We start from the raw sequence: 55,491 nt of genomic DNA on the forward strand, positions 1-55,491 counted from the left end.
CCGCGTCCAGCAGGGCCGCGGCGGCGGGCTCGGCGCGCAGCAGGACGGCGGGGGCGGAGGCCGTCAGGGGCACGCCGCGCCGCGCGAGCTCGCGGGAGACGGCCCGGGCGCGCCCGGCGGAGCGCACGATGACGGCCATCTCCCGCCAGGGCGTGGCGTGATGGATGTGCTCGGCGCGCAGGACGCGGGCCACATGCGCGGCCTCCTGCGCGGCGGAGGAGGCGACGATCGGCTCGATCCCCGAGGGGGCGCCGGCGCCCCCCGGCCCGCCCGGAGGCGCCTCGCCCGGCGCCGGCTCATCCGTGGCAGAGCTGCCATCGCCCCGCTCCGGGCCGAGCACCGGGCGCCGGTGGGCGGCCGATCCCGTGACGGGCAGCCGCTCGGCCTGGTCCGCCCACAGGGCCGCGAGCGCGGGCGTGCCGCGGTGCAGGGCTTCCAGGCGCAGGCGGCGCGCGGCTAGCCCGGAGCGGTCCTCGGCGGCCGAAAGAAGACTGGGAGAGCCGCCGCGGAAGGTCTCGACGGCGACGTCCGGATCCCCCAGGACCACCACCTGGGCGCGGCTCCCGCGCTCATCGGGGCGGGCGAGCGCGGCCAGGAGCCGGGCGGTGGCCGCGGTGCAGTCCTGGTAGTCGTCCACGACGACCAGTCCGGGCACGGGCGGTGGCACGGCGACGGCGTCGGTATTCCAGGTGGCCAGCGCCTCGGCGGCGCGGTCCTGGAGGCGGGCGGTGTCCATGCGGCGGGTGTCCGCGCGGCGCTCGGCGGAGGGGCGGCCCTGGGCGTCCCAGGTGCGCAGGAGCGCGGAGGCCGGCCCCCATAGGGGGACGTCGAGGGCGCGGCCGAGGGCGGCGAGGTCGTCAGCGGTGACGCCGAGCTCCCCGGCACGGGCGAGCAGGTTGCGCAGCTCGGTGCGGAATGCGTGCGAGGAGACGGCCTCGGGGGGCAGGCCGGGCCACTGGTCGGGGCGGATGAGGGAGGCCAGCGCGGCGTCCTCCTCCGCGCCGGCCAGCAGGACCGGGGCGGGCAGCGGGTCCGGGCGCTGGGTGAGGGAGGCTGTGAGGATGGTCAGGGCCAGGGAGGCGGGCGTGCGGACGCGGACCACTCCCCCGCCGTGAGCGCCGAGGAGGGCCCCGGCGCGCTGGCGCAGGCGGTCCGCGCGGATGCGGGTGGGGGCCAGCAGCACGGCATCGGTCCCCCGCCCGACGGCGCCGACGAGCATCCGCAGGGCGAGGCTCGTCTTGCCGGTGCCGGGAGCGCCGAGAACGACGAGGTTGTCCCCGCCGGCGGCCGCCTCGAGGACGGCGCGCGCCGAATCGTCCGGTTCGGGCAGGGGCTCGGGCGCGGGGGCGGCCAGGAGGCGCAGCGGTGGGCTACTCGCGGCGCCGGCACTGCCGGCGCTCGGGGGGGCCTCCTGGATCCGCATGGGCCTATCTCACCACGCCCCTCTGACACGAATGGGCGCGCGCGGGCTCCGGCCCGGCGCCCGTCCCCGGCCCGGACCGCTTGCCCGTCCGCGCGGCGCGAAAACCGGTGGGAGCGGGCCCGCGGCGCCACCGCCATGCGCCATCGGCGCCCTACGATCGGGGCAGCGCCGCGGGGCCCGCACTGGGGCCGCCTGCGCGACCACGCCCCCCAACCCGCTCTTCAAGGAGTTGCCATGCAGGTCAGACTCGGTTTCAAGCACGCCGCCCGTCAGATCGAGATCGAGACCTCCGCCTCCCACGACGAGATCCTGGGCGCACTGGCCGACTCGGCGACGAAGGACGTCGTCCTCACGGACGACAAGGGCCGCAAGGTGCTCGTGCCCGCGGGTTCCCTGGCCTACGCCGAGCTCGGGGCGGCTGAGCAGCGCCGCGTCGGCTTCGGCATCTGAGCCCGGGCCGCCCGCGCGACGGGCCCCGGGGGCGGCCCGCCCGTGATCCGGCCGGTCTCAGACGCGCAGCCCGAGGCCCTTCATGCGGCTCGTCGTTCCGGAGGACAGGACGGCGCTCAGGCGCGCCGCGCCCTGCTCCCCGCCGGCGAGCTCGGGGAAGCGGGCGAGCATGAGCTGGATCGCGCCGATCTCCTCACCCGCCACCCGGCGGCCCCACAGGCCCAGGCGGGCGACGAGCTGGGGGTCGCCGCCGAGATCGGCCATGAGCTCGGCGGCGGCGAAGGAGCCGAAGCGGTCCTCGGACAGGGCCTCCAGGACGGCGTTGCGCACGCGCGGGGGCAGGGAATCGGTCAGGGCCATGCCGAAGTCGACGAGCAGCCCGAAGGACAGATAGGTCTTGACCAGCCGCTCGGCCCAGTCGTGGGGCCGCAGGCGATCGTCGACGTCGCCCAGGGAGCCGAGGAAGCGCTCGGCGGCCGCCGGCACGTCCACGCCCTCGTCGGCGCCGATGCGGATGATCGCGTCGAAGGCGCTGACCTTGGCCGCGCTCATGCGCAGCAGCTCGATGCGAGCGGGCATCGCCGGGGCCTTGTCCGCGTCCTTGGCGTAACGCGTGCAGGCCACGGAGCAGCTGTAGCCGACGACGCCGAGCACGGCGGACATGAATCCGTCGGGCGCGCTGGGAGCGGTGCGCAGGGGCGTTGAGGCGGGGACCGGGTCAGGAACGGAAGCGCTCATGGGCAAAGAGTAGAGCGCTGGCCCTGCCCCCGTGGCCGCCTTGAGCAAGGCGCGTGATGTGCCCCACCTCGGGGGGCCAATCGCCCTCGCAACGCCGCTGCGGGAGGAGAGGACCGGTAGTCTGCGGGGGTCCACGGTTGCCCGGTCGTCCAGCAGCCTGGTCCCGCCGGTTCGCGAGCCGCGCCCCGAGCGCGGCGGCGCCCCTGAGCCCGGAGCGGGACACGATTCACGATCGGCTGCCATATACACGACCGCGAGCGCGGCCCAGGGCCCCGTCGGCCCGGGGCCGCAGAGTCCTCCCGGCCCGCGCAGGCCCTCCTGCCGTACCGGGGCCCGAGGCCGCGGTCCCCATCCGAAGGAACGTCGTGACCGACGAGAACCCCGACATCACCAGTCCCGCCGAGGCCGGCTCCGCCGCCGGCGCGCCCGGCCCGGCCGGCCCCGCGAACGCGCCCAGCACCCCGGATGCCCCGGTCTCGGGCCTCATCGAGACCGCAGGCGCCCACGCCCCCGTCCTGGACGAGGCCACCCCCGACATCACCGATGAGGGCGCTCAGGCGGACCTGGGCATCAAGTCCTTCGCGGACTTCGGCGTCGAGCCGGAGATCTGCGAGGCCCTGGCCGCCAAGGGCATCATCCATCCCTTCCCCATCCAGGCCCTCACCCTGCCAGTGGCGCTGGAGGGCAACGACATCATCGGCCAGGCCAAGACCGGCACCGGTAAGACCCTGGGCTTCGGCATCCCGCTGCTCATGGACACCCTGGGCCCGGGCGAGGAGGGCTGGGACTCCGACCCCGCCTCCGGCAGCCCGCAGGCCCTCATCGTCCTGCCCACGCGCGAGCTGGCCAAGCAGGTCGCCGTCGAGCTGGAGCAGGCTGCGGCCAAGCGCACCGTGCGGATCGTGCAGGTCTACGGCGGGCGCGCCTACGAGCCGCAGATCGAGGCCCTGGAGAAGGGCGCCGAGATCGTTGTGGGCACCCCGGGCCGCCTCATCGATCTCATGGACCGCGCCGTCCTGGATCTCACCCACGTGACCACCGTGGTGCTCGACGAGGCGGATGAGATGCTGGACCTGGGCTTCCTGCCCGATGTGGAGAAGATCCTGGCCCGCACCCGCCCGGATCGCCAGACCATGCTGTTCAGCGCCACGATGCCGGGCGCCGTCGTCGCCCTGGCCCGCCGTTACATGACCCAGCCGACTCATATCCGCGCCCAGGACCCCGGCGATGAGTCGATGACGGTCAAATCGGTGGCGCAGGTCGTCTACCGCACGCACGCACTGAACAAGGTGGAGGTGGTCGCCCGGATCCTCCAGGCCGAGGGCCGGGGCCGCACGATCATCTTCGCCCGCACGAAGCGCACGGCCGCCCGGGTGGCCGACGACCTGGCCTCGCGCGGCTTCGCTACCGGCGCGCTGCACGGCGACCTCGGTCAGGGGGCGCGCGAGCAGGCCCTGCGCGCCTTCCGCAACGGCAAGGTGGACGTGCTGGTGGCCACCGATGTGGCGGCCCGCGGCATCGACGTCGACGACGTCACCCATGTCATCAACTACCAGTGCCCCGAGGACGAGAAGATCTACGTCCACCGCATCGGGCGCACGGGCCGCGCCGGGAACGCGGGCACGGCCGTGACCTTCGTGGACTGGGATGACATCCCGCGCTGGCGGCTCATCGCCAAGGGCCTGGGCCTGCCAGTGACTGAGCCGGTCGAGACCTACCACACCAGCGAGCACCTCTACTCCGACCTGTCGATCCCCGAGGGCACCACGGGCACGCTGCCGCGCTCCAAGCGGACGCTGGCCGGGCTCGACGCCGAGGAGATCGAGGACCTGGGCGAGACCGGCAAGCACGGCGGGCGCGATGGGCGCGGGGCCCGGCGCGACGGCCGCAGCAGCCGTGAGAGGCGCGGCGGAGCCAGGGGCCGCGATGGGCGGGGCTCGCGCTCCCGCAGCGGCCGGGGCGGCAGCGCCTCGCGGGCCCCGGAGGACGGCGAGAGCCGGCAGTCCTCCAGGCGCGGGTCCGACTCCGAGGCCCCGCGGCGCGCGAGGAACCGCAAGCGGACGCGCGGCGGCAAGCCGATCGACTCCGCCGGCCAGGACTGAGCCGACTCGCCGCGGCGGCGGTCGGCGGGCCACTGCGTCGGCGCTGGGGCGCTCCGCGAGGGAGCGCCCCAGCGCCGGCTCAGAAGTGCTCGCCGATGTAGCTGGTGATGCCGTCCCCGATCATCTGCACGGCGATGGCGGCCAGCAGCAGGCCCATGACGCGGGTCAGGACGAGGATCATCGCCTCGCCCAGGACCCGGTGCAGTGTGAGCGAGAAGCGCAGCGCCAGCCAGGTGATGACGTGGACGACGACGATCGCCAGGGTCACGGACACCCATCCGGCCACGGGCACGGGCGCGGACTCGACGGCGACCATGGCCGCGACGATCGCGCCGGGGCCCGCGAGCAGGGGCGTGCCCAGCGGGACGAGGGCGACATTGGCGTCGGCGGGGTCGGGGTCATCGTCCGCGCGGGAGTTCTCGGTGAGCAGTTCCAGTGCGACCAGTAGCAGGAGGAGCCCGCCTGAGACCTGGAGGGCGGCCACGGATATCCCCAGGAGGCCCAGGATGTAGCGCCCGAAGATGGCGAAGGCGAGGATGACCGCGAGGCTGAGCAGGGTTGCCTGGCGGGCGGAGGCGCGGCGCCGCTCGGGGCTCTGGCGGCGGGTGAGGGACAGGAAGATGGGGATGGCGCCGAGCGGGTCCTGGATGACGAGGATCGTCGTGAAGGCGGTGAGGAACACGGCGGGGCTGAGGACGTCGTCGAGCACGGAGGGGCTTTCTGGGGTTCGGGGTCGAGGAGGGGCGGGCGCGGGCGCCGCCGGTGTCAGGGGGTGACGAGCGGGAGGGCCCCCTCGTCCACGATCCGCTCGAGGAGCTCGGGGGGCATGAGGTTCTCCCCCAGGCGATTGGGCTTGCCGGCGCCATGGTAGTCGGAGGATCCCGAGACGCCCAGGCCGAGGCGGTCGGCGAGGTCCTGCGCGGCGCGGTGGTCGGCGGGCCCGTGGTCGCGGTGGTCGACCTCCAGGGCGGCGAGCCCGGCCTCGGCCATGGCGGCGAAGGTCTCGTCGGGCACGAGTCGGCGCTGGCGGTTGGAGGCCCGGGGGTGGGCGGCGACGGGCACGCCCCCGGCGGCACGCACGAGGGCGCAGGCCTCGACGGGGTCGAGCGCCCAGTGGAGCGCGTAGTAGGGGCTGGAGACGGCCAGGGGGCCGGCGAAGGCGGCGTCCCGGTTCTCGAAGGAGCCCGCAGCGACGAGCGCGTCGGCGATATGGGGCCGGCCGATGGTGTGGCCGGCCGACTGGGCGAGCACGTCCTCCCACGTGATGGGGTAATCGACGGCGATGCGCTCGACCATGCGCCGGGCGCGGGTTCCCCGGGAGTCGCGGGCATGGGCGAGGGCCTCGGCGAGGGCCGTGCTCCCGGGGTCGAAGAGGTAGGCGAGCAGGTGAAGGGTGACGCCGCTCGCGGCGCAGGAGATCTCGGTGCCGCGCAGGAGGGTCACGCCCGTGGACGGCACGGCGGCCGCGGCCTCGTCCCAGCCGATCGTCGTGTCGTGGTCGGTCAGGCCGACGACGTCGAGGCCCGCCTGGACGGCCGCCCGCATGAGCTCCGCCGGGGTGTCCGTGCCGTCGGAGCACGAGGAGTGGGTGTGGGGGTCGATGCGCACCGGCCAAGTCTAGGCGGGCGCGCCGGGCCGCTCCTCCCGCGCCCCCGCGCCCTCACGGCCCCGCGCCCTCGCGCCCCGGAAACCGTCTCGGCCCGCTCCTGCGCCCTCATCCTCGCAGTTTGAGGGCGCAGGAGCGGGCCGAGACGGTACCTCGAGGATGAGGGCGCAACGGGGGACCGAGGGCGAGCAGTTCACACGGTCTCGTATTGGACGATCGACGGCTCGGCGTCGCACAGCTCGAGGAGGGCGGGGACGAGGGCGGTGAAGTGGGTCGAGGCGTTATGGGCCTCGATGGCGGCGTCATCGGCCCAGGCCTCGAGGAAAGTGAGAACGGTGCGGTTCTGGCGGGCTTGAAGGAGTTCATAGGAGATGTTGCCCTCCTCAGCGAGGGAGGCGGCGACGAGCTCTCCGGCCCTGGCGATGAACTGGTCGACGGCGTCGGCCCTGACGGAGAAGGTGGCGATGATGCGGAACATGGGGGCTCCTGTCTGGCATGCGCTGAGCCGCCGACGCTAGCACGTCGCGGACCGGGGCGCTCGTGCCTGGAAACCGCCTCGGCCCGCCCCACCGGTGACAGGGCGCTGGATCGGTGGGACAGTTGAGGGCATGAGCGCAGCGACTACCGGCCAGTCCTCCCCCGTCACATCTGGCGCGCCCATCCTCCATCCCCCCTCCCACCGCCCCGCAAGTGCTGGGCGCCCGGTGCGCTTCGGCGTCGTCGGCGCGGGTTTCATCGCCGCTTGGTTCGCGCGGGCCGTGGCCGCCGAGCCCGCCGCCGACATCGTCGCCGTCACCTCGGCCAGGCCCGAGAGCGCCGCCGCCTACGCCGCCGAGCACGGCATCCCCCATGTCCATCCCACCCTCGAGGCGATGCTCGCCGAGCACGGCCCGGACCGCGCCGCGCCCATCGACGTCATCTACATCGGCTCGCCCAACTCCCTGCACGCCTCCCAGGCGATCGCAGCCCTGGAGGCCGGATACGGGGTGCTCGTGGAGAAGCCCTTCGCCCTCACCCCCGCGCAGGCCCGGGCCATGGCCACCACTGCCGAGCGCACCGGCGGCTTCCTCATGGAGGCCTGGCAGACCGCCTTCGAGCCCGGCGCCGCCGCCATCCGCGCCGCTCTTGCCCGGCTCGGGATGCTGCGCCGCGCCACCCTCGTGCGCGAGCAGTTCTCCTCGCGTATGGTCGCCTACCGCGCCGGCGAGCTCCCCCCGGCGTTCAACCCGGCGCTAGGCGGCGGCTCGCTCATGGACCTCGGCATCTACCCCGTGAGCCTGGCCATCCACCTATTCGGACGCCCGGATCGCGTCACCGCCACCTCGCAACTCCTGGACTCCGGCGTCGACTCCCACGGCACGGTCGTCCTCTCCTACGACACCGGGGAGCACGCCAGCCTGGAGGTGACCTGCCTGCACTCCAAGACCTCCGCCAACGCCCTGGGCAGTCAGATCTCCGGCGAGTCCAGCGTGATCCTCCTCGACCACTGCCAGTGGCCCGAGCGCATCAGTCTCATCACCGCGCCGGACTCCCCTGAGGAGTCCCGCGAGGACCTGTCGGTGAGCCGCTCGGGCGAGGTCATGGGCCCCCTCCTGGCGGAGGTCTGCCGGCTCGTGAGCGCCGGCGCGCGCGGCTCCGAACTCCATCCCGTGGCCGCCTCGGTGGCCGCGATCGAGGTCCTGTCCGAGGCCCGCGCGCAGATCGGGGTCCGTTTCCCCGACGACGACGCTGTCGGCGCCGGCGTCTGAGCCCATCACGCGAGAGGGCGCGGGCGCGAGGCATCGGCTCATCGACCGGTGCCAGCCGCACTGAGCGGTGCCGTTCTTCCCGAGTGGTGCGTCCTGCCCGCACCGGTGGGAGCGAACCGCACCGCTGAGTGCGCACGGCACCGCTGAGTGCGAACGGCGCCGCTGAATGCGGCCCGGGCAGTCCGACCGCCCTCGGCTGGGCGGGCGCCCGGCCGCAGTGCGAGGATGCCCCCATGAGCCAGTCCCTCTCCGATAGCCGCCCCCAGGCGCCCTCCGCCCCCGAGACCTCCGAGAGCAACCCGTCCGCCGCCCCGCAGTCCCTCGCGCAGCGCGGCAACAACCGCTCCCGCCAGCCCACCAACCAGGCGTTCCGCGACTTCATCGGCTCGGGCTGGGGACCGCGCCCCGCCGAGCTCACGCCGCGCGCCGAGGCCGCCGACTGGGCCGCAGCCCGCCGGGCGGCATTGGGCGCCCAGTTCCCCGGCGAGCGCCTTGTCCTCCCCGCCGGCCCCCTCAAGGTCCGCAACAACGACTGCGACTACCGCTTCCGCCCGCACTCCGCCTTCTCGCACCTGGCGGGCACCGGCACCGATTTCGAGCCCGACGCCGTGCTCGTCCTGGAGCCCCTCACGCCCGCCGGCGCCCCCGCCCCCGAGGGCGGGGCCACGCATGAGGGCGTCCTGTACTTCCGGCCCCGCGCCTCGCGGACCTCCCAGGAGTTCTACGCCAATCCCCGCTATGGCGAGCTGTGGGTGGGGGCGCGTCCCTCCATCGAGGAGGTTGAGGCGGTCACCGGTATCCGCTGTGCCCATATCGATAGGCTCGGCGACGCCCTGGCCAAGGATGCCGGGCCCGACGGCGTGCGCCTGCGCGTCATCGCCCAGGCCGATGAGTCCGTCACCGCGCTCGTGGATCAGGTCCGGCAGGCCGCGGGGCTGGCCAGTGGGCAGGCCGCCGCTGAGGTGGACGACCTCCTCCTGGAGGCCGCCAGCGAGCTGCGCCTGCGCAAGGATGCCTGGGAGATCGCCCAGATGCAGGCCGCCGTCGACGCCACGAAGGCCGGGTTCGACGACCTCATCCGCTCCATCCCGCGCGCGGTGGGCCACTGGCGCGGCGAGCGCGTGCTGGAGGGGGCCTTCGCCGCCATCGCCCGTGAGGAGGGCAACGGCCTGGGCTACGACACGATCGCCGCGGCCGGGGACCACGCCAATACCCTGCACTGGATCAACAACGACGGACCCGTGCGCCCCGGCGAGCTCGTGCTCGTGGACGCCGGCGTGGAGATCGACTCCCTCTACACCGCGGACGTCACCCGCACGATCCCGGTCGACGGCGTCTTCACCGCCCCGCAGCGCCGCGTCTACCAGGCGGTGCTCGACGCCGCCGATGCCGCCTTCGCCCGCGCGAACGAGCCCGGCTGCCGCTTCAAGGACGTCCACACCGCGGCCATGGAAGTCATCGCCGCCCGCCTGGAGGAGTGGGGGCTGCTGCCCGAGGGCGTGACCGCTGCGGACTCCCTGAGCCCCGATGGTCAGTACCATCGTCGCTGGATGGTGCACGGCACGAGCCACCACCTGGGCCTCGACGTCCACGACTGCGCGCAGGCCCGCCGTGAGATGAGCATGGACGCGCTCCTGGAGCCGGGCATGGTCTTCACGATCGAGCCGGGCCTGTACTTCCGCGCCGATGACCTGCTCGCCCCCGAGGAGCTGCGCGGTATCGGGATCCGCATCGAGGACGACGTCGTCGTGCGCCCCGATGGGAGCGTCGAGCGGCTGACGGCGGGCATCCCCCGCACGGTCGAGGATGTCGAGGCCTGGGTGAGCGGCCTCATCGCCTGAGGCGACTGGGCCTCGCGCCCGGCCGGTCCCCGGATCCCGTGCCGGGCCCGGGGCTCAGTCGGCCCTACCGGGGCTCGATCGCCCTGATGAGTCCCGGGTGCGTTCAGGCGAGCTCGCTGTCGTCATCGAAGATGACCCGCATATCGCCCTGGGCGTGCTGGATGGCGAGGACATCGTCGTCGCACAGGCCGGCCATGCGCACGCGGGCGCCGTCGCCCAGGGGAAGCTCCACGCGGGCGATGGCGCGCACGCCATTGGGATGGGTGAAGTCCCGGGGGCGCGGGTCCTCGGAGAAATGGCTCATGAAGAACGGCATCTCGGGGTCCTCGGGGAAGAAGACGCGGTAGTGGAGGCGGCGCCCATGGGTGTCGACGCGCGTGGGGGCCACTCGCAGACCACGGAAGCCGAAGCGCTCGACGACCTCGTCGAACTCCGCGTCCCCGCCCTCCAGGCAGACGGTGCGCAGCCCCTCCGGCCCCTTCTCCCACGAGGTGAATCGGCGGGTCGCCCGCCCGCTGGCCGTGGGAAGGGCCGACATGAGGCGAAGGAGGGGCGCCGGGAGGGTTCGCGCGAGGAGCTCCAGGTAGGGGCCTTCGGAGAAGTAGACGAGGGCGTTGATCGGCCGCCTCGAGCTCCCGTACTCGACGGCGAAGCCCCGTTCCCGGAAGTCCCGGACCGCTGCGTCGAGATCCTGTGCCCAGTAGATGACGTGACCTGTGCGCATGCGGCCACAGTACCGGCATTCGCCTTAGGTCGCCCTAAGTTCTTGACTCATAAAATTATCTTGATACGATCGAAGAGTGAGTCCCACCCAGCGCCCCAGCACCCGCTTCGCCCCCGGCCCCCACGATCGAGGCCGTTCCCACGATCACTCCCACGGCGATTCCCACGACCACGGGGCGGATGCCTCGCGGCGCCGCCTGGCCATCGCACTCGCGCTGACCTCGTTCGTGCTCGTCGCCGAGGCGATCATCTCCGTGCTCACCGGCTCGCTCGCCCTTCTGGCGGACGCCGGCCACATGCTCACCGACTCCGCGGGACTCGTCATGGCGCTGACGGCGGCCCATCTGTCCGCCCGGCCGGCCACGGATCGCAGCACCTGGGGGCTGCGCCGCGCGGAGGCCCTCGGGGCGGCCCTTCAGGCGGGGATGCTCGGCGTCGTCGGCGCGGTGGTGGCCCTCCAGGCGGTGCGCCACCTCATCACCGCGCCGCCGGTTCAGGCCCACGGGATGGCGGCGATGGGCGTCATCGGCCTGATCGCCAACATCGTCGCGCTACTGGTCCTGGCGGGAGGGCGCGGGGAGAGCCTCAATACGCGCGCCGCGTTCCTCGAGGTCCTGGGCGACGCGCTGGGGTCGGTGGGCGTCATCGGCGCGGCCGTCGTGGTGGCACTCACGGGCTGGGATCGCGCCGATGCCGTCGCCTCCCTCGTGATCGTGGCGCTCATCGTGCCCAGGGCGGCGGTGCTCCTGCGCCAGGCGATGCGCCATCTCATGGACTTCACGCCCGAGGACCTCGACCTGGCCGAGGTGCGCGCGCACATGTCCTCCCTGGAGCACGTCGAGGCGGTCCACGACCTGCACGCCTGGACGGTGGCCTCGGGGCTGCCCGTGCTCACCGCGCATGTGGTGGTGCGCGACGAGTGCCTGCGGGACGGGCACTCGGCGACGATCCTCGACCGCCTCCAGGAGTGCGCCGCCGAGCACTTCCCCGTGCGGATCCAGCACTCGACCTTCCAGATCGAGCCCATCTCCCATCTCGAGCACGAGCCCGCCTACTGCTGAGGAGGAGCGGCCGACCCCCTGGGCGGCGCTCCTCGTCAGCGGCGCAGATAGGGGTCGTAGTCCTCGGGGACCGGGGGTTCGCCCTCGGCGGCACCGCCGGGCTCAGCCCCCTCGACAGGGCCGGGGGCGGCGGGGATGCCGGGAGCCGCGGGAGCGCCGAGGACTCCAGGGGCGGCGCCGGCCCCGCCGCCGCCCGAGGCCGCGCCGCCCGGCTGGATGCGCACGCCGAAGCGGGGCTGCTCGTCGGGGCGCGATCCGAATGCCGTGGGCCCGTCTTCGGACTCCGCACGGGCGCGACGGCGCTCCTCGGCACGGCGCGCGGCCTGGCCGCCCCGGCTCAGGTTGCCCGGCGCGTCGGCCAGCGCCCGGGCGGCCTCCTGGACCCGGTCCGAGGCGAGGATCGAGTAGCGCGAGGCCACCACCTGGCTAATGGAGGTGAAATCCCGACGGCCACGCGTGAGCGCATAGCCGACCGCCTGGAAGAGGATCCCCCACACAACGCCCAGCAGCACGGCGCCGAGGAGCATGGGGGGCGTCGAGGCGCTGCCAATGAAGTTCATCATGAGGGCGAAGAACACGCCGATCCACAGTCCGGACCCGGCGCCGCCGGCCACCGCCCGCCCCCAGCTCATGCGGCCGGTGATGCGCTCGACCTGCCGCAGATCCGTGCCGATGATCGACAGCAGCTGGACGGGGAAGCCCTCGTCCGACAGGGAGTCGACGGCGTGCTGCGCCTGCGCGTAGGTGGTGAAGGAGGCGATCTCCTCCCCCTGGGGCAGCGCGCCCCCGCGGCCGGCGGTCATGTCAGGACCCATCTGGATGCTCATGGCCCCATCGTCCCATGCCGACCGCCTCGGGACCGAGCCGGTCCGCCCTCCGCCGCCCCGATCCGCTCTCAGCGACCACGGGGCGGCGGGGGAATATCGGCCCGACGGCGCCCCTCAGGCATCAGCAGCGAGCGAGCGCCCGGCCGTTCGATTCCCATCAGGAGCATTCATCAGATCTCCGCCGCACCGACCGCGCCCTCGATTCAGAAGAGTCATGTACATAAGCGAAACGATGGAGTCGGCGGCAGAAAGAACAAGCCGATGCAATATATCACGAACTCACAACGAATGCACCGCGCCATGGATTCACTATTCACATGATTCCATGCCCACAGGTAATCCAGTGGTCGCGACCGTGAACGCAGGCTCGCATTATCGGCCCATCCACCACGAGGGATTTGGGCGGCCCTTGGGGCATCACGCTCCCGCCCGAGCGGGGAGCTTGCACACGCCGGGAACATCTGCGACCCGGAGGCCATCGTGACCACTCAGAAGAGCGCGCGAATGCGGAATGGAACGGCACTTCAGTTCCTCTGGGGACTCCTTGTGATGAAGATCATCACCTGCTGCATCCGGGGGTTGCCCCTCTCAGTACTCAGCACATGGACGGACTTCACAACCTGGATATACGCGCTCGTCCCGGCCATGATCTTCGCCGTCAGCCACTACCGCTTCTCGAGAAGCCATCACAATCCGTCTTAAGGCTCGGGAGAGCACAGGGCGGCGCCGAGGCGCCGAATGTCGGTGTCGGCGGGCGCGAGGATTCGCCGAGGGCTCTTCCGGCGGACCTTCCTCGCGCCCCCGGCTCACCGGCCCGCCCCCTCGGATACGACTAGGCTGTGCCCGTGGAGAACAGCAGGACGCGCAGCACAAGCAGGGTCTTCGTGGCCCGACTCGTCGGCACGACCGTCTTCGATCCCCTCGGGGATCCCGTCGGCCGTGTCCACGATGTCGTCGTCCTCATCCAGCTGCGCGGCGAGCCCCGCGCGGTGGGCTGCGTCATCGAGGTGCCCGGGCGGCGCCGCGTCTTCCTTCCGCTGTCGCGCATCACGGCGATCGAGCCGGGCGCGGTCATCACCACGGGCGTGGTCAACATGCGCCGCTTCGAGCAGCGCAAGGTCGAGACCCTCGTGGTCGGCGAGCTCCTCGACCGCGTCGTCACCCTCAAGGACGGCACGGGCACCGTGGAGATCCGCGATGTGGCCATCGAGCGCGACGCCGGCATGGACTGGAAGGTCACCCGCCTGTTCGTCCAGCGCGCCTCCTCGGGCCCTCTGGGGTTGCGGCGCGGGGAGACCGCCATGGTCCGCCCCGATGAGGTCACGGGCCTGGCCGGCGGCATGGAGCAGCAGGGAGTCACCGCCCTCCTGGCCACGCTGGAGGATCTCAAGCCCGCGGATCTGGCCGAGGCGCTGCGGGACCTCCCCCGCACTCGCCGCGTGGAGGTGGCGCGCGAGCTGCCCGATGACCGCCTCGCCGACGCCGTCGAGGAGCTGGGCGATGACGACGCCGTCGCCCTCCTGTCCGCCCTGGAGTCGGCCCGTGCCGCCGACGTCCTGGAGGCCATGCAGCCCGACGACGCAGCCGACCTCGTCGCCGAGCTCCCCCAGCTCAAGGCCAACGAGCTCCTCGAGCTCATGCAGCCCGATGAGGCCGCCGACGTGCGCCGCCTCATGCGCTACGACGAGTACACCGCCGGCGGCCTCATGACCACCGAGCCGATCATCCTGCCGCCCGAGGCGAGCGTGGCCACCCTGCTGGCCCAGGCCCGCAAGGCGGAGGTCCCCCCGGCCCTGGCGGCGGTGGCCTTCGTGTGCCGCCCACCGCTGGAGAGCCCGACGGGCATGTACCTGGGCATGGTCCACCTCCAGCGCGCCCTGCGCGAGCGCCCCCAGCAGATGGTGGGGCGCATCCTGGATAAGGACCTCGGCGCCGTCGGGCCCACCGATTCCATCGGCACGATCACGCGTCTCCTGGCCACGTACAATCTCACGGCCATGCCGGTGTGCGATGAGGCCGGTCGCCTCGTGGGCGCGGTGAGCGTCGACGACGTCCTCGACCACCTCATGCCCGACGACTGGCGCGAGGCCGATGACGCCGTCACCGACGAGATGATCGAGAGGAGCGCCAATGCCTGAGCAGCTCGACCAGCCGTTGGACCAGGGACGCGGTCGCCGACTGCGCGGGCTGCGCCCGCGCCGGTCCTCGCGCTCGGATGCCTTCGGACGCTTCGCCGAGGCCACCGCCCGCTTCATGGGCTCACCGAGGTTCGTCCTGTACATGACGGTCTTCGTCATCGCCTGGATCGTGGCGAACATCGCCCTGGCGAGCGCCTCCAAGGCCTGGGACCCCTACCCGTTCATCCTGCTCAACCTGGCCTTCTCCACCCAGGCCTCCTACTCCGCCCCCCTCATCCTGCTGGCGCAGAACCGCCAGGACGACCGCGACCGCGTCACCGCCGAGCAGGACCGCCAGCGCGCCGAGCGCAATCTGGAGGACACCGAGTACCTCACCCGGGAGATCGCCGCGCTGCGTCTGGCGATGAACGACGTCGCCACCCGCGACTTCGTGCGCGGCGAGCTGCGGGACATGCTCTCCGAGATCCTCGCCGAGGAGCGCGCCATCCGCGAGGAGATCTCCGAGCTCGGCGACGACGAGCACGCCGAGGGCGATGAGGCGCCCGTCCTGGCCGAGACGACCTCCCCCGGGCTCGCCCACGGGGCCTGACCCGGTCCGGCGCTCCCACTCGCCCACCCGGCCCCTCCACGATCTGACACAGTCGGCCCAGAGCTGGCGCACCCAGGGCGAGCCCGTAGGATGAGGGCATGTCGATGCCCACTGAAGAGGCCGTCCGCGATGCGCTCGCCCGCGTCAACGACCCTGAGATCCGTCGTCCCATCACCGAGCTCGGAATGGTGGACTCCCTCGAGATCTCACCCGACGGCGTCGTGAGCGTCCATGTGCTCCTGACCGTGGCGGGCTGCCCGCTCAAGGACACGATCACGGAGGACACCACGAGGGAGGTCGGCGCCGTCGAGGGCGTCACCGATGTGCGCGTGAGCCTGGGCGTCATGACCGATGAGCAGCGGGCGGCCCTTCGCTCCCAGCTGCGCGGAGGGGCGGCGGAGCCCGTCATCCCCTTCACCCAGCCCGGCTCGCTCACCCGCGTCTACGCGGTCACCTCCGGCAAGGGGGGCGTCGGCAAGTCCTCGGTGACGGCCAACCTCGCCGCCGCCATGGCCGCGCAGGGCCTGAGCGTGGGTGTCGTCGACGCGGATATCTACGGTTTCTCCATCCCCCGGATGCTGGGCTCGGAGCAGGTGCCCACCCAGCTCGATGGCATGATCGTCCCTCCCATCGCCCATGGCGTGAAGCTCATCTCGATCGGCATGTTCGTCGATGAGAAGCAGCCCGTCGTCTGGCGCGGCCCCATGCTGCACCGGGCGGTCCAGCAGTTCCTCTCCGATGTCTTCTGGGGGGACCTCGACGTCCTCCTCCTCGACCTGCCCCCGGGCACCGGGGATGTGACGATCTCCGTGGCCCAGCTGCTGCCCAACGCGGAGATCCTCGTGGTCACCACGCCCCAGCAGGCGGCGGCGGAGGTGGCCGAGCGCACGGGCCTCATCGCCGCCCAGACCAAGCAGCGGGTGGTGGGCGTCATTGAGAACATGTCCTACTTGACGCAGCCCGACGGCTCTCGCCTGGAGGTCTTCGGCTCCGGCGGCGGCCAGGCCGTGGCGGGCTCCCTGTCCGAGACTTTGGGCTACGACGTGCCGCTGCTCGCCCAACTGCCCCTGGACATCAAGCTGCGCGAGGGCTCCGACACCGGCGTGCCCGCGACCATCGGCGAGGGCGGGCATGCGCCCGCGGACGCCCCGGCCGCCCAGGAGCTGGCGGCGGTGGCGCAGAGGCTGTCCCACCGCTCCCGGGGCCTGTCCGGCCGTCCCCTCGGCGTCACCCCCGCCTGACCTTCCCATCCCCCTCCTCATCGAGACCGGTCGTTATTGTCATCGAGACCGGTTGATACGGACGCCGAGACCGGTCCGGGGCGGGCAGCGCGACGCGATCGGGGCGCGCCGGGGTCCCTCGCCGGGAACCATCGGTGGGGAGGATCGCCGTCGACGCACTGTTCCACGGGGTGAACCAGTCGAATGGCTGGCGGGGCTCAGTCGACGAGCGCTGACGCCGCAGCCTCGCGGGTCCGAGCGGCCTCCTTGGCGGCCCGCACGATGTCGCGCGGCGAGAGTGGGCACGGCGCGCTGGGCGCGGACGCCGACACGGCTGCGGGCTCCTCCACCAACGAGGTCGGCACGGTCACTGGCTCCGTCATCGCAGCGACGGGCTCGACGACGGCCGGCTCTGGTGCGGCGGGATCAGCAGTGGCAGGCCCGGCAGGCGCGGGCCCCGCCGCCGCAGCCGGCTCGCTGAGGCCGATTCCGACGCCTTCGGCATCGACCGACTCAGAGTCCGCAGGGGCATCAGCGGCCCTGGCCTCGCCGTCGGAGCCCTCCTCCGCGATCGCAGCCTCAGCATCCTCCTCAGCACCGGCCGCCGGACCGGCCTGGGACGCCTCCACCTGCGGGAGCTCGGCGGTGGCCGCCTCGCCCTCCTTCGCGGCCCGGGCGGCGGCGAGCGCCTCGGCCTTCTTCTCCTCGATCTTGGAGGCCAGGGAGCTCGCCCGGTCCTTGTCCCGAGCCTCCTTGACGGAGGCGTCAATGTCGTCGGTGGTCTCCTTGGCGGCGTCCTTGACCGCCTTGAATGGCGACTGGAGGTCCTTCTTGATGGCGTCGAGGTCCTCCCCCAGGGCGTCGCGCACGATCTTGCGCGGGTCGTACTGGCGCGGGTCGAGGCTGGACAGGTCGAGGTCGGCGAGCTCGGGACCGACCTCCTCGGCGATCTGCGTCTTGGTGCTCTCCAGGAAGACGCGCAGCCGGCGGACCATCTGAGTGAGCTTGCGGGTGTACTCGGGCAGCCTCTGGGGGCCGATGACCACGACGGCCACCAGCAGGAAGACCACGAACTCAGATGAGGAGAATCCCAGCACGAGGCGAGTATAGAGAGCGCGGGCCGCGATGCCCTCATGCGTCCGCTCCCGGCTCAGCGCGGAGCACCACAGTCGGGGCACGACGGCGGGTCGGGCGAGGATTTCCCCGGCCTCCTGGGACAATGCGGTTGCCGCGCGGATGGCGCGGTGAACTCGAGCGCACGCTTCACCGCCGTGGAAGGGACTCACTGTGAGCGCGGACAAGACTCTGACCTGGTCCTACACCGAGGAGTTCCCTTTTGAGGACGAGGTGACGGCCCAGGCCCGCCTGCGCGGCATCGAGCTCGGCACATCCCCCGTCTCCCCGGCCACCGGTGCCGCCCTGCGCGCTCTCGCCGCGGCGGCGGGAGCGAAGTCGGTGGCGGAGATCGGCACGGGCACGGGGGTCTCCGGGCTGTGGCTCATGGCCGGCATGGGCGCCGACGGCGTGCTGACGACCATCGACGTCGAGGCGGAGTTCCAGCGGGAGGCGCGACGGGCCTTCGACGCCGCCGGGTACTCCGGCCATCGCACGCGCATCATCCAGGGCAGGGCCTCCGATGTCATGCCCCGTATGGCGGCGGGCTCCTACGACATGGTGGTGCTCGACGTCGACCCGCAGGACGCCGCGGACCTCCTCCAGGACGCGCTGCGGATGCTGCGCGCCGGGGGATCGCTCGTCATCACCCACGCGCTGTGGCGCGACCACGTGGCCGACCCCGCCCGCCGCGACGCCGTGACGGTGGCCGCCCGAGAACTGGGCAAGACCCTGCGGGACGCCGACGGCCTCCTGACCTCGCTGCTCCCCGTCGGCGACGGACTGCTCGTGGCCGTGCGCCGGAGCTGAGAGGCCGCGCGTCCTTCCGCCCCGACCGTGCTGAGCGGCGCGTTCCGCCCCGAGAGGTGCCATCCGCTCCCACCGGTGCGTCCTGCCCGCACCTGTCGGTGCGAACGGCACCTGTCGGTGCGAGCGGCACCCCTCGGTGCGAACGGCACCCCTCGGTGCGAACGGCACCCCTCAGGGCGAGCGGCACCCCTCGGGGCCGAGGGCGATGGGAGAAGGACCGCCCCGATCCGGGAACGGTCCTTCTCCTGCATAACGCGACTGCCTGGCCCCTCCGACGGCGGATGGGCGGGCAACCGACGGGTTCCGGCGCTCAGCGCCGGGCAAATGGGTCAGATCTTGACAGTGGCCAGCGCCTCTTTGAGGGCCTTGATCTCATCAGGGGTGATCTCGACGACCAGGCGGCCGCCGCCCTCGAGGGGCATGCGCATGATGATGGCGCGTCCCTCCTTGACGACCTCCAGGGGGCCGTCCCCGGTACGGGGCTTCATGGCAGCCATATGCATCCCTTCCATCGTGCTCGCGCGGTTCCGCCCGCGGTGCTGCCTCTCATTCTAAGGCATGATTTTCAGCAGCACGATAAGTAGGACACAGGGGCATGGGTCGGATGCCCGGACCAGTCGTCCTCACCGGCCACCTGGGCCGGGACCTGGGCGCCTCCCCTTGAATATCATGCGAGGGCGCGGTTCCCGGCACGGGCGATCATGCCTCTCGGCACTGCGCGCCGGCCCTGCCGCGGCACCCCAGCACGGGCGGCGCCCCAACGCCATCGGTGCCCTTGCTCATTCCGGCGACGTGGGGCGGATCCTCTGGGCGCCCGCGACCACGTACTCGACCGCCTCGGCGGCGGTGTCGACGACGTGCAGCAGGTCGAGGTCCTGCGGCGCGATCATGCCCGATCCGAGGAGCGAGGAGCGGATCCAGTCGACGAGCCCTCCCCAGTAGTCGCGCCCGACGAGCACCACCGGGAAGGACTCGACCTTGCGGGTCTGGACCAGTGTGATGGACTCGAAGAGCTCGTCGAGGGTGCCGAAGCCACCGGGCATGACGATGAATCCGTCGGAGTACTTGACGAACATCGTCTTGCGGGCGAAGAAGTAGCGGAAGTTGATGCCCAGGTCCACGTACTCGTTCATGGATTGCTCCATGGGCAGTTCGATGCCGAGTCCCACGGACAGGCCCCCGGCCTCATGGGCGCCCTTGTTGGCGGCCTCCATCATGCCCGGGCCGCCGCCGGTGATGACGCCGTAGCCGGAGCGGACCAGTCCCGCGGCGATCTCCTCGGCGAGGAGGTAGGCGGGATCGTCCCGCTTGGTGCGAGCCGAGCCGAAGACGCTGATGGCGGGGCCGATCTCCGCCAGGGCGCCGAATCCCTCGACGAACTCGGACTGGATGCGCAGTACCCGCCAGGGGTCGGCGTGGAGCCAGTCGGCGCGCTCGGCTGCGGCCAGGAGGCTCGCGTCGGAGGTGAGCTGGGGGATCTGGGTGCCGCGCAGGAGAACGGGGCCCTTGCGGTAGGTCTGGCGATCGGTCATGCCCGCATTGTGTCATCGTGCGGGCGGCGAGCCCTATGTCACAGGTGCACCATAGCCTCTGACCAGCGACATCAGATGTTGTGGGAGGTGCCACGCATGAACGCCATCACCTTGTCCGCTAGAAGGAGGGGCCGACCGGTACGGTCAAGTCATGACCCACTCCCCCAAGGTTGCCCCGACCACCGGGGTTGTCCGTACTACCGTCGCGCAGTGGATCGCCGAGGACCCCGATGAGACCACTCGTGAGGAGCTGGCCGGGCTGCTGGCCCTCCACGAGGCCGGGGACCCTGCCGCCACAGCCGCCCTCACCGAGGCCTTCTCCGGTCCTCTGACCTTCGGGAGCGCGGGCATGCGCGGGAGGCTCGGCCCCGGTCTGGGCAGGATGAACCGGGCAGTGGTCATTCGCGCGACGGCCGGCCTGTGCGCCTACCTTCACCAGGAGGTCGGGGATGGATTCGTCGTCGTCATCGGTTACGACGCCCGGCACTGCTCCGACGTCTTCGCCCGCGACGCGGCCGCCGTCGTCACCGGCGCGGGGGGCCGGGCCCTCCTCATGGACTCCCACTGCCCCACCCCCCTGCTGACCTTCTCCCTGCGCGCGCTGGGAGCGGACGCGGGCATCATGGTCACCGCCTCGCACAATCCCGCCCAGGACTCCGGGTTCAAGGTCTACCTCGGCGGCCGCGCGGCGGGCGACTGGGACCGCGGCGCCCAGATCGCCCCCCCGCAGGACGCGGCGATCAGCGAGGCCATCACCGCCCTGGGAAGCCTGGAATCGATCCCCCGTGCGGAATCCGGCTGGGAGCTGATCGGGCCCGAGCTGCGCGAGGAGTACATCGAGCGCGTGGTCACCGCCGCCAGGACGAGCGCGGCCGCGGACCTGCGGATCGTCCTGAGCGCCATGCACGGGGTGGGCGGGCGGATCTGCCTCGAGGCGCTGCGCCGCGCGGGCTTCGACGACGTCGTCGTGGTCCCCGAGCAGTTCGAGCCGGATCCGGGATTTCCCACCGTGGACATCCCCAACCCCGAGGAGGCCGGCACCATGGACCTCCTGCTGGGCCTGGCCCGCCAGGAGCGCGCGGACCTGGCCATCGCCCTCGACCCCGACGCGGACCGCTGCTCCGTGGCCGTCCCCGATGAGACCGTGCCCGGCGGCTGGCGCCAGCTCACGGGCGACGCCGTCGGGATCCTCCTGGGCGAGCAGGCCGCCGAGCTGGCCGCCTTCACGGGCGCGGGCGTGCTCGCCTCCTCCATCGCCTCGGGCCGGATGCTGCGCAAGATCGCCCAGGATCATGGGTTGGCGCACCGCATCACCCCCACGGGCTTCACCTGGATCAGCCGCGTGCCCGGGCTCGTCTTCGGCTACGAGGAGGCGATGGGCTACTGCGTGGACCCCGCCTCCGTGCGGGACAAGGACGGCATCGCCGCCGCGGTGCGCATGGCCCTGCTCTCCTCGGTCCTCAAGGCGCAGGGCCGCTCCCTGGTCTCGCTCCTGGATCGCCTCGCCCAGCGGCACGGCCTGCACCTGACCTGCCAGATGAGCGCGCGCGCCGACGACGCGGAGATCATCGACGGCATCATGCGGCGCCTGCGCGAGGGAGGGGCCCCCGCGAAACTGGCGGGCTCGCCCGTGGTGGATGTCTTCGATCTCATGGACGGGGCCAGTGACGGCAATGGCGCGCAACTGCCGCCCGCGGATGGGATCATCATCAAGACGGCCGCCGACGACCGCGTTGTCCTTCGGCCCTCGAGCACCGAGCGCAAGCTCAAGTGCTACTGCGAGGTCGTCATGGATATCCCCGACGGCGAGCCGATCTCGGCGATCCGCGCCGCGGCCGCCGAGCGCCTGGAGGTCATCAAGGACGATCTGCGCGGCGCGCTGGGGATCCCCGCCTGATCCCCCGCCAGCAGGCCGCCGCCAGGTAGACCGAGGCGGCGACGGCGGCGATCATGCCTCCCACGGAGAGCCGAAGCGCCACGCCCAGCACGAGGCCGGCCAGTGCGCTCGCCGCGCCGAGCAGGGGAGCCCCGATGAGGAGCCCGCGCGCGGTTCGCGCCGAGGGCGCCAGCGCGGCCGCGGGGGCGGCGATGAGGGCGATGGGCAGGATGGTGCCGACGGCGGGCACGAGCACCACGATGGTGGCGGTGATGAGGATGAGCACCGCGCCCTCGGCCCAGCCCGCCCGCAGGCCCGCGGCGCGGTGGCCCACCGGGTCGAAGGCGTGGAAGACGAGGGACCGCCCCGTCAGGGCGACCACCAACACGGCCACCGCCAGGACCGCGCCCACTGCGGCCACGTCCACGCGCCCGACGTTGAGCACGGAGCCGGTGAGGAAGGAGTCGATCTTCAACGGCAGGGGCCTGAACCAGCCGGCCAGGAAGTAACCCAGCGCGAAGCCGATGGTGAGCACGATGCCGGCGGCGGACTGGGGCCCCAGGCCCTCGACGCGGGCCAGCGCGCGCATGAGCGCGGCCATGGGCAGGCACATGAGGGCCGCGCCCGCGAGCAGCATGGTGCTCAGCAGTTCGAACCCGGGGCGCCCGTGCCCCAGGGCGGCCGCGATCCAGGTGGCGACGACGACGCCGATGATCGCCCCGGGGAAGGTCGCGTGAGTGAGGGACTCGGTGAAGAAGACGCGGCGGGACAGCAGGGCGAGGGCGCCGACGAGGCCGGCGAGAAGCCCCATGAGGACCACTTCGACGACCGGCAGGACCAGCAGGCCCGGTGAGACCTCGCCGATGCCGCTCATGACCGCCCCGCTCCGCGCGCCCGGCGCCGCGCCGAGGTGACGATGATCGCGCACAGGAGCAGCGCCGTCGTCGCGAGACTGACGGCTGCCTGCGGGGAGACGGGCCGGGGAAGGGGCATGACGGCGGCGAGCATGCCCAGGTAGCCGCCGAGCACTCCGGTGGCCACGGCGATGATGACCATGGTTCGCACCCGGCGGGCGAGGACCCGCCCCGTGGCACCGGGGACGATGAGGGCGCCGATGACCAGGAGCGTGCCCACGGCGGTGGAGGCCGAGACGACGACGGCCGCGATGGCCGCGTTGAGGGCCAGGTCGAGGGCGAGGAGCCGGTGTCCGGCGGCGCGGGCCCCCACGGGGTCGAAGGCGTAGGCGACCTGTCCGCGCCAGGTGGCGGCCACGAGGGCGACGGCGACGAGGCATGCGATGAGCGCGTGGGCGAGCCCGGCGTCGGTGACCTCCAGGAGCCGCCCGAACATGAGGGCCTCCAGCTGCCCGGACCGGTCCCCCTCGGCCAGGGACAGGATGATGCCCACGGAGAAGAAGCCGGTGAGCAGGACGGCGGTGCCGGCCTCGGCCCCGCCGCCCCCGGCTGAGCGGCGGGCCCCGGCGACGCGCCCCGAGTGGTGGGTGAGCAGGGTCAGGCCGACCGCCGCGACCATGGCGACGGCGGAGGCGGCGGGGATGATCGCCTCGATCCCCCAGAAGGCGGCGCCGGCCACGATCCCGGGGAAGACGGCGTGGACGAGGGCCTCGGCGCTGAACTCCGCGCCCCGCAGGTTGACGAGCACCCCGACGACGCCCGAGACGATCCCCAGCAGGACCACCATGACCAGGGGCCGGAAGAAGAAGGGGGCGGCGGCCAGGGGCACGAGGCCGGGGACGCCGACAAGCGCCAGCCGCAGCTGCTCGACGGCGCCGGCCACGAGGGCGGTGAGGGGATCGGTGGCGCTCATCGGGCCTCCTCCGCCCCGAGCAGGAGGTCGTCACGGCCACTCGCGCCGGCCCCGTAGGCCTGTTCGATGAGGCCGGGGACGAGGACCTCCTCGCGGGGCCCGAAGGCGATCTGGCGCCCGGCGAGCAGGGCCACCTGCTCGCAGCACTCGCGGGCGATGACGAGGTCATGGGTGGAGATGACCAGGGCGACGCCGTCGTCCTTGAGAGCGGCGATGATGCGCAGGAGGGCGTCGCGGTTGGGCTGGTCGAGGCCGTTGAAGGGCTCGTCGAGGGCGATGAGCCGGGGGCGGGCGGCGATGCAGCGGGCCACGAGGACGCGCTGCTGCTGCCCGCCGGACAGGGTGCCGAAGCGCCGTCCCGCGGCCTCGGCCAGGCCCACGGACTCCAGCGCGGCCAGGGCGCGCCGCCGGGCCTCGCGGCGGCGCGCCCCGAGCAGCGGGAGCGCGCCGAGGCGGGCCATGGAGGCGGTGATCCCCATGAGGACGACGTCGAGGACGGTGACCGGGAAGGCGGGGTCGAGGTCGGCGACCTGGGGGACGTATCCGATCGAGCCCCTCCGGGCACGGCCGGGCGCCCTCCCGCAGACCTCGATGCGCCCGGCGACGACATCGACCATGCCGAGCAGGCCCCGCAGCAGGGTGGTCTTGCCCGAGCCGTTGGGGCCGATGAGGGCGAGGGCGGTGCCGGGCCCCACCTCGCCGGTGACGCCGGTGAGCGCCACGGCGCGCCCGTAGGCGAGGGCGGCGCCATCGCAGTGGACGACAGCGCCCCCGCCCCCGGGATGGCCGAGGCTCACTGCGCCGCCGCCTTGGGGGTCCAGGCGGCCAGCGAGGCGGGGACGGGGGCCGCGGTGCCGCCCCAGGCGTTGGTGAGCCCGGTGACGTTGTGGAGGATGGATCCGATGTAGGTCTCGCCGTCGGATCCGGGCTCGCCCAGCGAGTCGCCGTAGAGGGCCTCGTCGCCGATGATCGCCTTGACGCCCGCGGTCTGGGCCACTTTGCGCACGGAAGCGGGGTTGTTGGAGTTCTCGGCGAAGATGGCCACGGCGCCCGAGGCCTTCACGGCGTCGGCGGTGGTCTGGATCTGCTGGGCCGTGGCGTCCTGCTGGGCGTTGAAGTCGGACAGGGCGGCGCCCTCGAATCTCAGGCCGTAGGCCTTCGCCAGGTAGCCGAAGGCGTCATGACTGGTGAACAGGACGCGCTTGTCCGCCGGGACGGTCTCGAGGCTGGAGCGGGCCCAGGCGTCGAGCTCGGTGAGCAGGGAGGCGTAGGCCTCGGTGTGCTCGTTGATGGTGGCGGCGCCGGCCGGGGAGGCCTTGGCGAGGGCCTCGCCGATGTTGCGCACCTGGATCATGGCGCCGGCCGGGGAGGTCCAGACATGCGGGTCGAAGCGGAACTCGGGCTCCGATTCGCCCTCCTCGGGGGCGAAGGGCCAGGGAGCGGCGTCGACCTTCCGGCTCCCGCGCTCGACGGTGTAGGGCAGGCCCTTCTCCTTGGCCCTCTGGGCGTCGAGGTCATCGACATCGGCGGCTCCGTAGACGCCGGAGGTGATGACCATGGTGCCCTTGAAGCCGGTGGAGGCGACGGCGTCGTCGAGGAAGTGCTCCAGGTCCACCCCCGAGACGAGGAAGAGATCGGCCTCGGACAGGGCCTTGGCCTGCGCGGCGGTCATATCGTGCTCGTGGGCGGAGGCGTTGGGGGCGAGCAGGCAGGTGAGGTTGATGCCGGCGCCGGCCTTGGCTCCCTCAGGGCCCAGGTGGGTGGTGGCGCCGTCGGCGCCGGTGCGGTCGAGGGCCAGTGAGTCCGAGCCGGAGGGATTGCCCCCGGTGGCGATCTGGGTGACGTAGTCGCAGATCTGGGTGGTGGAGGCGACGACCTTGATGGCTCCTGTCCGGCCGCCCGAAGGGGTCTCGGCGCAGGCGGCCAGTGCGGGGACGGCGAGGGCGAGGGAGGCGAGCGCGATGGCGGCGCGGCGCCCGGGGCAGGGGAGGCTTCTCATGAGGCCGAGAATAGTTTCGGCTAGCCGAACTTCGCAAACCCGAAACTCTGTGAGCGCTTGGCGCCCGTGCCGCAGCCGCATTCGGTCTTCGCCGCCCCCATCGCGGCCGGCCCGGGGCCCGATGCGGCCGCGGTGCCCGCACTAGCCGGGTCGCCCGCACCGATCGCACCGATCGCACTGCGCGGGCAGGATGACGGCCAGGACACGGGACCAGTGCCCCAGCGCCGGCATGGCGCCGCGCTCGCCGACTGACCCCAGATCGGCGAGATCAAGATCGTGGAGCCGCCCCCGGCCCGGTTCGTAGACGCGGATGCGGCCGCGGCCCGGGTCACTCGCGCGGCCGCCGTCCCAGGGCAGGCCGAGCACGTAGTGCCTGGGGATCGCCGGGCCGGCCACGACGCGCGCCCCCAGGCGATTGAGCCCACTCCGCCGGGCGCCTCCCGCCGGGCGGCGGAGCAGCGGCCCGCCGGTGAGCAGGATGACGGGCCTGCCCTCGGCCAGGTGACCCCGCGCCCGCTCCACGACGCCGGGGAAGGCGCGCCCGGAGTCGCGCACCCAGCGGACCCTGTAGCGCCGCCCCGTCATGCGGCTCAGCGCGCGGGCCAGCGCCCAGGGAGGCGAGCCGAGGGCGCGGGGCCAGGGCAGGAGCCACAGGATCGCGCGGCGGTTGAGCCCGCGCTGGATGGCGCGCTGCGAGCGCACGGGGTCGGTGATGCGCCCTGCCCCCTCCAGCAGACGGGCGGCGAGCACGCAGGTGGCCCCGCAGGTGGTGGGGTCCATCTGGGACATCGAGGTCACGGCGCCGAGGAGCGCCTCGCGACCGCCCCGTTCCGCCATGGCCGTCCTCCGCTCCCCGGACTACAGCAGGTCCGTCCGGCCGCTCTCCTTGAGGCGGTCGACGGCGCCCTTGACCTCCTGGGCGCGCTCCGGCGTCGTCACCAGCAGGGCATCGGGGGTGTCGACGACCACGAGACCGGGGACCCCGAGCAGCACGACCCGGCGGCCCGTCGTCGAGGCGACGAGCGCGCCCGGGGAGCCCAGTGCCTCGACGTCGGCTCTCCGCCCGCCCTGGCCGGCGTCGTCGAGCACGGCGGCGCCCGCGGCGGGCCCCTCGGATCGCGCGGGGACGAGGGCGGACAGCGCGTCGAAGCCGCCGACGTCGTCCCAGCCCATGGCGGCCGGGACGGTGGCCACTCCCCCGGCGGCGGCCACGGGCTCGGCGATGGCGTGGTCGATGGCGATCCGCTCCAGGCCTGGCCAGACCCGCTCCAGGACTGCCGCCCTCTCCGGGGTGTCCCAGGCGGCGGCGATCTCCTCCACGCCGGCGGCGAGCTCGGGGCGCTGAGCCGCGAGATGGTCGAGGAGGACGCCCGCGCGGACGACGAACATGCCGGCGTTCCAGCGGTACTCGCCGGTGGCGAGGTAGGCGGCGGCGGCCGCCGCGTCGGGCTTCTCGGTGAAGCCGAGGACCACGCGGCCGTCCGGCGCCCCGGGCACTGAGGTGGGCTCGCCCGCGTGGATGTAGCCGAAGGCGGTGGAGGGGTGGGTGGCCTCGATGCCGATCGTGACCACCCAGCCGTCCTCGGCCAGCGCCGCGGCCTGTCGCACGGCCCCGGCGAAGGCGGCCTCGTCGGCGATGGTCTGGTCGGCGGCGAATGAGCCGACGACGGCGTCCGGTCCGTGCCGCCGGGCGATGACGGCCGTGGCCAGGCCGATAGCTGCCATGGAGTCGCGGGGGGAGGGCTCGGCGAGGATCGACTCGGCGGGCACGCCCGGCAGCTGCGCGGCGACGGCCTCGACGTGAGCGGCGCCGGTGACGATCGTCGTCGTGGCGGCCACGGGCTCCAAGCGGGCGACGGTGCCCTGCAGGAGGGTGCGCCCGGCGCCGGTGAGGTCGAGGAGGAACTTCGGGCGCTCGCGGCGGCTGAGCGGCCAGAGCCTGGTGCCCGCGCCGCCGGCGGGGATGATGGCGTGGATGGGCTTGCCCTGGCGGGCCTGCGACGCGACGCGCCGGGCCCCGGGACTGTCGGGGGAGTCGGTCATTGGCCCAGGTTAGCGGGGATCAGCCCTCCGCAGGCGCGTCCCGGCCGGCCGGGCGCGCCGGGCCCTCGGCCGCCACCGGGGCCCGGCCCCCGGGAGGCGCAGGAGGCAGGTAGTCGGGATGCTCCGTGGGATCGACCTCGACGGTGCCGGTCAGGGACTGCCGGGGCCAGGACAGGGTTGCGGGGACCGACAGGGTGACGTAGTTCGGGCGGGCCCTGGCGTGGACCTCATCGGGGTGCTCGATGAGGGTGGGCCGGGGAGGATTGGCGATCCAGGCCGCGACGATGAGGAGGATGCGGCTGGCCAGGTGCAGCCAGAGGATGAGGATGACGATCGCGGTGAAGGAGGCCAGGAGGGGGTTGTGCCAGTTCGACCCGACGGCGCGCGAGCCGATCTCTCGCAGCGCGCCGAAGGCGACGGCGCCCAGGCACACGCCCTCGGCCAGGTCCTTGCGGGGGACGCGGATGCCGCAGGCGGCCAGCAGGAGGGCCAGCACTGCGGCGTCGATGAGGAAGGAGATGACGACGGCCACCACGTGGGTGCCGGCGCCGCTGAGCCAGGCGGGCAGCCCGATGAGGCCGGCGGTGGAGCCGGCGAGCGCCGTCGTCAGGGCGGACGCGGTGGCGGTGGCGAGCACGCCGGCCATCATGACGAGCAGCGCCACGAGGTTCCACGCCCACGCCCTCAGGGGGTTCTCCGGGAGGCGGGCGATGCCGAACATGGCGCGCAGGGCGGTCTTGAGGACCCCCATGAGGGCGACGGCGGAGTAGAGGAGGAAACCGCCCGCGGCGAGCGAGCCGATGTTGAGCGCCGAGCCGAGGGTGAGTTGGTCGACGGTCACCAGGCCGCCCGAGCCGGTGTCGATGACACCGGGGAGGGCCTGGCCGATCTGGTCGAGAACGCGATCGCGCAGGGCCGGACGGCTGCCGAGCAGGCCCATGAGGATCGTAACGCCGATGGCCAGGGCGGAGAACACGGAGAACAGGCCCGTGTAGGCGATGCCCCCGGCCAGGAGCGCGCCGCGGGCCATGGCGTATCGGGCCAGCGCCCGCCCCGGGCGACTGGATTTGAAGCGGTCGACGAGCGCGGCGGCACTGGCGCGCATCGTGGTGATCGCACTCGCCATGCCGCTCCCGCCGCGACGCCTCACGCCGGCGCCGCCCCGCCCAGGGGGATGCGCGCCAGGAGCGCGCAGTGGTCCCGGTTCAGGGTGTGCAGGAGCACCTGCCCGGCGATGAAAGCGGCGTCGAGGGCCGCCCCGGCCCGCATGGCGGCGTCGAGAGCGGCCTGGCCCACCTCGTGGGCGAGGGTGACGTGGGGGTGGAAGGGGAAGCGCAGGGGGGCGCTGAGGGGGCCGGAGGCGTCGCGGATGTCCTGCTGAAGGGAGCGCAGCGCATCGCCGCCGCCGATCACCTTGAGATAGGCGACGGCGCTGACGGGCAGGAAGGTCGCGGCACCCGACAGGCGCAGGTCGATCGGCGCGTGGGCGCGGGCGACTTCGACAAGGTGCTCCTTGATGGAGTCGAGCCGGTCGGTCGGCACCGCCGTGGGCGGCAGGAGGGTGATGTGGGGGGCGATACGGGCGGCGAGCGGGTCTCCGGCGTCGCGGCGGATATCGCGGATCGTGGCGGCGAAGGGCTCGGGAACGGGCACGGTGACACCGACCACGCTCTCGCGGTCGGCAGGCTCAGGGACCTCCATGACCCTCCTCTCCGTGCGTTAGGGGCGCACTCGGCGGTCTCATCGGGCGTCCGCGGCGGCGGGGTCCGCCGCGGGCCGACCAAGCCTAACCCGCATCGACCCCCCAAAGGCGTCGCCCGCATGGCACGATGTGCGTTATGAGCGACCTCACCACCGACGCTGACGCCGTCACGCCCCCCGCCGCCCCTGATTTCTCCCCCGCCTTGACGAATGAGGAGGGCATCGCCCAGGCCACCGCCCTGTTCCACGAGGCCTTCGACTCCGACCCCGACGGCGTCTGGTACGCGCCGGGTCGCGTCAACATCATCGGGGAGCACACCGACTACAACGGCGGCCTGGCGCTGCCCATCGCCCTGCCGCATCGGGCATTCCTGGCGCTGCGCCGCCGGGATGACCGCACGGTGCGCCTCATCTCCCCGCAGACGCGCGAGGCCGTGGACGTGCTCGATCTGGACGCCATCGGCCCCAAGGGCACCCCCGGCGAGGTCCCCCAGTGGGCCGCCTACATCGCGGGGGTCGCCTGGGCCCTCGAGCGCGATGGTCTCGGCCCCCTGCCGGGCTTCGACGCCGCCCTGGTCTCCTGCGTGCCGCTGGGGGCGGGCCTGTCCTCCTCGGCCGCCCTGGAGTGCGCCACGAGCGTGGCCCTCGATGAGATCGCGGGGCTCGCGCTGGCCGGGCCCGCCGACGCGCCCGCGGACGCCGGCCGCGCCCGCCTGGTGACCTCCTGCGTGCGGGCGGAGAACGAGATGGCCGGGGCTCCCACGGGCGGCATGGACCAGTCTGCCTCCCTGCGGTGCCACGCCGGCCATGCCCTCGAGCTCGACTGCCGCGACGGCGAGGTCGTTCACGTCCCCTTCGACCTGGCCGCCGAGGGCCTGGCCCTGCTCGTCATCGACACCCGCGCCAAGCACTCACTGGCCGATGGTCAGTACGGCGCGCGCAGATCGGCCTGCGAGCGCGCGGCGGAGATCCTCGGCGTCGACCTCCTGGCGGATATCGCCCCCGAGGGCCTGGAGGAGGCGCTGGCCGTCCTGCGCGAGCGCGGTGGCGAGGAGGCGGAGGTCCTGGTGGCCCGCACCCGCCACGTCGTCACCGAGATCGCCCGGACCGTCGAGCTCGTCTCCCTCCTGTCCGACGGCGCTCCACTGAGCGGGGAGAAGCTGAGCAGAGTCGGGTGGCTCATGGACGCCTCGCACGAGTCGCTGCGCGTGGACTACGAGGTGACCTGCCCCGAGTTGGACGTGGCCGTCGAGGCGGCGCGCGCCGTCGGCGCCCACGGGGCCCGTATGACCGGCGGCGGGTTCGGGGGCAGCGCGATCGCCCTGGTGGACGCCGATCGGGTGGACGACGTGGCGCGCGCCGTCGTCGCCGCCTACGGGCGCGAGGGATTCGCCCCGCCGGCGTTCCTCGACGCCGTCCCCAGCGCCCCGGCGGGCCGCGCGAAGGGCTGAGCCCCCTTCACCGAGACCGGTCGATACTGTCATCGAGACCGGCTGCACCCCTCGCTCCGTCATGGCCCCTGCCACGGAAGCGCGGCTTGCGAACAGATTGTCACCATCCCAGCCGATCAGGGCGATAACAATGCCATTGCGCCACTGGCCCCCGCACCCCTGAGGTTGCTACTGTCGCTTGCAGTCGCCGAGGTATGACGAATCCCCATCGTCGCCTCGGCCTCTCCCTACCAGGACGAACATTCCCGCACCCCGCCGCGCCGCCCCACATGTCGGCGGGGGAGGGAGTGTCGTGCCCGATCCGCGACGAAGAGTGACAATGAGTTCCCGTTCCCATGCCCTGCCACATACCAGCCGCATCGCCCGCTGCGCCCTACTAGCCCTCTGCGCACTCGCCCTCATCTGCGTTGACGCGGTCAGCATTTCCCGCCCCCTCAGCACCATCGCGCCCGCCCAGGCGGCGGGCGCGATCTTCGACTGCTCCCCCGGGAACGTGTACAACGTGACTCAGAACGGGTACATCAACAGGATCTCACCCAACGGCACTGTCTCCGAAGTGGCCGGAAGCGACCTTCCCAGGGATTGGTTCTACAGCGGAGACAGCGCGAACGGCCTGGGCATCGAGAAGAATGGAACCGGCGCCTACTTCCTCATCCAGAGTTCGAGGGACTACAACAACTCACGATTCGTCAGGATCGTCCATTACACTAATGGGCGATGGACATCGACGGGCGACGTGGACTCCGCTCGCTACGGACTCCTCGCCGGGACCTATATCGCCGGAGGCGTTCAGCCCTCGACCGGCGACTACTACTTCGGTGGCTACCAGGAGCACTACGACGCGTGGAGCGGAGAGAACCACATGTACTTCCGCCTCTGGCGGCTCCCCCATGGCTCCGGAATGAGCGCCAGCCAGATCCAGGACGTCGGATACATCGACGTCGGCAGGAAGGTCAGCGGCGACGGCAATGGCGACCTGGCCTTCGACGATGCCGGGAACATGTTCATCGTCCGGAGCGCGAGGGACTCAGGGTTCACCCAAATCCATTCTGTGACCGCTGCGGCGCTCGCCGCGAATGCCGACATCAACTACCGCATCCCGTCGACCACCACCAAGGCCGACAACGTCTCGGGAAATCTGGCGGTCAACGGCATCGCCTTCGACGCCGAGGGGAAGCTCTACCTCTCCGACTACGACAATGTGAGCACTTACGACCCGGTCAGCTTCGACGTCATCGCCTACAACATCAACAGGAAGGTCTTTAGCAAAAGCACCGACCTGGCCAGTTGCGGCTCGCCCGCGACCTTCGTCCTGAAGAAGAACATCGTCAAGCGGGAAAAGCCCGACGATCAGTTCAAGCTCTCGGTGAGCTACGCCCCGGCGGGAGGCGAGATCGCCTCGGTCGAGACCACGGGAAGCGCCAACGGCGTGCAGAGCGAGGTCATCGGCATCTTCCCAGTGAGGATCGGCACGAACTTCTCCTTCTCGGAACGCGCGGCCAACGGCGCGAGCCTCTCCGACTACTCCCCATCGTGGAGTTGCACGAAGAACGGGAGCAGCACCCCATTCGCCCAGGGCGGGGGAACCGGCAGCACGGTACAGATCCCCCGGGAGAACAGTGTCGTCGTGGAGTGCACGATCACCAACGGTCCTCTCACCGGCTCCCTGGCCTGGGACAAGACGGCCAGCAACGCGCCATCTCAGCTGCTGCCCGGCTCCGAGTGGTCCCTGACCGGCCCCGGCGGCACGACGCTGGCGGTGAAGGACTGCGCCTCCGCCGGGCAGTGCGACGGCACGAACGACGCCGATCCGGCCCCCGGCAAGCTCCGCGTCGAGAATCTGCCCCTGGGCGACTACTCCCTCTCCGAAACCCTGGCCCCCAAGAACTACAAGAAGGCCACGACCGTCTGGACCGGGAGGATCACGAAGGCCCAGCGCGCGGCGCGCATCAGCGGCGTCACCAATGATCCCCTCGAGGCCACCCTCACGATGACCAAGAAGGCCCTCGCGGTGAACGGGACCCCGCTGCCCTCCTCCCGCAAGGGCTGGGAGCTGACCGCCGCCGCCCAGGACGCCTCCACCGTGGTGGGCGGCACCCAGACCACGGGGGACGACGGCACGGTCGCCAATCCCTGGACCGTCACCGTTCCCGCCGGCAAGGACACCGGCACCGTGACCATCAGTGAGGCGGCGGCCGTGGGCTGGGAGAACAAGGCGATCTCCTGCACGTCCGGGGATGGCTCCTCCCTCACCGTCACCCCCACCGGCAAGCCCGGCGAGGGCACGATCACCGTCTCGCCGGGCGCGAAGATCGCCTGCGAGTTCATCAACCAGCGCAAGCCCGGCACGCTCACCTGGACCAAGACCGACGCCGGCACCGCGAAGGAGATCCCCGGATCCTCCTGGACGATCAAGGGCGCGAGCCCCGGCGTCGCAGAAGTGACCGTGACGGACTGCGTCGAGGACGGGAAGTGCCAGGGCGGCATCGCCGACTCCGACCCCGCGCCCGGCAAGTTCAAGGTGACGAACCTGCCCTGGGACCGCTACGCCGTGACCGAGGCCGCCCCTCCCGGTGGCTATGTCCTGGACACCACCGTCAGACCCGCGGAGATCTCGAGCACGAAACTCGACGTCGATCTTGGAACCATCACGAACACCCGGGCCACCGGCGCAGTGACCTGGAAGAAGGTCGATGGCGATAACAACGCGGCCCTGGCGGGCTCCGAATGGACCCTCACCGGGCCCTCCTTCCCCGCAGCGACTGTGATCACCGACTGCGACTCCGGCGATTGCAAGGCCAAGGCCGCGGGCGCAACCTACTACGACGCCGACCCGGCTCCCGGCAGCTTCCGGGTCGAGGGCATTCCCGCCGACGGCGCGACCCTGGCACTCACCGAGTCCAAGGCGCCGGCCGGGTACCGGCTCGACAAGAAGGCGCAGGCCTTCAGCATCACGATCGGAGCGGATGGCGCCGTCGTGAACCACGTGTTCAACGACCCCTTCCCGAACTACAAGAGCCCGGTGCCCGCGCTCCCGCTGACCGGCGGGATGGGAGCCGATTCCTTCTACCTCGGAGGACTCGGCCTGGGCCTCATGACGGTCATCGCGCTCGTTGTCAGGCAGCTGCGCCGTCGTCGGGCCTGATCCCGCCGCGGCGGGAGGCGGCCCCGTGGCTGCCGGGACCGGATCCGGGGCCCTCCCCCTCCACCCGGTCTCGGCCCGCCCGGGGCCGCGCCCCGGCTACAGCCGGTAGTCGACGACGAGCGGGGCGTGATCGGACCAGCGCCCCTGGTAGTCATCGGCGCGGTCCACGCGCAGGCTCTCGGCGCGCTCGGCCAGGCCGGGCGTGATGACGTGGTAGTCGAGGCGCCAGCCGACGTTGTTGTCGAAGGCCTTGCCGCGCTGGGACCACCACGTGTAGGGGCCCTGGGCGTCGGGGTGGAGGCGGCGGGAGGCGTCCACCCACCCGGCGTCGAACCAGGACTCCAAATGGGCGATCTCGTCATCGAGGACGCCGGCGACCTTGTTGTGGTTGGGCTTCCAGTTCTTGATGTCCCGCTCGGAGCGCACCACGTTGAGGTCGCCGGCCATGAGGATCTCGCGGGCGCCGTCGGAGGCCGCCCGCTCGGCCAGGAGCGCGGCCATGCGGGCGTCGACGAGGTCGAGGTGGGCGTACTTCTGATCCATCTTCTCCGTGCCGATCTGGCCGGAGTGCAAGTAGGCGGAGATGACGGTGAGGACATGAGGCGAGCCCGGGGCCGCGCCCGGCAGAGAGAGGTCGGCCTCCAGCCAGCGCCCGGAGTCGACGTCGGGTTCCTCGGTCCCGGGCACGGCGACACCCAGTCGGGTCTCCCCCAGCTCGATGCCACTGCCCTCGCGCACGGCGACGGCGACCCCCGCCCTGCCCTTGACGCGGCAGGGCCAGACGACGGATTCATAGCCGGGCAGGAGCGGGGCGGCGATCTCGGGGTCGGCGCGCACCTCCTGCAGGAGGAGGACATCGGGCGCGGCGGCCTTGAGCCACTCCCCCATGCCCTTGCGGGCGGCGGCCCGGATGCCGTTGACGTTGACAGTGGCGATTCGCATGGCGCCCAGCGTACGCGGCCGGGACGCGCTCGACGCGGGGCCGCACCCGGAGGAGTCGAGCGGCGAATCCGAGTGCCGCCTGTCACAATGGGGACATGAAGAGCATCGGCCACGACAGCGGCGCGGGCGCGCAGGCGGCGGCGCGACAGCGCACGATCCACGCCCTGGTCTCAGGGCGGGTCCAGGGCGTCGGCTTCCGCTGGTCCTGCATGGAGGAGGGAGAGCGCCTCGGCCTGGTGGGCGAGGCGCGCAACCTGCCCGATGGCGACGTGGAGGTGCTGGCGCAGGGAGCCGCCGACGACGTGGCGCGCCTCATCGCCTGGCTCTACCGCGGGCCGCGCTGGGCCTCGGTGAGCGCCGTCGTCATCACGGACCTGACGCCCGGGAGTCTGAGGAAGCGCGCCTTCGTCATGGGCAACTGATCCCCCGCCCGCCCCGTCCCTCCTCTCTCGATCACAGGGGGCGTCAGGCGGCGGCGCGCTCGGCCGTTTCCACGACATTGGCCAGCAGGAGGGCGCGGGTCATCGGGCCCACTCCCCCGGGGTTCGGGGAGAGCCACGAGGCCACCTGGTCGACGCCGTCGGCCACGTCCCCGGCGATCCGGCCCTTGCCGGTGGCGGGATCCACCACGCGTGACACGCCCACGTCGAGCACGACGGCGCCCGGTGCCACCATCGCAGGAGTAATGATCCCGGCCGAGCCGGCCGCGGAGATGACGACATCCGCGCGGCGCACGTGCGCGGCGAGGTCGGCGGTGCCCGTGTGACACACGTCCACCGTGGCGTTGACGTCCTTGCGGGCCAGCAGGAGGCCGATGGTGCGCCCCACGGTGACGCCGCGGCCGACGACGCACACGTCCTTGCCGGCCAGGTCGATGCCGTGGCGGGTCATGAGCTCGATGCAGCCGCGCGGGGTGCACGGCAGCGGCGAGTCGATGGGCCCGGTGCCGCGCAGGACGAGTCGGCCGAGGTTCGTGGGGTGGAGCCCGTCGGCGTCCTTGTCGGGGTCGATGCGCTCCAGGATCGCGTTGGTGTCGACGCCGCGGGGCAGCGGCAGCTGGACGATGTAGCCGGTGCAGGCGGGATCGGCGTTGAGGCGGTCGATCGCGGCCTCGATCTCCCCCTGCATTGCGGTGGCGGGAAGGTCCACGCGAATGGACTCGATGCCGACCTCGCGGCAGTCCGAGTGCTTGCCGGCCACGTATTTGACACTGCCCGGGTCCTCGCCGACCAGCACTGTGCCCAGCCCGGGCACGACGCCGCGCGCCCGCAGCACCGCCACTCGCTCGGCGAGCTCGGCCTTGATGGCGGCGGCGGTGGCCTTACCGTCCAGGACGCGGGCAGCGCCCTCCCAGGGGGCCCTCACTGAACCAGGCCCGGGTAGAGCGGGAAGGCGTCGGTCAGGGCCGTCACCCGCGAGCGCAGGCCCGCGAGCAGGTCCTCGGTGGCGTTGCCGGCGGCGCCCACGGTCAGCGCGGTGGCGATGATCTCGGCGACCTCGGTGAACTCGGCCTCGCCGAAGCCGCGGGTGGCCAGAGCGGGGGTGCCGATGCGCAGCCCGGAGGTGACGCGCGGGGGGCGGGGGTCGAAGGGCACGGCGTTGCGGTTGACGGTGATCCCCGCGGCGTGGAGGAGATCCTCGGCCTGCTGGCCGTCGAGGGCGGAGTCGCGCAGATCCACCAGGACGAGGTGGACGTCGGTGCCGCCGGTCACCAGGCTGATGCCCGCGCCGCGCACGTCGTCGGCGAGGAGGCGCTCGGCGAGGATCCGGGCACCGGCAAGGGTACGGGCCTGCCGGTCGGCGAACTCGGGGGTCCCGGCGATCTTCATGGCGATGGCCTTGGCGGCGATGACGTGCATGAGGGGCCCGCCCTGCTGGCCGGGGAAGACGGCGGAGTTGAGCTTCTTGCCCCACTGCTCGGCGCGGTTGGACAGGATCATGCCCGAGCGCGGCCCGCCGAGGGTCTTGTGGACGGTCGTGGACACGACGTCGGAGGCGGGCAGGGGGCTGGGGTGCAGGCCCGCTGCGACGAGCCCGGCGAAGTGCGCCATGTCGGTCCACAGGGCGGCGCCGACCTCGTCGGCGATCGAGCGGAAGGCGTCGAAGTCCAGGTGGCGGGGGTAGGCGGACCAGCCGGCGATGATGACGCGGGGACGCTCGCGCAGGGCGGTCTCACGCACCTGCTCCATCTCGATGCGGTGGGTGGTCTCATCGACGCCGTAGGCGGTGGCGTGGTAGTTCTTCCCGGAGAAGTTGATCCTCATGCCGTGGGTGAGGTGCCCGCCGTGGGCCAGGGACAGGCCGAGGATGGTGTCCCCGGAGTCGGCCAGCGCGTGGAGGACGGCGGCGTTGGCCTGGGCGCCGGCATGGGGCTGGACATTGGCGTACTCGGCGCCGAAGACGGCCTTGGCGCGGTCGATGGCGAGCTGCTCGGCGACGTCGACGACCTCGCAGCCGCCGTAGTAGCGCTTGCCGGGGTAGCCCTCGGCGTACTTGTTGGTGAGCACACTGCCCTGGGCCTGGAGGACGGCGCGGGGAACGAAGTTCTCCGAGGCGATCATCTCGAGCGTTCCGCGCTGGCGGTCGAGCTCGCTGTCCAGGACGGCGGCGATCTCCGGGTCGAGCTCGGCCAGGGGGAGGTTGTTGAGGGAGACGGTGGCTGGGGCGGTCATGCTTCTCCTGCGGGTATCGGGCGCGCGTGCGCGCTGCGGCGGGCGATCCGCGGCCCAGGCGGGCGACCCCGGATCTGCGTGTCATGCCGCTCCCCGGTGGTGATCCACCCGGCGCCAGTCGCGACGGCACTACCCTATCGCTCCGGGCGCCTCACTGCGACGCGGGGCGGCGGGGACGACGCGGGGCGGGGGACAACGGGGGCGTCGGAGAGACGCGGGGCGGCAACGGGGGACGGCGCGCCGGTCGAACGGTGCCATCCGCCCCGAGTGGCACCGTTCTCCCCCAGTGGTGCGTCCTGCCCGCACCAGTGGGTGCGAACCGCGCTTCCCAGTGCGAACCGCACCGGTCGGCCCCGCCCGCCCCGCGGCTCCTCAGTCGCCGCCGAACCAGTCATCCATGGCATCGCCGTCGGGGCCGCTCCAGGCCAGGGCCGTCACGAACTCATCGGGCCTCAGGAGGATGCGGGAGAAGGCCTCGCGCACGCGGTCGCAGGCGGCGTCGTCGGCGATGCCGGTGACCACGAGGTGGCAGCGCGGGCCGACGAGCCCGCCCGCGCCGGCCCCCAGCGCCTCCTCCTCGTCCCAGGGAGCGGGCGCCTCGTCCCAGGTGCCGGCGTCGCCCACGGTGACGGCGCCGCCGGCGACCTCCCAGGCGCAGACGCGCCCGGGGCGGCTGGGCAGCCAGAAGCAGCCGCGCGCGCACATGCCTGCCCCGGCGAGGTCGGCGACGAGCTCGCGCAGCCGCTCGGGATGGAAGGGCCGGTCGGAGGCGAGGTCGAGGGTGCGCACGCCGTGCTCGACCGGCCCGCCCCAGGCGCGGGTGGAGGCGGGGTGGACTCGGGCGACGGCGGCGCGGGCGTCGTGGCGCACCGACAGGAGGGCGTCGAGGACGGGCGCGTCGAATCCTGGCAGGAGGAGGGCGTCGTGGGCCCGCAAGTGCTCGACGAGGTCCGCGCCCGCGCCCTCCTCCCCCACCGCGATGACGACATCGGCGTAGCCGAGCCCCAGCATATGAACCTCTCCGGTGCAGCGGGGATCGTCCTCTCCCCAGGCCAGTCCGCGGTCGGCCAGGGGGATATGGGTGAGGATCTCGTCGACGGCGGTGGCGGTGAGCACCGCGTGGGCGACGCCCGCGAGCGCGGCGCCGGGGACGGCCTCGAGCGCCTCCGCCAGGCGCGGCACGAGGTGGACGATCTCGATCGCCGGGGGCAGGAGGATGACGGTGGCGCCGCCCGGCTCGTCGGCGGCGCGGTCCTCGGCCACGGCGAGGAGCACTTCGCGCAGGGAGCAGGTGGGGCAGGAGGTGGGCATGTCGACGTCGAGAACGACGGGCTCGACGAGCGCCGGGGAGGACTCGCCGTCGGGGGCCTGCGATCCCGCCGAGGACAGGCTGATGACACCGTGCTCGCCCTGATCGGGGCGGATCGTGGCGGCGATGACGAGGGCGTCCTCGCCGTGGAGGCTGAGGGCCGCCAGATCCAGCAGGGCGGGATCGACGGCGCTGATGAGGGCGATCCGATGGTCGGCGCCCGCGGCGGGATCGTGGGGGCCGTGGGAGGCGGGCCGGTCCGCCCCCGGTCGGGATGAGTCGAGAGTCATGAGGGCTCCAACTTGACGGTAATGAGATTCAATCCCAATACTGCACCCATGACCACCTACTGCCAAGTCACGGGAGCCCGGCCGGTCTTCGGCAAGTCCGTCTCCCACTCCCACCGCCGCACGAACCGGCGCTGGGATCCCAACCTCCAGCGCAAGCGCTACTGGGCGCCCTCGCTCGGGCGCACCATCACGCTGACCGTGAGCGCGCGCGGGATCAAGACCATCGACAAGAAGGGCATCGACGCCGTCGTGGCCGACATGCTCGCCCGAGGGGAGAAGTTGCGATGAGCAAGACCGCAAAGGACCTGCGCCCCATCATCAAGATGGTGTCCACCGCGGGCACGGGCTACACCTACGTCACCCGCAAGAACCGCCGCAACACCCCCGACCGCCTCGTGCTGCGCAAGTTCGACCCCGTGGTGCGCCGCCACGTCGAGTTCAAGGAGTCCCGCTGATGGCCAAGAACTCCAAGATCGCCGCGGACAAGCGCCGCCGCGCCGTCGTCGCCCGCTACGCCGAGCGCCGCGCCGAGCTCAAGAGGGCCTCCGTCAACCCGCACCTGAGTGCTGAGGAGCGCGAGGCCGCCATGGCCGCTCTGCACGCCCTGCCCCGTGATGCCTCCCCCACGCGAGTGCGCAACCGGGACGTCGTCGACGGGCGCCCGCGCGGCTACCTGCGCGCCACCGGGACCTCCCGCGTGCGATTCCGCGAAATGGCCGCGCGCGGCGAGCTGCCCGGCATCGTCAAGTCGTCCTGGTGATGAGGAGCAGCCCATGAGACCCGGAATCCACCCCGACTACCGCCCGATCGTCTTCCGCGACAAGAGCGCGGACTTCGCCTTCCTCACCCGCTCGACCATGACCTCCGCCGAGACCATTGAGTGGGAGGACGGCAATACCTACCCCGTCGTCGACGTCGAGGTCTCCAGCGCCTCCCACCCGTTCTGGACCGGCCAGGGCCGGATCCTGGACACGGCCGGCCGTGTGGAGAAGTTCGAGCGCCGCTACGGCAAGCGCGCCCGCCCCGCCGCCAACCCCTCGAAGGAGTCCTGAGAATGAAGGTCCGCGCCTCGATCCGCTCCCTGGCCAAGCAGCCGGGCTCGAAGGTGGTGCGCCGCCGCGGCCACACCTACGTCATCAACAAGAAGAACCCGCGCCTCAAGGCCCGCCAGGGCTGAGCCGCGCCCGCGTGGGAGCCCTCCTCCCCGCCCCATCCCCTCGCGACCCGCGCCGACCATGACCGGCGCGGGTCGCTCCCGCTCCCGGCGGGCGGAGGGTCCGTCAAACCTGCTGCCGTGCGGTGGACGGAGCAGGAGAGCGCCGACGGCGATCGCCGGAATCGCAGCGTTCCCTCCCGCGCCACCGAGCGGCTCGTTCCTTCACGGCAGCAGAATTGACACGGTGGCGCACCGGGGATGCTGGGGCCCGCTCGCAGCGCCCCGCATGGGGAGCCCTGCCGTGGGGGCATCGTTGTCGACGGCGCCCGCCGACCCTAGGCTGTTGCCCGCGCCCATCGGCGCCGGGCCCCGACCCCGGCACGGCGCGGGAAGGAAGAACGATGCACGCCAGGAGCCGAGGGCAGAGAGTCGTTGTCTCCGCAGTCACCGCCGCAGCGGCGGCCCTGTGGATCGGGGGCCTGAGCGGCTGCGCCCCGGAGAAATCCGACGACGGCAACACCGACGCCGACTACGTCAGGGTCTGCAAGGACCCCGCCACGGGCGAGCGCACCGAGGACACGAACTGCCCCGACGACTACGGGAGCACCCGCTCGAGCAGCCATTCGAGCGGCCCCCACTGGGTCTACACGCCGATCTCGCGCGGCTCCTCGGTCAGCGCCCCGGGGGTCGGCGAGAAAGTGCCCTCGGGGTACAGCGACTCCAAGCCGTCGTCGAGCAGCAAGGTCACCACCTCGGGCCGCTCGGGGGGCTCCTACTCGCGGGGCTCGGGGACCAGCCACGGGGGCTTCGGCTCCGGCTCCAAGGGCGGATCGGGGTCCTGAGTGCTGCGCGTCCCATCCTCACCGCGCCCCGGCTGGCGCGACACCATCGCCCGCCAGGGCCTCGTCTTCTCCGAGACCACCGACCCCGCCACGGGGGCCAACACGAGTTACTGGAACGAGTTCGCCTGCTACGAGCTCACCGTGGACGAGGTCGACCTCCTGGAGCGCACCAGTGAGAGCCTCCACATGATGGCCAAGGACGCGGCGGGGTTCCTCGCCGAGGAGTCCCTCAAGCCCGGCTCCCCCTTCAACCTCGGCATCCCGCGCGAGGCCATCGAGTACGCCACGGTCTCCCTCGACCGCGACGACCCCTCGCTCTACTCGCGCTTCGACCTCATCTACTCGGGCAATGACGGGCGCCCGCCGAAGATGCTGGAGTACAACGCGGACACCCCCACCGGGCTGGTGGAGGCCGCCCTCATCCAGTGGTACTGGCACGAGGACGTCCACCTGAAGGCGGGCCTGACGGGCATCGACCAGTGGAACGGCATCCACGAGGAGCTCATCGCCCAGTGGGGGCGCATCGATGAGCGCCTCGGCCGACTCCACGGCCTGCGCCCCCACATGTACCACTTCGCCTACACCGACGCCGACGACTCCGGCGAGGACCTCATGACCACGGGTTACCTCATGGACACCGCCACGCAGGCGGGCCTGACCGGCATGCTCGTGGAGATGAAGCAGCTCGGGCTGGATCGGGAGACCGCCCGCTTCACCGACGGGGAGAACCGCCACCTCGAGGCGATCTTCAAGCTCTACCCGTGGGAGGAGATGATGTTCGAGGAGTTCGGCCCCGCGATCTGCGCGCTCAAGCCGGACTACTGGTTCCAGCCCGCCTGGACGATGTTCCTGTCCACCAAGGCGCTCTCGGCGGCACTGTGGCACCTCTATCCGAACCACCCCAACCTCATCCCCACCTACATGTACCCCGATGAGGCCCGCGCCCGCCACGACACGATGGGCATGAGCGAGTACGTCATCAAGCCGCTGCACGCCCGCGAGGGCGCGAACATCGAGCTGCACGGGGAGGGCCGGCACATCGTCCAGCCCGGCGGCTGGGGCGTCGAGGGCTACGTCATCCAGGAGTTCTGCAAGCTCCCCGACTTCACCGGCTCCGACCACCTGCACAACCGCCCCGTCCTGGGCACTTGGATGGTGGGCGACGAGTGCTACGGACTGGGCATCCGCGAGTCCGACGGGCCCGTCACGGACTACTACTGCCGGTTCGTGCCCAACCGGATCCGCCTCTGAAACGCACTGAGGAGCACCACTGGTACTCGAATCGACGACGCCGCTGCGGGCGCGCGCGGGAGCGGCACGGGACGCGCGCGCCGCGAGCGGCCCGCGCCTGACCACCGCCCAGGGAACCGCGCTCGCCATGTCCGCCACCGCTCCGTGGTACTCGATCATGGTGACGGCCCCGCTCATCGCCGCCCTGGTCGGCGCGGGCACCGCCGTCGTCTACCTGCTCGCGGCGATCCCCGCCGCCCTCGTGGCCGCCGGGATGAGCGCCAACGACCGCCGCGACCCGGACAAGGGCAGCGTCTACACCTGGGTGCGGCGCCGCCTGCCGCGCACCGGTTGGTTCGCGGGATTCTGCCTGGCCTCCACCGGCGTCATCGTCACCTCCGGCATGGCCTACGTGGCGGCCGACCTCCTCGCCCCCACCGCACCGGCGGCGATCAAGGCCGGCCTGGCGGCGGCGCTCACCGGTCTCGCAGCGCTCATCGACCTCTACGAGCTGCGGCTCATGGCGGCCCTCCAGTACCTGGCGGTGATCGCGGGCGTGGGGGCGACGATCGTCTGCGCCGAACTCGTGACCGGGGGCGGGGTGCGGCTGGCGCCCATGGCCGGCTCGCCCCTCGACTGGTTCCACGCGGTGCTGCTGGCCGTCTTCGCCTACTGGGGATTCGACGCGATCTTCGCCCTGACCGAGGTCACGAGCACTGGGGCGCCGCAGCGGGTGACCGCGCTGACCGTGGTGGGGCTCGTCGGGTTCTTCGCAATCGGCGGGACGGCGTACAGCGCCATCGACCCCGCCCCGGTCACGGGCCATCCGGTGGTGCGCATCGCGGTGGTCTCCTCGGCGATCATGAGCCTGGGCTCGACGCTCGTGCCGACGGCGCGCGGGATCGAGGCGATGGCCGACGCCGGCCAGGTCCCCTCCTGGGCGGGCCGCCTGCGGCGGACCTCCTGGGCGACGGCGGTGGTCACGGCCGCCTCGGTGGCGTGGACGGGCCTGCTGTTCGTCTCCGAGGGGCTCTTCACGGACACCGTCGAGGCCCTCAGCGTGCTCGTGGGACTGTACTTCTCCGCGAGCTCGCTCATCGCGGCGCTGCGCGCCCGCTCCCGGCGCGAGCGGTGGGTCCAGGTCCTGGCGGTCGCGCTCATGGTGGCCATCACGACGGCGGTGGCGATCCAGATGCTCGATCCGGCTTACGGGGCGACGGCGGTCGGCGGCATTGGCGGGGTGGGGCTCATCGTCGTCGGGCTCAGTGCGCTGGGTGTGGCGGGGGCGTTGCGCTACGGCGGCCTCGAATCGGGGACGCGCGGCGGGGCTGGGTAGGCTGCATCCCATGACTGCTCCTGCGACCGCGACCGCGACGGCTCCCGCCACGCCGTCGGCGCCCTCCCCCGCCGCCCATCTCGTGCTCACCCTGTCCTGCCCGGACCGCCCCGGCATCGTCCACGCGGTCACGGGGGCGCTGGCCCGGCGCGGGGGCAATATCACCGAGTCCTCCCAGTTCGGCGACGAGGAGACCGGCCTGTTCTTCATGCGCGTGACGGTGCTCACCCGCGTGCCCCGCTCGGAGTTGGAGGCCGACCTCGCCGAGCTCGCCGAGGCCTACTCCATGCGGTGGGAACTGGGCGAGGTGGACCGCCCCCTGCGCACGCTCATCATGGTGAGCAAGGCCGCCCACTGCCTGACCGATCTGCTCTTCCGGGCGCGGAGCCAGGGCCTGCCGATCGACGTCGTGGGCGTGGTGGGCAACCACGAGGACCTGCGGCCCGTCGCCGAGTTCTACGGCGTTCCCTTCCACTGCATCCCCGTCACCAAGGACACCAAGGCGCAGGCCGAGACCGAACTGCTGGGGCTCGTCGACGAGCTCGGCGTGGAGCTCGTGGTGCTGGCGCGCTACATGCAGATCCTCTCGGAGTCCCTGTGCGAGCGGCTGCGCGGCAACGTCATCAACATCCACCACTCCTTCCTGCCGTCCTTCAAGGGCGCCAAGCCCTACCACCAGGCGCACGCGCGCGGCGTCAAGCTCATCGGCGCCACCGCCCACTACGTGACGGCGGACCTGGACGAGGGGCCGATCATCGAGCAGGACGTCACACGCGCCTCGCACAGCGACTCCCCCGTGGCGCTCCAGCGCAAGGGTCAGGACGTCGAGCGCCGGGTGCTGGCGCAGGCCGTCAAGTGGCACGCCGAGCACCGCGTCCTCCTCAACGGCAACCGCACGGTGGTCTTCTCCTGACGGACCGCACTGATGCCGCCGCCGCAGCGCACGCACCGCCGTCACCACCGTTGTGCCCAGCCGAGCGCGCCCGCTCTGGTCGTCCTCGGAGGCCTGCCGGCCACGGGCAAGTCGGCGGTGGCAGATCAGCTGTGCCGTGATGCCACCTGGGCGTGGGTGCGCATCGACTCCATCGAGCAGGCGCTGCGGAACTCCGGTGAGATGGGCCCCGGCGGCGTGCAGGGCGCCGGCTACGCCGTCGGGTACGCGGTGGCGGGCGACCTGCTGCGCAGCGGCCTGAGCGTCGTCACCGAGTGCGTCAACCCGATCGGCTTGACCCGCGCCGCGTGGCGCGAGGTCGCCCGAGTCCATGGGGCGGACCTGCTCGAGGTCGAGCTGTGGTGCCAGGACCCGCAGGTCCACCGCTGCCGGGCCGAGAGCAGGGCGGTCGACATCCCGGGCCTCGTCCTGCCCGCTTGGGAGGAGATCTGCGGGCGCGTTTATGAACCGTGGCGCGACGCCGACCTGCGCATCGACACCTGCGCGGTGTCCCCAGCCGAGGCCGCTGGTCTCATCCGCTCGGCGGTACGGGCGCAGGCCGACTGAGGTACGCGTCTCGCCGATGCCCTCCGCACGGCCCGTCTCCTTCGGCGGACGCCCCGTGCGGACCAGGCACGCACGGAGCATGATGGGGGGTGGCGTCGGGACGCCCTCGACGCCCTCGCTCCGCGCGCTGAGGAGGCTCTCATGACCCCCGCACCCACCGGTCCGGGCACCGACGACGTCCTGGCCGCCGCCGAGCGCTACACCGCCGGCTTCCAGCCCGTCGGCCCCGGCGCCCGTCTCGCCGTCGTCGCCTGCATGGACAATCGTCTCGACGTCACCCGCCTGCTGGGGCTGGCGGGCGGCGACGCCTACGTCATCCGCAACGCGGGCGGGATCCTCACCGAGGATGTGCGCCGCTCGCTCGCCATCGCCCAGAACGCGCTCGGGGTCGAGGAGATCCTCCTCATCCACCACACCGACTGCGGCATGTCCCACCTCAACGACTCGGAGTTCGCGAGCTCCTTGGCCGAGCGCACCGGCCTGCGCCCCACCTGGAGACCGGGAGGCTTCGCCTCCGCCGAGCAGGACCTGCGCGAGATGCTCACGGCCCTGGCCGCCGACCCGCACGTGCCGGCGGGGGCGGCCGCCCGCGGCTTCGTCTACAACGTCGACAACGGCCGGCTCACGGAGGTCGAGCGGCCATGACGACGACGACGTCCTCCCATCCTCAGGTCCTCGCCGTGCTCCTCGACGCCCTGGAGCGCTCCCGCGAGCGCCTCGGACGCGCCCTCGCCGACGTGACGGCCGAGCAGGCCGGCGCCCGCCCGGTCGATGCCCTGGCCCCGCGCATCGACTCCCTGGCCTGGCTCGTGTGGCACACGGCCCGGGAGATCGACTTGCAGGTCAGCGATCTCGCGGGCCAGGAAGCCCTGTGGACCTCGCGCTACGCACGGCTCCTGGACCTGCCCCTGCCTGACGACACCGAGGACTGGCGCCACAGCCCCGAGGAGTCGGCCCGGGTGCGCGTGAGCGACCTGGCCCCGCTCATCGAGTACCTCGACGCCGCCTACGCGCTCGCCCGCGACTACATCGGCTCGCTCGACCCCGCCACGCTCAACGAGGTCATCGACCGCTCCTGGGACCCGCCGGTCACACGCGCCGCACGACTGGTCTCGATCATCGACGACGCCGCCCAGCACTCCGGCCAGGCGGTCTGGGCACGCCGCTTGCTCGGCCTAGAAGGTTGATCGGACATGCGCAGAATTGGCTGGCGACATCGGAAAACGCAAGATAGGGAGTCAAGTCGAGGCTCTGCCTCGCTCCGACTGGACGAGCCTTGGCAGTATCTGTATTTTTTCTGACCGCCAGGTCAATGCGTTCATCGAGAACAACACTCATCACACTTCAAGGGCGACTATCCGTGAATCAGGACTAAGCAAGATCGCCCAGATCAAGGTTTCACAGTCGAAGACCAAGCCCCCAGCCATTGAGGATAGCAGGTTCGCGCGAGGAGAGAAAGCGAAAGAAATTCTTGCTCCCAAGGCTCGCTCGAAGCTTTCATGCGAAGGGACCTGCGAGTACATCGCATCACTGCCAACGGATACTTTACACCCTTTCTAACCACTTATGACACAAACAAATTCGACCACTTTCTCTTCGGTTCCCTTGTCGATATTACAGACCAGTATCTCGCCGCGCTCCGCCTATTCGGATCTGCCCATAATCTTCTCGACAGAATCTCCAATTCAGGCCGTTCTCATACGACCGGATGGTACAGCTCCTCAACTCCGGGAATCATCAAACTCATCGACCTTGCGCGCGAGAACAAGAGAATACACGCATCACACCTCGACCTCGATTCGCGCACAACGATGTTGTACGACGCGGTCAACATCGTTCTCGGGCAGGGGCAGACTCATTTGACCAACAGTTCACTTTCTCCTTGCGCAAGATCCTACACAATTGGAGAAGGACTATTCAACGTGCTCGCGAGGATCGACATCCAAACGCCTGAAGGAGCCCATTTACCCCGAGACATTCCCTCGCTCACTCATGCGTTCATAGGATCTCCTCTATATATTCGATACAAGGAACGACCTCGATATTACAGCGGAGCGCCTCAGCTCCCTGCCGCCGACTCCCCATACATGAATTGGGGCATACTGGCCGATACCAGATAAACCGGACGGAAGGCGCGCCACCATCCCTGTGGACGGCGAGCCGGTCTCGATGGCGTTTTCGACCGGTCTCGCTGATAGGTGGGGGGCGGGAGGGTCAGGCGGCGTGAGGGCTGGTGAAGTCGACGTCGGCGCCTCGGCGCAGGACCCGCACGGGGGTGAGCCCGGCGTCGGTGACCAGCACGTCGGCCCATAGACCCGGCCGCAGCGCGCCGATACTGGGGTCCCCGAGGATCCGCGCGCCCTGGACGGAGGCCGCGTACACGGCGTCCACCAGGTCCACGCCGCCCTTCCAGGTGGTGCGCACGACATCGAGCAGGTGCGCCGTCCCGCCGGCGATCGCCTCCTTGCCGGTCAGCCGGGCGACACCCCCGGAGACGGTGACGGCCTGGGGGCCGAGGACGTAGTCGCCATCGGGCATGCCGGCCGCGGCCATCGCGTCGGTGATGAGGACAACGCTGTCCCGCCCCAGCGTCTCGAACATGTCGAGCACGATCGCCGGATCGAGGTGGACGCCGTCGCCGATCATCTCCAGGACGCACTCGCCCCGCTGGGCGGCGGCCAGGAACTCCGGCACCGGCCCCGGAGCGCGGTGGTGCATGGGGCGCATGCCGTTGAACAGGTGCGTCGCCGTCGAGCGCGGCGAGCGGACCGGCTCTCCGGCCTCCAGGCGCGCCGCGATGCGGGCGGCGGCGTCGGCCAGGGCGGCCCGCACGGGGGTGGCGCCGGAGTCGGTGTGCCCGAAGGAGGGCAGGGCGCCGCCCTCGATGAGCGCGGCGTTGACGCCGTCGTCACCCGTGATGCCGGGCTTCTCCGGGGCGATCGTCATCGTGACCACGTGACCGCGCCCCAGCTCGATGAGCTCACGGGTGAGCCGAGCATCGGGATCGACGATGTAGGTGGGATCCTGGGCTCCGCAGCGCTCCACGGAGACGAACGGCCCCTCGAAGTGGATGCCGGCGAGCTCGCCCGCTTCGCACAGCTCGGCCAGGACCTTGGTGCGCTCCCTCAGGACATCGGCGGACGCCGTCACGCAGGAGGCCACGAGACTGGTGGTGCCGTGGCGGCGGTGCTCCAGGACGGAAACCATCGCCTGCACGGGGGTGGTGGCGTTGGGGAACGACTCGCCGCCCCCGCCGTGGCAGTGGACGTCCACGAGCCCGGGCAGGAGGTAACCGCCCTCGGGGGCCGCCTCGGCGCCCTGAAGCGCCTCACCGAATCCCGCGCCCGTCGCCGCCGAGGCCTGACCGACCCAGGCGATATGGCGGTCGGCGACGACGACGAGGCCGTCGTCGATGATGGCGTCCGGTGTGACGACTCGTCCGCGCAGGGCGGTGGCAGCGCTGCTCATGCTCGCAGCATAGACCCAGACATCAGACAACCGCGACCGCGCTGGTCGCATCAACGGGCCAGCCGCTCCTCGATGCCGCGCACGGCTCGCTCCACATCCCTCTCGAGGCGCGCCGAGCGCCGGACCCCGGAGGCCCAGATCAGCCCCGCGCCCACTGGCCGCACCGCGACGACGCGCCCGCGGTCCACGAGCAGGGGCCGGAACATGCCGTTCATGGAGGGGCAGATGAGGCGCTCACCGGCGTCGTCCGTCAGGCAGCCGCGGTCCTTGTAGCCCACATGGAGCTCATCGAAGGAGGCCAGGAAGAGCGTCCGCTCAGCGTCCTCTCGGTTGGCGGCGAGCAGATCGGGCAGGTCCGCGCGCAGGTGCAGCACGGCGGCGCTGGTCGGCGCCTCCTCCCCGGTGCCCAGCAGCCGCAGACTCCCTCGGGCCCCTCCTGAGGCCACCGCCCGGGCCAGCGGCACGGCGCCGGTGCCCGGGTCGACCGCGTAGTCCCGGGCGTTCGTCATCTCGACGGCGTCCGCAAGCGCCCGGGCGGCCTCCCCCTTGGGCAGGGTGGTCCAGCGGGAGAGGTCCTCCGCAGTGATCGGACCGTGGCTCGTGGCATAGCGCCGGGCGATCTCGGCGAGGGCCGCGCGGTGGCCGGACTGCCCCCTCGCGACTCCTTCTCCGCCTCCCGGCCCGCTCTCGGAGCCGGGCAGGGGACGGGCGTCGATGATGAGGTGCTCGCCGCCCTCGCGCGGTCCCTGGACGAGGGCGCCGATCGCGTGGAGGCCGACGACGAGGTGTCGCTTCGCGTAGCCCTCCGGGGCGCCGGAGGCGATGAGATCGGGCAGGACGCCGTCGTCGTGCCAGGCCTCGACGATCTCGGCGCGGGTGGCTCCCGGGCGCCCGGCGGCCACTGCCCGATCGATCGCCTCCCACGCGGCCCGCGCGGCGCGCTCCATGCCGGCCGAGCCGTGCCCGAAGCGCTCGGCGTCGAGGCGCATCCAGTTCGACATGCGGTGAACGAGCGCCTCGCGCATCCAGTGGTGGTCGGCAGCCGTCGTGACGTGGACGGTGCCGCGCATGGGCCAGGAGCGCACGAGCTCGCGGGCCGCGAAAGCCTCCTCGATCCTGGTGCGCCCCACCTGCGGCGCGGTGCGCGAGGCGATGGCGTGCGGGATGGCGGAGACCTGCTGGCCCTGGATGGCGAGCTGCCGCCGCACGGCCTCGACCGGATCTGGGGCGGCGGTCGCGGGCACGAGCCCCTGCGCCACGATCCGCAGCAGCGAGGCCTGCCGGGGCAGGGGCCAGCCGACAGGGGCCTTGCGAGGAGCGCGAGCGGTCATGAGAACGTCGCTATCAGAAGAGCCGCGATTCGACGTCGTCCATGCCGCGCATCGCGTCGTAGTCCAGGACGACGCAGCGGATGCCCCGGTCCTCGGCGAGCACGCGCGCCTGGGGCTTGATGGTCTGAGCGGCGAAAACCCCGCGCACGGGGGCGAGCAGGGGATCGCGCCCGAGAAGGTCGAGGTAGCGCGTGAGCTGCTCGACGCCGTCGATCCCGCCCACGCGCTTGATCTCGACGACGATGCTCGCCCCCGTGGAGTCCTTGGCCATGATGTCCACCGGGCCGATGGCGGTGGGGTACTCGCGGCGCACGAGGCGGTGACCGGGGCCCAGGACCTCGATCTGCTCGGCGAGGAGCTCCTGGAGGTGGGCCTCGACGCCGTCCTTGAGCAGGCCCGGTTCGGGGCCCAGATCCACCGAGTCGTCCGAGATGATCTCGTGGATGCGGATGACGAGGCGGTCGTCGGTCTTGGTGGAGGCCACCTCCCAGCGGGCGACGACGCCGGCCTCGCGGTCCTCCTCGTCCGGCTCCAACTCGGTCAGGCGCGCGGGCGGGCTCATCCAGTTCAGCGGCTTGTAGGAGCCGCCGTCGCAGTGGACGAGCACGGAGCCGTCCGCCTTGACCATGATCAGGCGGTTGGCCCGGTCCAGGTGGGCGGACAGGCGGCCGGAGTAGTCCACGGAGCAGGAAGCGATGACGACGCGCACCGGCCCACCCTAACGGGTAGCCTCGGGCGCGGACGACAGGACGACGCCCTGGCAGCCGCGATGCGAGAGGAGTCCGCATGAGCCCTTCCGAGAAGATCCCTGGCCCTCCGGGCCTCCCCGACGATCTCTACAGCGCCAACGCGGACATCCACGCGGCGCTGGTCCTGCCCTACGTGGAGGCGATGGGCCCCGCGCTCACGGAGATCCTCGGCGGCGACGACGGCGCTCCACCCGGGCTGCCGATCCTCGACCTCGGCTCGGGCACCGGCGCGCTCCTGCCCTGCCTCGCAGCCCTCGGGGACCATCCGCTGCACGCCGTCGAGCCGCATCCGGCCATGCGGGCGGGGCTCATGGCCACCGTCTGCGCCCTTCCCGGCCTGGCGCGGCGCGCCACCGTCCTGCCCGGGACCCTCGATGACGCCGCGCCCCTCCTGCCCTCCCGCCTCGGCGCGGTCGTCGCGCTCAACATGCTCGGGCACCTCGATGAGGCGGAGGAGGAGAGGCTCTGGGACTTCACGGGCGAACGCCTGGCCCCGGGAGGCGTCGTCGTCATCTCCCTCCAGGGCCCGCTGGAGCCCGTGGAGGTTCCGTGGACCGACTTCGGGCAGAGCGCCGTCGGCGGGCTGCGATACGGCACGGAGGGGCGGGCCGAGCCCGACGGCGACTCGATGCGCTGGACCATGCGGTGGACGGTCCGCACGGCGGCGGGAGACGTGATCGATGAGCGCGCGGCCCGCACCTCCTGGAGGATCCTCACCCCGGAGCACTTGCGCGCCAGGGCCGCGCGGGTCGGCCTGGAGCCTGGACCGGTGCGCGATGATCTCCTCCTGCTCTCCTTCGTCCGCCGCTGAGCGGGTCTCCTCGACTGGCGGGCTGATCCACGCGGCCGCCCGGGATGAGGGATGATCCGCCTGTTGATCGAGGCTCGCCGCGTCCTGAGGAGTCCCACGAGTGAGCAGCACGAGCACCACGGCACCGCCCGCACCCGGCTCCACCCCCGTCCCGGAGAGCCGGCGCCTCCCCCTGCGCCGGGGCCCGTACCTCACCGGGACGGCCGGATCGGATCGGCTCATCGGCCTCGACGCCGCTCGGGGCCTCGCGCTGTTCGGCATGGCGGCGGCCCATGTGGGCATCACGAGCTGCGGGCTCAACACGCTGCCGGGCTGGCTCAACCTGGCGCACGGCCGCTCCGCGGTGCTCTTCGCGGTCATCGCGGGGTTCTCACTCGGGATCATGTCCGGGCGCGAGAGGCCCCACACGGGCGATCGCCTCGTGCGCACGCGGCTGCGGATCCTCGTGCGCGCGGTACTGCTCATGGCCATCGCCGGGGTGCTCATCACCTTCACCACCGGGGTGGTGATCATCCTGGGCTACTACGCCGCCTGGTTCGCCGCGGCACTGCCGGTCCTCCATTGGCGCGCCCGACGGCTGTTCATCGCCGCTGCGGCGACGGCCGTCGTCGGGCCGCTCGTGCTCAAGGCGCTCCCGCCGGCGATGGCACGCATGGGGCTGGCCTCCTGGCCCGCCGCCTCCGACGGCTCCGAGGCGCTCCTGGGCCTGTTCGTCACGGGCGCCTATCCAGGGGCGGTGTGGATGTCCTTCATCCTCCTGGGGATAGGGCTCGCGAGGATGGGGATCAGCGGGGCCCGGCGCGTGGCCCGGCTGGCGGCGATCGGGGCGCTGTGCGCGGTGCTCGGCTACGGCGGCGCCTACCTGCTCACGCGCGCGGCGGGGGCGGAGAGGCCCGACGAGTTCCACCTCACCGTGTCCACGAGCCGGGGCGCCTCCGAGGGCGGCTCGGATCCCGGTGGCCCCATCATCGGTGCCGATGGCTCCTCCGGTTCCGCGCTCGCTCAGGGCACCGCCGCCGCGACGCCGGTCTGCGGCGATGGCGAGGCGATCAGCGGCTCCTCCGAGTGGCCGGTGCTGCTGTCGGCCAAGCCGCACACGAACAGCTTCTTCGAGGTGCTCGGCTCCGGAGGGGTCGCGGTGGCCGTCATCGCCCTGCTGCAACTGCTGGCATCGGCGGGGGCATGGGCGAGGTGGCCGCTCGCGCCGCTGGCGGCCATGGGATCGATGTCGCTGACGATCTACAGTGCGCATATCGTGGTGATCTGGGCCTTCGACCTCATGAGCGCCCAGGACAACCGCCCGCTGATGACCATGATGGGCGGCCTGGCAGCCTTCGCGATGGCCTGGCTGGCCGTCTTCGCCCGCGGGCCGATGGAGCACATCATCCATGTGATCTCCCTGCGGGCCGCCCGCGCCTCCAGTGACCCGCCCCTTTTCGCCGAGACCGGTCGATATCGCCATCGAAACCGGTCGAAAACGGCAACGAAACCGGTCCATCCCTCGCTCGCAATTCCCCAAGGCGCCCCGTGCGACGCCACGTCTCGCTCAGATCACGGACAGATCTAGCGCACAGGTCAGCGGGCCTCTACCGTGAGCACGACGGCGCTGGCGCCGTCGCGGGTCCGCCCTGAGGCCTGCGCTCTCCCTGGTCAACATCATCGGTTCTCCTGGAAGGCATGCCCCATGAATCCCCTCCCGCCCGCCCCGAGCAAGGCCGCCCGCGCCTCCTCCCAGCAGCACGCCCCTCGGCGCCCCCTCCGACTCACGATGATCCGTGGCGCCGGACTGGGATGCTCCCTGCTGCTCGCCCTGGGCGCCTGCTCATCCGATGGCGGCACCATCAGCACCACCTCGACGCCGTCGGCGACCATCGCCGCCACCGCCGTCGAGACCGGCGGGCCGGACTCGACCAGCGCCCCCTCCGACGCCCCGGCGGCCCTTCTCTCCACGGTCCAGCCCGGCGAGGGATATATCTGCGACGGCGAGAGCACCGATGGCTCGGACGCCAGCGGGGGCTGCCGTCGGCAGACCGCCGGGCTGGCCCCCGAGGAGGCCACCGGGGCCCCGCTCCATCCCCCACCGGCGACGACGCGCCTGGGGAGTAACGACACCGGATCACCACCTCATGCCTCATCTGATGCGGGCCCGAACCGGTCTCGACCGTCATTTCGACCGGTTTCGATGACGTTTTCGACCGGTCTCGCTCATAAGAGGGGGTTAGAGGAGTGTGGGTTGGGTGGGGGCGGCGGACTCCATCCAGGCGACGAGGGCGGAGTGGGACGCCTCGTGCATCGCCAGCTTGTAGCGCCGGCCCGCGATGGTGCAGGGGACCTCGAGGACCTTGCCGTTCTCGAAGCGCCTCACGGCCTGACCGAGCTCGATCGACTCCCTGGCCCAGTGGGCGGCGGGCCGAGGGGACACCGAGATGAGCCGGTACCAGCGCAGGGAGTTATCGGTGAACAGCGCCAGCCCGGAGGTCCAGGTCATGCCCCCCGGCCGCTGCAGGGCGCACTCGAAGGAGCCCACGCGCCCGGCGATCGAGCGCAGCCGGGTCAGGAAGATGACGAGTAGGACGACGGCGAGCAGGGCCACCAGCGCGAGGACTACCAGCACCTGCTCCATCATCGTCACTCCGCGCTCGTCGTCGTGCCGCTGAGGCTGCCGGCCCCGGCGGTGGCGTCCTCGGCGCCGGCAGCCTCAGCGGCGGCGACCTCCGCCCCCGCCAGATCGGCGGCCACGGTGATCGTGTTGTGGTCCACGGAGCAGAAGCCCCTGGCGACCGGCATTTCCACGGGCGCCCCCTCAACGGTGGTCAGCCGGACGGTCCCGGTGCCCAGCAGCGCGAGAACCGGCTGGTGCCCGGGCAGGATGCCCATCTCGCCGTCGTCGAGCGGCACGGAGACCTGGGAGGCCTCTCCCTCCCAGGCCGTGCCCCCGTTGCGGGAGACGATCTCGACCGTGAGCACTGCGGGCGCCATCGCGCTCACTCCCCGGCGAGCTCGGCGGCCCGGCGCTCGAGATCCTCGATGCCGCCGATGTTGTAGAAGGCCTGCTCGGGGTAGGAGTCGTAGTCGCCGTCGCAGATCCGCTTGAACGCCTCGACGGTCTCGGCCAGGGGCACGGTGGAGCCGGGCACGCCGGTGAACTTCTCCGCCATGTAGGTGTTCTGGCTCAGGAACTGCTCGATGCGCCGGGCGCGGGCCACGGTGACCTTGTCCTGCTCGCTCAGCTCGTCGACGCCGAGGATCGCGATGATGTCCTGGAGCTCCTTGTTCTTCTGCAGGATGGACTTGACCCGGGTGGCGACGTCGTAGTGCTCCTGGCCCACGTACTGGGGGGCCAGCAGGCGCGAGGAGGAGGCCAGCGGATCCACCGCGGGGTAGATGCCCCGCGAGGCGATCTCACGGGAGAGCTCGGTGGTGGCGTCCAGGTGGGCGAAGGTCGTGGCCGGGGCGGGGTCGGTGTAGTCGTCCGCGGGCACGTAGATGGCCTGCAGGGAGGTGATCGAGTGGCCGCCGGCCGACGTGATGCGCTCCTGGAGCAGACCCATCTCATCGGCGAGGTTCGGCTGGTAGCCCACGGCCGAGGGCATGCGGCCCAGCAGCGTGGAGACCTCGGAGCCGGCCTGCGTGAAGCGGAAGATGTTGTCGATGAACAGCAGCACGTCCTGGTGCTGGACGTCGCGGAAGTACTCGGCCATCGTCAGGGCTGACAGCGCCACGCGCAGGCGCGTGCCCGGCGGCTCATCCATCTGGCCGAAGACGAGGGCGGTCTTGTCGAAGACGCCGGCCTCCTCCATCTCGACGATGAGGTCGTTTCCCTCGCGGGTGCGCTCACCGACGCCGGCGAACACGGAGACGCCGCCGTGGTTCTGGGCCACGCGCTGGATCATC

At 72.1% G+C, this 55,491-nt stretch carries 55 protein-coding genes and 1 riboswitch (1 of these 56 only partly in view); of the genes, 27 read left to right on the plus strand and 28 right to left on the minus strand.

Annotated features, from left to right (window positions below):
* On the minus strand, nt 1-1,423 hold a 1,423-nt coding region (locus B1H55_RS05975; RefSeq protein ID WP_158083325.1), incomplete at its 3' end, for a UvrD-helicase domain-containing protein.
* A gap of 234 nt (nt 1,424-1,657) precedes the next feature.
* Between B1H55_RS05975 and B1H55_RS05980 the strand changes: the two genes are divergently transcribed.
* On the plus strand, nt 1,658-1,873 hold the full coding sequence (locus tag B1H55_RS05980) for a DUF3107 domain-containing protein (protein WP_077240412.1): 216 nt from the start codon (nt 1,658-1,660) through the stop codon (nt 1,871-1,873).
* 57 nt (nt 1,874-1,930) lie between these two features.
* On the opposite strand, the gene B1H55_RS05985 is transcribed toward B1H55_RS05980, so the two are convergent.
* Nucleotides 1,931-2,611, minus strand: coding sequence for a ferritin-like fold-containing protein (locus tag B1H55_RS05985; protein ID WP_077240919.1), 681 nt, complete (start codon nt 2,609-2,611; stop codon nt 1,931-1,933).
* 365 nt (nt 2,612-2,976) lie between these two features.
* Between B1H55_RS05985 and B1H55_RS05990 the strand changes: the two genes are divergently transcribed.
* Nucleotides 2,977-4,713 carry a DEAD/DEAH box helicase gene (locus tag B1H55_RS05990; protein WP_073451313.1) on the plus strand — a complete coding sequence of 579 codons (1,737 nt, stop codon included), beginning with the start codon at nt 2,977-2,979 and terminating at the stop codon, nt 4,711-4,713.
* A gap of 79 nt (nt 4,714-4,792) precedes the next feature.
* Here B1H55_RS05990 and B1H55_RS05995 read toward each other — a convergent pair whose 3' ends face one another.
* The 3 genes from B1H55_RS05995 to B1H55_RS06005 all read right to left on the minus strand — a co-directional run bounded on the left by B1H55_RS05995 (nt 4,793) and on the right by B1H55_RS06005 (nt 6,797).
* Entirely contained in the window at nt 4,793-5,422 is a 630-nt protein-coding gene (locus tag B1H55_RS05995) for a MarC family protein (RefSeq protein WP_073451314.1), read from the minus strand.
* A 56-nt stretch (nt 5,423-5,478) separates the two neighbouring features.
* Entirely contained in the window at nt 5,479-6,321 is an 843-nt protein-coding gene (locus tag B1H55_RS06000; protein ID WP_080461636.1) for a PHP domain-containing protein, read from the minus strand.
* Between the two features lie 191 nt (nt 6,322-6,512).
* Nucleotides 6,513-6,797, minus strand: a complete 285-nt coding sequence (locus B1H55_RS06005) for a putative quinol monooxygenase (protein WP_077240413.1) — start codon at nt 6,795-6,797, stop codon at nt 6,513-6,515.
* Nucleotides 6,798-6,927: 130 nt separating this feature from the next.
* On the opposite strand from B1H55_RS06005, the gene B1H55_RS06010 reads away from it, so the two are divergent.
* Together B1H55_RS06010 and B1H55_RS06015 are read left to right on the plus strand one after the other, a co-directional pair.
* Nucleotides 6,928-8,067, plus strand: coding sequence for a Gfo/Idh/MocA family protein (locus tag B1H55_RS06010; RefSeq protein WP_077240414.1), 1,140 nt, complete (start codon nt 6,928-6,930; stop codon nt 8,065-8,067).
* A gap of 233 nt (nt 8,068-8,300) precedes the next feature.
* Nucleotides 8,301-9,908, plus strand: a complete 1,608-nt coding sequence (locus B1H55_RS06015; protein ID WP_077240415.1) for an aminopeptidase P family protein — start codon at nt 8,301-8,303, stop codon at nt 9,906-9,908.
* Between the two features lie 103 nt (nt 9,909-10,011).
* Here B1H55_RS06015 and B1H55_RS06020 read toward each other — a convergent pair whose 3' ends face one another.
* Nucleotides 10,012-10,632, minus strand: coding sequence for a VOC family protein (locus tag B1H55_RS06020; RefSeq protein ID WP_077240416.1), 621 nt, complete (start codon nt 10,630-10,632; stop codon nt 10,012-10,014).
* Between the two features lie 76 nt (nt 10,633-10,708).
* Between B1H55_RS06020 and B1H55_RS06025 the strand changes: the two genes are divergently transcribed.
* A complete protein-coding gene (locus tag B1H55_RS06025; RefSeq protein WP_077240417.1) occupies nt 10,709-11,692 on the plus strand; it encodes a cation diffusion facilitator family transporter in 984 nt (327 codons plus the stop codon).
* Nucleotides 11,693-11,727: 35 nt separating this feature from the next.
* Here the strand turns inward: B1H55_RS06025 and B1H55_RS06030 are convergent, their stop codons facing one another.
* Nucleotides 11,728-12,519: a YflT domain-containing protein gene (locus B1H55_RS06030; RefSeq protein WP_073451320.1), complete on the minus strand. Its 792-nt coding sequence runs from the start codon at nt 12,517-12,519 to the stop codon at nt 11,728-11,730.
* A gap of 845 nt (nt 12,520-13,364) precedes the next feature.
* Here B1H55_RS06030 and B1H55_RS06035 point away from each other — a divergent pair.
* The 3 genes from B1H55_RS06035 (at nt 13,365) to B1H55_RS06045 (ending at nt 16,487) form a co-directional block, all read left to right on the plus strand.
* Nucleotides 13,365-14,657 carry a magnesium transporter MgtE N-terminal domain-containing protein gene (locus tag B1H55_RS06035; RefSeq protein WP_073451321.1) on the plus strand — a complete coding sequence of 431 codons (1,293 nt, stop codon included), beginning with the start codon at nt 13,365-13,367 and terminating at the stop codon, nt 14,655-14,657.
* Entirely contained in the window at nt 14,650-15,246 is a 597-nt protein-coding gene (locus tag B1H55_RS06040) for a DUF1003 domain-containing protein (RefSeq protein WP_073451322.1), read from the plus strand. Before B1H55_RS06035 ends, B1H55_RS06040 begins: the two co-directional genes overlap by 8 nt.
* Nucleotides 15,247-15,344: 98 nt before the next feature.
* Nucleotides 15,345-16,487, plus strand: coding sequence for an Mrp/NBP35 family ATP-binding protein (locus B1H55_RS06045; RefSeq protein ID WP_073451323.1), 1,143 nt, complete (start codon nt 15,345-15,347; stop codon nt 16,485-16,487).
* Nucleotides 16,488-16,684: 197 nt separating this feature from the next.
* On the opposite strand, the gene B1H55_RS06050 is transcribed toward B1H55_RS06045, so the two are convergent.
* Complete coding sequence (locus B1H55_RS06050; protein WP_077240920.1) at nt 16,685-17,563, minus strand: twin-arginine translocase TatA/TatE family subunit; 879 nt, start codon at nt 17,561-17,563, stop codon at nt 16,685-16,687.
* A gap of 190 nt (nt 17,564-17,753) precedes the next feature.
* On the opposite strand from B1H55_RS06050, the gene B1H55_RS06055 reads away from it, so the two are divergent.
* Nucleotides 17,754-18,389, plus strand: a complete 636-nt coding sequence (locus B1H55_RS06055) for an O-methyltransferase (protein WP_077240419.1) — start codon at nt 17,754-17,756, stop codon at nt 18,387-18,389.
* A gap of 329 nt (nt 18,390-18,718) precedes the next feature.
* Here B1H55_RS06055 and B1H55_RS06060 read toward each other — a convergent pair whose 3' ends face one another.
* Both B1H55_RS06060 and B1H55_RS06065 read right to left on the minus strand, forming a co-directional pair.
* Nucleotides 18,719-18,886, minus strand: a complete 168-nt coding sequence (locus B1H55_RS06060) for a DUF3117 domain-containing protein (RefSeq protein WP_073451564.1) — start codon at nt 18,884-18,886, stop codon at nt 18,719-18,721.
* Nucleotides 18,887-19,168: 282 nt separating this feature from the next.
* Complete coding sequence (locus B1H55_RS06065; RefSeq protein WP_073451325.1) at nt 19,169-19,921, minus strand: LOG family protein; 753 nt, start codon at nt 19,919-19,921, stop codon at nt 19,169-19,171.
* Between the two features lie 151 nt (nt 19,922-20,072).
* On the opposite strand from B1H55_RS06065, the gene B1H55_RS06070 reads away from it, so the two are divergent.
* Entirely contained in the window at nt 20,073-21,818 is a 1,746-nt protein-coding gene (locus B1H55_RS06070; protein WP_077240420.1) for a phospho-sugar mutase, read from the plus strand.
* On the opposite strand, the gene B1H55_RS06075 is transcribed toward B1H55_RS06070, so the two are convergent.
* The 8 genes from B1H55_RS06075 to B1H55_RS06110 all read right to left on the minus strand — a co-directional run bounded on the left by B1H55_RS06075 (nt 21,778) and on the right by B1H55_RS06110 (nt 29,367).
* On the minus strand, nt 21,778-22,671 hold the full coding sequence (locus tag B1H55_RS06075) for a metal ABC transporter permease (protein ID WP_077240921.1): 894 nt from the start codon (nt 22,669-22,671) through the stop codon (nt 21,778-21,780). The two genes, B1H55_RS06070 and B1H55_RS06075, sit on opposite strands and share 41 nt — an antisense overlap.
* Complete coding sequence (locus B1H55_RS06080; protein ID WP_077240421.1) at nt 22,668-23,624, minus strand: metal ABC transporter permease; 957 nt, start codon at nt 23,622-23,624, stop codon at nt 22,668-22,670. The genes B1H55_RS06075 and B1H55_RS06080 overlap by 4 nt, the downstream gene beginning before the upstream one ends.
* Nucleotides 23,621-24,421 carry a metal ABC transporter ATP-binding protein gene (locus tag B1H55_RS06085; protein ID WP_077240422.1) on the minus strand — a complete coding sequence of 267 codons (801 nt, stop codon included), beginning with the start codon at nt 24,419-24,421 and terminating at the stop codon, nt 23,621-23,623. Before B1H55_RS06085 ends, B1H55_RS06080 begins: the two co-directional genes overlap by 4 nt.
* Nucleotides 24,418-25,623 (minus strand): metal ABC transporter substrate-binding protein, encoded by a 1,206-nt coding sequence (locus B1H55_RS06090; protein ID WP_077240423.1) that lies wholly within the window; start codon nt 25,621-25,623, stop codon nt 24,418-24,420. Before B1H55_RS06090 ends, B1H55_RS06085 begins: the two co-directional genes overlap by 4 nt.
* Before the next feature lie 141 nt (nt 25,624-25,764).
* Entirely contained in the window at nt 25,765-26,460 is a 696-nt protein-coding gene (locus B1H55_RS06095) for a hypothetical protein (RefSeq protein ID WP_077240424.1), read from the minus strand.
* Nucleotides 26,461-26,481: 21 nt separating this feature from the next.
* The gene (locus tag B1H55_RS06100) at nt 26,482-27,666 is read right to left on the minus strand and encodes a mannose-1-phosphate guanylyltransferase (RefSeq protein ID WP_077240425.1); all 1,185 of its coding nucleotides are present in this window, start codon (nt 27,664-27,666) and stop codon (nt 26,482-26,484) included.
* Nucleotides 27,667-27,685: 19 nt separating this feature from the next.
* Complete coding sequence (locus B1H55_RS06105; RefSeq protein ID WP_231952800.1) at nt 27,686-28,792, minus strand: YihY/virulence factor BrkB family protein; 1,107 nt, start codon at nt 28,790-28,792, stop codon at nt 27,686-27,688.
* A gap of 20 nt (nt 28,793-28,812) precedes the next feature.
* Entirely contained in the window at nt 28,813-29,367 is a 555-nt protein-coding gene (locus B1H55_RS06110; protein ID WP_077240426.1) for a 2'-5' RNA ligase family protein, read from the minus strand.
* Nucleotides 29,368-29,504: 137 nt separating this feature from the next.
* Here B1H55_RS06110 and galK point away from each other — a divergent pair, with 137 nt between their 5' ends.
* The gene (galK, locus tag B1H55_RS06115; RefSeq protein ID WP_077240427.1) at nt 29,505-30,818 is read left to right on the plus strand and encodes a galactokinase; all 1,314 of its coding nucleotides are present in this window, start codon (nt 29,505-29,507) and stop codon (nt 30,816-30,818) included.
* A 319-nt stretch (nt 30,819-31,137) separates the two neighbouring features.
* Nucleotides 31,138-33,963 carry an MSCRAMM family protein gene (locus B1H55_RS06120; protein WP_073451335.1) on the plus strand — a complete coding sequence of 942 codons (2,826 nt, stop codon included), beginning with the start codon at nt 31,138-31,140 and terminating at the stop codon, nt 33,961-33,963.
* 96 nt (nt 33,964-34,059) lie between these two features.
* On the opposite strand, the gene B1H55_RS06125 is transcribed toward B1H55_RS06120, so the two are convergent.
* Nucleotides 34,060-34,905: an exodeoxyribonuclease III gene (locus tag B1H55_RS06125; protein ID WP_080461637.1), complete on the minus strand. Its 846-nt coding sequence runs from the start codon at nt 34,903-34,905 to the stop codon at nt 34,060-34,062.
* Between the two features lie 95 nt (nt 34,906-35,000).
* Here B1H55_RS06125 and B1H55_RS06130 point away from each other — a divergent pair, with 95 nt between their 5' ends.
* Nucleotides 35,001-35,327 (plus strand): acylphosphatase, encoded by a 327-nt coding sequence (locus tag B1H55_RS06130; protein WP_073451337.1) that lies wholly within the window; start codon nt 35,001-35,003, stop codon nt 35,325-35,327.
* 43 nt (nt 35,328-35,370) lie between these two features.
* Here B1H55_RS06130 and B1H55_RS06135 read toward each other — a convergent pair whose 3' ends face one another.
* From B1H55_RS06135 to B1H55_RS06145, 3 genes are all read right to left on the minus strand, one after another.
* Complete coding sequence (locus tag B1H55_RS06135) at nt 35,371-36,270, minus strand: bifunctional methylenetetrahydrofolate dehydrogenase/methenyltetrahydrofolate cyclohydrolase (RefSeq protein WP_073451338.1); 900 nt, start codon at nt 36,268-36,270, stop codon at nt 35,371-35,373.
* Nucleotides 36,267-37,577, minus strand: a complete 1,311-nt coding sequence (gene glyA / locus B1H55_RS06140) for a serine hydroxymethyltransferase (protein WP_077240428.1) — start codon at nt 37,575-37,577, stop codon at nt 36,267-36,269. Before glyA ends, B1H55_RS06135 begins: the two co-directional genes overlap by 4 nt.
* A 45-nt stretch (nt 37,578-37,622) precedes the next feature.
* Nucleotides 37,623-37,709, minus strand: a riboswitch (ZMP/ZTP riboswitch).
* Between the two features lie 240 nt (nt 37,710-37,949).
* Nucleotides 37,950-39,176 carry a GTP-binding protein gene (locus B1H55_RS06145; protein ID WP_077240429.1) on the minus strand — a complete coding sequence of 409 codons (1,227 nt, stop codon included), beginning with the start codon at nt 39,174-39,176 and terminating at the stop codon, nt 37,950-37,952.
* Nucleotides 39,177-39,224: 48 nt separating this feature from the next.
* Here B1H55_RS06145 and rpmB point away from each other — a divergent pair, with 48 nt between their 5' ends.
* The 12 genes from rpmB to B1H55_RS06205 all read left to right on the plus strand — a co-directional run bounded on the left by rpmB (nt 39,225) and on the right by B1H55_RS06205 (nt 46,425).
* Complete coding sequence (gene rpmB / locus B1H55_RS06150; protein ID WP_073451341.1) at nt 39,225-39,464, plus strand: 50S ribosomal protein L28; 240 nt, start codon at nt 39,225-39,227, stop codon at nt 39,462-39,464.
* Nucleotides 39,461-39,631, plus strand: coding sequence for a 50S ribosomal protein L33 (gene rpmG, locus B1H55_RS06155; protein ID WP_073451342.1), 171 nt, complete (start codon nt 39,461-39,463; stop codon nt 39,629-39,631). Before rpmB ends, rpmG begins: the two co-directional genes overlap by 4 nt.
* Nucleotides 39,631-39,936 (plus strand): 30S ribosomal protein S14, encoded by a 306-nt coding sequence (rpsN, locus tag B1H55_RS06160; RefSeq protein WP_073451343.1) that lies wholly within the window; start codon nt 39,631-39,633, stop codon nt 39,934-39,936. The genes rpmG and rpsN overlap by 1 nt, the downstream gene beginning before the upstream one ends.
* 13 nt (nt 39,937-39,949) lie before the next feature.
* Nucleotides 39,950-40,228, plus strand: a complete 279-nt coding sequence (locus tag B1H55_RS06165) for a type B 50S ribosomal protein L31 (RefSeq protein ID WP_077240430.1) — start codon at nt 39,950-39,952, stop codon at nt 40,226-40,228.
* Nucleotides 40,229-40,230: 2 nt separating this feature from the next.
* On the plus strand, nt 40,231-40,353 hold the full coding sequence (gene ykgO / locus B1H55_RS06170) for a type B 50S ribosomal protein L36 (RefSeq protein ID WP_003782012.1): 123 nt from the start codon (nt 40,231-40,233) through the stop codon (nt 40,351-40,353).
* 380 nt (nt 40,354-40,733) lie between these two features.
* Complete coding sequence (locus B1H55_RS06175; protein ID WP_077240431.1) at nt 40,734-41,174, plus strand: hypothetical protein; 441 nt, start codon at nt 40,734-40,736, stop codon at nt 41,172-41,174.
* Nucleotides 41,175-42,425, plus strand: coding sequence for a glutathionylspermidine synthase family protein (locus tag B1H55_RS06180; protein ID WP_077240432.1), 1,251 nt, complete (start codon nt 41,175-41,177; stop codon nt 42,423-42,425).
* 127 nt (nt 42,426-42,552) lie between these two features.
* Nucleotides 42,553-43,740 carry an APC family permease gene (locus B1H55_RS06185; protein WP_231952797.1) on the plus strand — a complete coding sequence of 396 codons (1,188 nt, stop codon included), beginning with the start codon at nt 42,553-42,555 and terminating at the stop codon, nt 43,738-43,740.
* Nucleotides 43,741-43,750: 10 nt separating this feature from the next.
* A complete protein-coding gene (gene purU / locus B1H55_RS06190) occupies nt 43,751-44,653 on the plus strand; it encodes a formyltetrahydrofolate deformylase (protein WP_077240433.1) in 903 nt (300 codons plus the stop codon).
* 12 nt (nt 44,654-44,665) lie between these two features.
* A complete protein-coding gene (locus B1H55_RS06195; RefSeq protein ID WP_231952794.1) occupies nt 44,666-45,238 on the plus strand; it encodes a P-loop nucleotide/nucleoside kinase family protein in 573 nt (190 codons plus the stop codon).
* Nucleotides 45,239-45,379: 141 nt separating this feature from the next.
* Entirely contained in the window at nt 45,380-45,883 is a 504-nt protein-coding gene (locus tag B1H55_RS06200) for a beta-class carbonic anhydrase (RefSeq protein ID WP_077240434.1), read from the plus strand.
* Entirely contained in the window at nt 45,880-46,425 is a 546-nt protein-coding gene (locus B1H55_RS06205; RefSeq protein ID WP_077240435.1) for a DinB family protein, read from the plus strand. The genes B1H55_RS06200 and B1H55_RS06205 overlap by 4 nt, the downstream gene beginning before the upstream one ends.
* Nucleotides 46,426-47,452: 1,027 nt before the next feature.
* Here the strand turns inward: B1H55_RS06205 and B1H55_RS06210 are convergent.
* From B1H55_RS06210 to nucS, 3 genes are read right to left on the minus strand one after another with little or no spacing between them, the layout of a single operon-like run.
* Complete coding sequence (locus tag B1H55_RS06210; RefSeq protein WP_077240436.1) at nt 47,453-48,706, minus strand: N-acetylglucosamine-6-phosphate deacetylase; 1,254 nt, start codon at nt 48,704-48,706, stop codon at nt 47,453-47,455.
* Between the two features lie 50 nt (nt 48,707-48,756).
* Nucleotides 48,757-50,037, minus strand: coding sequence for a DNA glycosylase AlkZ-like family protein (locus B1H55_RS06215; RefSeq protein WP_077240437.1), 1,281 nt, complete (start codon nt 50,035-50,037; stop codon nt 48,757-48,759).
* Between the two features lie 13 nt (nt 50,038-50,050).
* Complete coding sequence (gene nucS, locus B1H55_RS06220; protein WP_073451352.1) at nt 50,051-50,746, minus strand: endonuclease NucS; 696 nt, start codon at nt 50,744-50,746, stop codon at nt 50,051-50,053.
* A gap of 77 nt (nt 50,747-50,823) precedes the next feature.
* On the opposite strand from nucS, the gene B1H55_RS06225 reads away from it, so the two are divergent.
* Nucleotides 50,824-51,597, plus strand: a complete 774-nt coding sequence (locus tag B1H55_RS06225) for a class I SAM-dependent methyltransferase (RefSeq protein ID WP_073451353.1) — start codon at nt 50,824-50,826, stop codon at nt 51,595-51,597.
* A gap of 100 nt (nt 51,598-51,697) precedes the next feature.
* Nucleotides 51,698-53,164: a heparan-alpha-glucosaminide N-acetyltransferase domain-containing protein gene (locus B1H55_RS06230; protein WP_080461638.1), complete on the plus strand. Its 1,467-nt coding sequence runs from the start codon at nt 51,698-51,700 to the stop codon at nt 53,162-53,164.
* 651 nt (nt 53,165-53,815) lie between these two features.
* Here the strand turns inward: B1H55_RS06230 and B1H55_RS06240 are convergent.
* The 3 genes in view from B1H55_RS06240 to atpD are tightly spaced (at most 5 nt apart) and all read right to left on the minus strand, a layout consistent with a single transcriptional unit that may run on beyond the window.
* Nucleotides 53,816-54,223, minus strand: coding sequence for a DUF2550 family protein (locus B1H55_RS06240; protein WP_073451356.1), 408 nt, complete (start codon nt 54,221-54,223; stop codon nt 53,816-53,818).
* A gap of 2 nt (nt 54,224-54,225) precedes the next feature.
* Nucleotides 54,226-54,576, minus strand: coding sequence for a F0F1 ATP synthase subunit epsilon (locus B1H55_RS06245; RefSeq protein ID WP_073451569.1), 351 nt, complete (start codon nt 54,574-54,576; stop codon nt 54,226-54,228).
* A gap of 5 nt (nt 54,577-54,581) precedes the next feature.
* A protein-coding gene (atpD, locus tag B1H55_RS06250) for a F0F1 ATP synthase subunit beta (protein ID WP_073451357.1) crosses the window boundary here: on the minus strand, nt 54,582-55,491 show its 3' portion. Its footprint extends 560 nt past the window's final position; the window shows 910 of its 1,470 coding nt (coding positions 561-1,470); the start codon falls outside the window, past its right edge; its stop codon occupies nt 54,582-54,584.

It is taken from the genome of Actinomyces denticolens (assembly GCF_002072185.1).
In the GTDB taxonomy this organism is placed as follows: Bacteria; Actinomycetota; Actinomycetes; order Actinomycetales; family Actinomycetaceae; genus Actinomyces; species Actinomyces denticolens.

What these genes read in the sequence shown, in the direction of transcription:
- B1H55_RS05980 (WP_077240412.1), top strand. Translation starts at nt 1,658, where the DNA reads ATGCAGGTCAGACTCGGTTTCAAGCACGCCGCCCGTCAGATCGAGATC.
- B1H55_RS05985 (WP_077240919.1), bottom strand. Translation starts at nt 2,611, where the DNA reads ATGAGCGCTTCCGTTCCTGACCCGGTCCCCGCCTCAACGCCCCTGCGC.
- B1H55_RS06005 (WP_077240413.1), bottom strand. Translation starts at nt 6,797, where the DNA reads ATGTTCCGCATCATCGCCACCTTCTCCGTCAGGGCCGACGCCGTCGAC.
- B1H55_RS06010 (WP_077240414.1), top strand. Translation starts at nt 6,928, where the DNA reads ATGAGCGCAGCGACTACCGGCCAGTCCTCCCCCGTCACATCTGGCGCG.
- B1H55_RS06015 (WP_077240415.1), top strand. Translation starts at nt 8,301, where the DNA reads ATGAGCCAGTCCCTCTCCGATAGCCGCCCCCAGGCGCCCTCCGCCCCC.
- B1H55_RS06020 (WP_077240416.1), bottom strand. Translation starts at nt 10,632, where the DNA reads ATGCGCACAGGTCACGTCATCTACTGGGCACAGGATCTCGACGCAGCG.
- B1H55_RS06030 (WP_073451320.1), bottom strand. Translation starts at nt 12,519, where the DNA reads ATGAGCATCCAGATGGGTCCTGACATGACCGCCGGCCGCGGGGGCGCG.
- B1H55_RS06040 (WP_073451322.1), top strand. Translation starts at nt 14,650, where the DNA reads ATGCCTGAGCAGCTCGACCAGCCGTTGGACCAGGGACGCGGTCGCCGA.
- B1H55_RS06045 (WP_073451323.1), top strand. Translation starts at nt 15,345, where the DNA reads ATGTCGATGCCCACTGAAGAGGCCGTCCGCGATGCGCTCGCCCGCGTC.
- B1H55_RS06060 (WP_073451564.1), bottom strand. Translation starts at nt 18,886, where the DNA reads ATGGCTGCCATGAAGCCCCGTACCGGGGACGGCCCCCTGGAGGTCGTC.
- B1H55_RS06065 (WP_073451325.1), bottom strand. Translation starts at nt 19,921, where the DNA reads ATGACCGATCGCCAGACCTACCGCAAGGGCCCCGTTCTCCTGCGCGGC.
- B1H55_RS06070 (WP_077240420.1), top strand. Translation starts at nt 20,073, where the DNA reads ATGACCCACTCCCCCAAGGTTGCCCCGACCACCGGGGTTGTCCGTACT.
- B1H55_RS06075 (WP_077240921.1), bottom strand. Translation starts at nt 22,671, where the DNA reads ATGAGCGGCATCGGCGAGGTCTCACCGGGCCTGCTGGTCCTGCCGGTC.
- B1H55_RS06080 (WP_077240421.1), bottom strand. Translation starts at nt 23,624, where the DNA reads ATGAGCGCCACCGATCCCCTCACCGCCCTCGTGGCCGGCGCCGTCGAG.
- B1H55_RS06090 (WP_077240423.1), bottom strand. Translation starts at nt 25,623, where the DNA reads ATGAGAAGCCTCCCCTGCCCCGGGCGCCGCGCCGCCATCGCGCTCGCC.
- B1H55_RS06095 (WP_077240424.1), bottom strand. Translation starts at nt 26,460, where the DNA reads ATGGCGGAACGGGGCGGTCGCGAGGCGCTCCTCGGCGCCGTGACCTCG.
- B1H55_RS06100 (WP_077240425.1), bottom strand. Translation starts at nt 27,666, where the DNA reads ATGACCGACTCCCCCGACAGTCCCGGGGCCCGGCGCGTCGCGTCGCAG.
- B1H55_RS06105 (WP_231952800.1), bottom strand. Translation starts at nt 28,792, where the DNA reads ATGGCGAGTGCGATCACCACGATGCGCGCCAGTGCCGCCGCGCTCGTC.
- B1H55_RS06110 (WP_077240426.1), bottom strand. Translation starts at nt 29,367, where the DNA reads ATGGAGGTCCCTGAGCCTGCCGACCGCGAGAGCGTGGTCGGTGTCACC.
- galK (WP_077240427.1), top strand. Translation starts at nt 29,505, where the DNA reads ATGAGCGACCTCACCACCGACGCTGACGCCGTCACGCCCCCCGCCGCC.
- B1H55_RS06120 (WP_073451335.1), top strand. Translation starts at nt 31,138, where the DNA reads ATGAGTTCCCGTTCCCATGCCCTGCCACATACCAGCCGCATCGCCCGC.
- B1H55_RS06125 (WP_080461637.1), bottom strand. Translation starts at nt 34,905, where the DNA reads ATGCGAATCGCCACTGTCAACGTCAACGGCATCCGGGCCGCCGCCCGC.
- B1H55_RS06130 (WP_073451337.1), top strand. Translation starts at nt 35,001, where the DNA reads ATGAAGAGCATCGGCCACGACAGCGGCGCGGGCGCGCAGGCGGCGGCG.
- glyA (WP_077240428.1), bottom strand. Translation starts at nt 37,577, where the DNA reads ATGACCGCCCCAGCCACCGTCTCCCTCAACAACCTCCCCCTGGCCGAG.
- B1H55_RS06145 (WP_077240429.1), bottom strand. Translation starts at nt 39,176, where the DNA reads ATGACTCTCGACTCATCCCGACCGGGGGCGGACCGGCCCGCCTCCCAC.
- rpmB (WP_073451341.1), top strand. Translation starts at nt 39,225, where the DNA reads ATGACCACCTACTGCCAAGTCACGGGAGCCCGGCCGGTCTTCGGCAAG.
- rpmG (WP_073451342.1), top strand. Translation starts at nt 39,461, where the DNA reads ATGAGCAAGACCGCAAAGGACCTGCGCCCCATCATCAAGATGGTGTCC.
- rpsN (WP_073451343.1), top strand. Translation starts at nt 39,631, where the DNA reads ATGGCCAAGAACTCCAAGATCGCCGCGGACAAGCGCCGCCGCGCCGTC.
- B1H55_RS06165 (WP_077240430.1), top strand. Translation starts at nt 39,950, where the DNA reads ATGAGACCCGGAATCCACCCCGACTACCGCCCGATCGTCTTCCGCGAC.
- ykgO (WP_003782012.1), top strand. Translation starts at nt 40,231, where the DNA reads ATGAAGGTCCGCGCCTCGATCCGCTCCCTGGCCAAGCAGCCGGGCTCG.
- B1H55_RS06175 (WP_077240431.1), top strand. Translation starts at nt 40,734, where the DNA reads ATGCACGCCAGGAGCCGAGGGCAGAGAGTCGTTGTCTCCGCAGTCACC.
- B1H55_RS06185 (WP_231952797.1), top strand. Translation starts at nt 42,553, where the DNA reads ATGTCCGCCACCGCTCCGTGGTACTCGATCATGGTGACGGCCCCGCTC.
- purU (WP_077240433.1), top strand. Translation starts at nt 43,751, where the DNA reads ATGACTGCTCCTGCGACCGCGACCGCGACGGCTCCCGCCACGCCGTCG.
- B1H55_RS06195 (WP_231952794.1), top strand. Translation starts at nt 44,666, where the DNA reads ATGCCGCCGCCGCAGCGCACGCACCGCCGTCACCACCGTTGTGCCCAG.
- B1H55_RS06200 (WP_077240434.1), top strand. Translation starts at nt 45,380, where the DNA reads ATGACCCCCGCACCCACCGGTCCGGGCACCGACGACGTCCTGGCCGCC.
- B1H55_RS06205 (WP_077240435.1), top strand. Translation starts at nt 45,880, where the DNA reads ATGACGACGACGACGTCCTCCCATCCTCAGGTCCTCGCCGTGCTCCTC.
- B1H55_RS06210 (WP_077240436.1), bottom strand. Translation starts at nt 48,706, where the DNA reads ATGAGCAGCGCTGCCACCGCCCTGCGCGGACGAGTCGTCACACCGGAC.
- B1H55_RS06215 (WP_077240437.1), bottom strand. Translation starts at nt 50,037, where the DNA reads ATGACCGCTCGCGCTCCTCGCAAGGCCCCTGTCGGCTGGCCCCTGCCC.
- B1H55_RS06225 (WP_073451353.1), top strand. Translation starts at nt 50,824, where the DNA reads ATGAGCCCTTCCGAGAAGATCCCTGGCCCTCCGGGCCTCCCCGACGAT.
- B1H55_RS06240 (WP_073451356.1), bottom strand. Translation starts at nt 54,223, where the DNA reads ATGATGGAGCAGGTGCTGGTAGTCCTCGCGCTGGTGGCCCTGCTCGCC.
- B1H55_RS06245 (WP_073451569.1), bottom strand. Translation starts at nt 54,576, where the DNA reads ATGGCGCCCGCAGTGCTCACGGTCGAGATCGTCTCCCGCAACGGGGGC.